Annotated in this window: 53 protein-coding genes (2 of these 53 cut by a window edge); 26 read left to right on the top strand and 27 right to left on the bottom strand. The window is 72.0% G+C overall.

Going from position 1 to position 56,857, the window contains the following annotated elements; all coding sequences use genetic code 11:
* Positions 1-126, top strand: partial view of an ABC transporter substrate-binding protein gene (locus tag ACOOHC_RS01530; protein ID WP_420452250.1) — the 3' portion only. Its footprint begins 1,392 nt before the window's first position; only the last 126 of its 1,518 coding nucleotides appear in the window; its start codon lies off the left edge, out of view; the stop codon is at positions 124-126.
* Positions 127-164: 38 nt separating this feature from the next.
* Here ACOOHC_RS01530 and ACOOHC_RS01525 read toward each other — a convergent pair whose 3' ends face one another.
* A complete protein-coding gene (locus ACOOHC_RS01525) occupies positions 165-641 on the bottom strand; it encodes a nuclear transport factor 2 family protein (RefSeq protein ID WP_420452249.1) in 477 nt (158 codons plus the stop codon).
* A complete protein-coding gene (locus tag ACOOHC_RS01520; protein ID WP_420452248.1) occupies positions 638-1,438 on the bottom strand; it encodes an SDR family NAD(P)-dependent oxidoreductase in 801 nt (266 codons plus the stop codon). The genes ACOOHC_RS01525 and ACOOHC_RS01520 overlap by 4 nt, the downstream gene beginning before the upstream one ends.
* Positions 1,439-1,581: 143 nt before the next feature.
* Between ACOOHC_RS01520 and ACOOHC_RS01515 the strand changes: the two genes are divergently transcribed.
* The gene (locus ACOOHC_RS01515; protein WP_420452247.1) at positions 1,582-2,076 is read left to right on the top strand and encodes a VOC family protein; all 495 of its coding nucleotides are present in this window, start codon (positions 1,582-1,584) and stop codon (positions 2,074-2,076) included.
* A gap of 26 nt (positions 2,077-2,102) precedes the next feature.
* On the opposite strand, the gene ACOOHC_RS01510 is transcribed toward ACOOHC_RS01515, so the two are convergent.
* The 4 genes from ACOOHC_RS01510 to ACOOHC_RS01495 all read right to left on the bottom strand — a co-directional run bounded on the left by ACOOHC_RS01510 (position 2,103) and on the right by ACOOHC_RS01495 (position 5,930).
* On the bottom strand, positions 2,103-2,969 hold the full coding sequence (locus ACOOHC_RS01510; protein WP_420452246.1) for a glucose 1-dehydrogenase: 867 nt from the start codon (positions 2,967-2,969) through the stop codon (positions 2,103-2,105).
* A complete protein-coding gene (locus ACOOHC_RS01505) occupies positions 2,966-4,075 on the bottom strand; it encodes an oxidoreductase family protein (RefSeq protein ID WP_420452245.1) in 1,110 nt (369 codons plus the stop codon). Before ACOOHC_RS01505 ends, ACOOHC_RS01510 begins: the two co-directional genes overlap by 4 nt.
* Positions 4,076-4,174: 99 nt before the next feature.
* The gene (locus tag ACOOHC_RS01500) at positions 4,175-4,552 is read right to left on the bottom strand and encodes a Rieske (2Fe-2S) protein (RefSeq protein WP_420452244.1); all 378 of its coding nucleotides are present in this window, start codon (positions 4,550-4,552) and stop codon (positions 4,175-4,177) included.
* Positions 4,545-5,930, bottom strand: a complete 1,386-nt coding sequence (locus ACOOHC_RS01495; protein WP_420452243.1) for an aromatic ring-hydroxylating oxygenase subunit alpha — start codon at positions 5,928-5,930, stop codon at positions 4,545-4,547. Before ACOOHC_RS01495 ends, ACOOHC_RS01500 begins: the two co-directional genes overlap by 8 nt.
* Before the next feature lie 291 nt (positions 5,931-6,221).
* Between ACOOHC_RS01495 and ACOOHC_RS01490 the strand changes: the two genes are divergently transcribed.
* Genes ACOOHC_RS01490 through ACOOHC_RS01480 form a run of 3 tightly spaced genes read left to right on the top strand, consistent with a single transcriptional unit; the run spans position 6,222 to position 8,613 of the window.
* A complete protein-coding gene (locus ACOOHC_RS01490; protein WP_420452242.1) occupies positions 6,222-6,722 on the top strand; it encodes a VOC family protein in 501 nt (166 codons plus the stop codon).
* Positions 6,719-8,191 carry an aromatic ring-hydroxylating dioxygenase subunit alpha gene (locus tag ACOOHC_RS01485; RefSeq protein ID WP_420452241.1) on the top strand — a complete coding sequence of 491 codons (1,473 nt, stop codon included), beginning with the start codon at positions 6,719-6,721 and terminating at the stop codon, positions 8,189-8,191. The genes ACOOHC_RS01490 and ACOOHC_RS01485 overlap by 4 nt, the downstream gene beginning before the upstream one ends.
* Positions 8,188-8,613: a nuclear transport factor 2 family protein gene (locus ACOOHC_RS01480; protein ID WP_420452240.1), complete on the top strand. Its 426-nt coding sequence runs from the start codon at positions 8,188-8,190 to the stop codon at positions 8,611-8,613. The genes ACOOHC_RS01485 and ACOOHC_RS01480 overlap by 4 nt, the downstream gene beginning before the upstream one ends.
* A 56-nt stretch (positions 8,614-8,669) precedes the next feature.
* Here ACOOHC_RS01480 and ACOOHC_RS01475 read toward each other — a convergent pair whose 3' ends face one another.
* Complete coding sequence (locus ACOOHC_RS01475; RefSeq protein ID WP_420452239.1) at positions 8,670-9,479, bottom strand: ThuA domain-containing protein; 810 nt, start codon at positions 9,477-9,479, stop codon at positions 8,670-8,672.
* A gap of 61 nt (positions 9,480-9,540) precedes the next feature.
* Between ACOOHC_RS01475 and ACOOHC_RS01470 the strand changes: the two genes are divergently transcribed.
* Together ACOOHC_RS01470 and ACOOHC_RS01465 are read left to right on the top strand one after the other, a co-directional pair.
* Positions 9,541-10,434 (top strand): enoyl-CoA hydratase-related protein, encoded by an 894-nt coding sequence (locus ACOOHC_RS01470; RefSeq protein ID WP_420452238.1) that lies wholly within the window; start codon positions 9,541-9,543, stop codon positions 10,432-10,434.
* Between the two features lie 36 nt (positions 10,435-10,470).
* A complete protein-coding gene (locus tag ACOOHC_RS01465) occupies positions 10,471-12,246 on the top strand; it encodes a PEP-utilizing enzyme (protein WP_420452237.1) in 1,776 nt (591 codons plus the stop codon).
* Between the two features lie 90 nt (positions 12,247-12,336).
* Here the strand turns inward: ACOOHC_RS01465 and ACOOHC_RS01460 are convergent, their stop codons facing one another.
* The 4 genes from ACOOHC_RS01460 to ACOOHC_RS01445 form a co-directional block, all read right to left on the bottom strand.
* Positions 12,337-12,495: a GPGG-motif small membrane protein gene (locus ACOOHC_RS01460; protein ID WP_420452236.1), complete on the bottom strand. Its 159-nt coding sequence runs from the start codon at positions 12,493-12,495 to the stop codon at positions 12,337-12,339.
* 151 nt (positions 12,496-12,646) lie between these two features.
* Positions 12,647-12,919, bottom strand: coding sequence for a GlsB/YeaQ/YmgE family stress response membrane protein (locus ACOOHC_RS01455; protein WP_420452235.1), 273 nt, complete (start codon positions 12,917-12,919; stop codon positions 12,647-12,649).
* Between the two features lie 88 nt (positions 12,920-13,007).
* Entirely contained in the window at positions 13,008-13,325 is a 318-nt protein-coding gene (locus tag ACOOHC_RS01450) for a ferredoxin (protein WP_420452234.1), read from the bottom strand.
* A gap of 81 nt (positions 13,326-13,406) precedes the next feature.
* On the bottom strand, positions 13,407-14,495 hold the full coding sequence (locus tag ACOOHC_RS01445) for a Zn-dependent alcohol dehydrogenase (protein ID WP_420452233.1): 1,089 nt from the start codon (positions 14,493-14,495) through the stop codon (positions 13,407-13,409).
* Positions 14,496-14,656: 161 nt separating this feature from the next.
* Between ACOOHC_RS01445 and heR the strand changes: the two genes are divergently transcribed.
* The 3 genes from heR (at position 14,657) to ACOOHC_RS01430 (ending at position 19,807) form a co-directional block, all read left to right on the top strand.
* Positions 14,657-15,478 carry a heliorhodopsin HeR gene (gene heR / locus ACOOHC_RS01440; RefSeq protein WP_420452232.1) on the top strand — a complete coding sequence of 274 codons (822 nt, stop codon included), beginning with the start codon at positions 14,657-14,659 and terminating at the stop codon, positions 15,476-15,478.
* Positions 15,479-15,590: 112 nt separating this feature from the next.
* Positions 15,591-18,953, top strand: coding sequence for a bifunctional proline dehydrogenase/L-glutamate gamma-semialdehyde dehydrogenase (locus ACOOHC_RS01435; RefSeq protein ID WP_420452231.1), 3,363 nt, complete (start codon positions 15,591-15,593; stop codon positions 18,951-18,953).
* Between the two features lie 5 nt (positions 18,954-18,958).
* Positions 18,959-19,807, top strand: a complete 849-nt coding sequence (locus ACOOHC_RS01430; protein ID WP_420452230.1) for a mechanosensitive ion channel family protein — start codon at positions 18,959-18,961, stop codon at positions 19,805-19,807.
* Positions 19,808-19,859: 52 nt separating this feature from the next.
* On the opposite strand, the gene ACOOHC_RS01425 is transcribed toward ACOOHC_RS01430, so the two are convergent.
* Positions 19,860-20,192, bottom strand: coding sequence for a hypothetical protein (locus tag ACOOHC_RS01425; RefSeq protein WP_420452229.1), 333 nt, complete (start codon positions 20,190-20,192; stop codon positions 19,860-19,862).
* 106 nt (positions 20,193-20,298) lie between these two features.
* On the bottom strand, positions 20,299-20,607 hold the full coding sequence (locus ACOOHC_RS01420) for an STAS domain-containing protein (protein WP_420452228.1): 309 nt from the start codon (positions 20,605-20,607) through the stop codon (positions 20,299-20,301).
* A 203-nt stretch (positions 20,608-20,810) separates the two neighbouring features.
* On the opposite strand from ACOOHC_RS01420, the gene ACOOHC_RS01415 reads away from it, so the two are divergent.
* Positions 20,811-22,133, top strand: coding sequence for an FAD-dependent oxidoreductase (locus ACOOHC_RS01415; RefSeq protein ID WP_420452227.1), 1,323 nt, complete (start codon positions 20,811-20,813; stop codon positions 22,131-22,133).
* Between the two features lie 9 nt (positions 22,134-22,142).
* On the opposite strand, the gene ACOOHC_RS01410 is transcribed toward ACOOHC_RS01415, so the two are convergent.
* Together ACOOHC_RS01410 and ACOOHC_RS01405 are read right to left on the bottom strand one after the other, a co-directional pair.
* On the bottom strand, positions 22,143-22,901 hold the full coding sequence (locus ACOOHC_RS01410; protein WP_420453842.1) for a SigB/SigF/SigG family RNA polymerase sigma factor: 759 nt from the start codon (positions 22,899-22,901) through the stop codon (positions 22,143-22,145).
* A gap of 72 nt (positions 22,902-22,973) precedes the next feature.
* Positions 22,974-23,363 carry a hypothetical protein gene (locus ACOOHC_RS01405; protein ID WP_420452226.1) on the bottom strand — a complete coding sequence of 130 codons (390 nt, stop codon included), beginning with the start codon at positions 23,361-23,363 and terminating at the stop codon, positions 22,974-22,976.
* A 217-nt stretch (positions 23,364-23,580) separates the two neighbouring features.
* Here ACOOHC_RS01405 and ACOOHC_RS01400 point away from each other — a divergent pair, with 217 nt between their 5' ends.
* Positions 23,581-24,024, top strand: a complete 444-nt coding sequence (locus tag ACOOHC_RS01400) for a hemerythrin domain-containing protein (RefSeq protein ID WP_420452225.1) — start codon at positions 23,581-23,583, stop codon at positions 24,022-24,024.
* Positions 24,025-24,031: 7 nt separating this feature from the next.
* Here the strand turns inward: ACOOHC_RS01400 and ACOOHC_RS01395 are convergent, their stop codons facing one another.
* The 5 genes from ACOOHC_RS01395 to ACOOHC_RS01375 form a co-directional block, all read right to left on the bottom strand.
* Positions 24,032-25,423 (bottom strand): DUF2254 domain-containing protein, encoded by a 1,392-nt coding sequence (locus ACOOHC_RS01395; RefSeq protein WP_420452224.1) that lies wholly within the window; start codon positions 25,421-25,423, stop codon positions 24,032-24,034.
* Positions 25,424-25,475: 52 nt separating this feature from the next.
* Positions 25,476-26,699 carry an acetyl-CoA C-acetyltransferase gene (locus ACOOHC_RS01390; protein ID WP_420452223.1) on the bottom strand — a complete coding sequence of 408 codons (1,224 nt, stop codon included), beginning with the start codon at positions 26,697-26,699 and terminating at the stop codon, positions 25,476-25,478.
* Between the two features lie 141 nt (positions 26,700-26,840).
* Entirely contained in the window at positions 26,841-28,232 is a 1,392-nt protein-coding gene (locus ACOOHC_RS01385; protein ID WP_420452222.1) for a DUF3089 domain-containing protein, read from the bottom strand.
* Between the two features lie 107 nt (positions 28,233-28,339).
* Positions 28,340-28,831, bottom strand: a complete 492-nt coding sequence (locus ACOOHC_RS01380) for a pyridoxamine 5'-phosphate oxidase family protein (RefSeq protein ID WP_420452221.1) — start codon at positions 28,829-28,831, stop codon at positions 28,340-28,342.
* 87 nt (positions 28,832-28,918) lie between these two features.
* The gene (locus ACOOHC_RS01375) at positions 28,919-29,722 is read right to left on the bottom strand and encodes an alpha/beta fold hydrolase (protein WP_420452220.1); all 804 of its coding nucleotides are present in this window, start codon (positions 29,720-29,722) and stop codon (positions 28,919-28,921) included.
* 185 nt (positions 29,723-29,907) lie between these two features.
* Here ACOOHC_RS01375 and ddaH point away from each other — a divergent pair, with 185 nt between their 5' ends.
* The gene (gene ddaH / locus ACOOHC_RS01370; protein WP_420452219.1) at positions 29,908-30,705 is read left to right on the top strand and encodes a dimethylargininase; all 798 of its coding nucleotides are present in this window, start codon (positions 29,908-29,910) and stop codon (positions 30,703-30,705) included.
* Between the two features lie 89 nt (positions 30,706-30,794).
* Here the strand turns inward: ddaH and ACOOHC_RS01365 are convergent, their stop codons facing one another.
* From ACOOHC_RS01365 to ACOOHC_RS01350, 4 genes are all read right to left on the bottom strand, one after another.
* Entirely contained in the window at positions 30,795-31,991 is a 1,197-nt protein-coding gene (locus tag ACOOHC_RS01365; RefSeq protein ID WP_420452218.1) for a low temperature requirement protein A, read from the bottom strand.
* Between the two features lie 100 nt (positions 31,992-32,091).
* Entirely contained in the window at positions 32,092-33,825 is a 1,734-nt protein-coding gene (locus tag ACOOHC_RS01360) for an N-acyl-D-amino-acid deacylase family protein (RefSeq protein WP_420452217.1), read from the bottom strand.
* Positions 33,826-33,993: 168 nt separating this feature from the next.
* Positions 33,994-34,770 carry a dienelactone hydrolase family protein gene (locus tag ACOOHC_RS01355; RefSeq protein ID WP_420452216.1) on the bottom strand — a complete coding sequence of 259 codons (777 nt, stop codon included), beginning with the start codon at positions 34,768-34,770 and terminating at the stop codon, positions 33,994-33,996.
* 290 nt (positions 34,771-35,060) lie between these two features.
* Positions 35,061-35,666: a histidine phosphatase family protein gene (locus ACOOHC_RS01350; protein WP_420452215.1), complete on the bottom strand. Its 606-nt coding sequence runs from the start codon at positions 35,664-35,666 to the stop codon at positions 35,061-35,063.
* 98 nt (positions 35,667-35,764) lie between these two features.
* Here ACOOHC_RS01350 and ACOOHC_RS01345 point away from each other — a divergent pair, with 98 nt between their 5' ends.
* From ACOOHC_RS01345 to ACOOHC_RS01290, 12 genes are all read left to right on the top strand, one after another.
* Entirely contained in the window at positions 35,765-37,012 is a 1,248-nt protein-coding gene (locus ACOOHC_RS01345; protein ID WP_420452214.1) for a Zn-dependent hydrolase, read from the top strand.
* Positions 37,009-38,133, top strand: coding sequence for an N-carbamoyl-D-amino-acid hydrolase (locus ACOOHC_RS01340; RefSeq protein WP_420452213.1), 1,125 nt, complete (start codon positions 37,009-37,011; stop codon positions 38,131-38,133). The genes ACOOHC_RS01345 and ACOOHC_RS01340 overlap by 4 nt, the downstream gene beginning before the upstream one ends.
* 24 nt (positions 38,134-38,157) lie before the next feature.
* On the top strand, positions 38,158-40,788 hold the full coding sequence (locus tag ACOOHC_RS01335) for a molybdopterin-dependent oxidoreductase (protein ID WP_420452212.1): 2,631 nt from the start codon (positions 38,158-38,160) through the stop codon (positions 40,786-40,788).
* A complete protein-coding gene (locus ACOOHC_RS01330) occupies positions 40,775-41,929 on the top strand; it encodes an amidohydrolase family protein (RefSeq protein WP_420452211.1) in 1,155 nt (384 codons plus the stop codon). The genes ACOOHC_RS01335 and ACOOHC_RS01330 overlap by 14 nt, the downstream gene beginning before the upstream one ends.
* 124 nt (positions 41,930-42,053) lie before the next feature.
* Positions 42,054-43,247: an adenosine deaminase gene (gene add, locus ACOOHC_RS01325; RefSeq protein WP_420452210.1), complete on the top strand. Its 1,194-nt coding sequence runs from the start codon at positions 42,054-42,056 to the stop codon at positions 43,245-43,247.
* A 68-nt stretch (positions 43,248-43,315) separates the two neighbouring features.
* On the top strand, positions 43,316-45,181 hold the full coding sequence (locus ACOOHC_RS01320; RefSeq protein WP_420452209.1) for a 4Fe-4S dicluster domain-containing protein: 1,866 nt from the start codon (positions 43,316-43,318) through the stop codon (positions 45,179-45,181).
* 159 nt (positions 45,182-45,340) lie between these two features.
* Entirely contained in the window at positions 45,341-46,639 is a 1,299-nt protein-coding gene (locus tag ACOOHC_RS01315) for an ABC transporter permease (RefSeq protein ID WP_420452208.1), read from the top strand.
* The gene (locus ACOOHC_RS01310; protein WP_420452207.1) at positions 46,639-47,577 is read left to right on the top strand and encodes an ABC transporter permease; all 939 of its coding nucleotides are present in this window, start codon (positions 46,639-46,641) and stop codon (positions 47,575-47,577) included. Before ACOOHC_RS01315 ends, ACOOHC_RS01310 begins: the two co-directional genes overlap by 1 nt.
* A gap of 139 nt (positions 47,578-47,716) precedes the next feature.
* A complete protein-coding gene (locus ACOOHC_RS01305) occupies positions 47,717-48,910 on the top strand; it encodes a BMP family lipoprotein (RefSeq protein ID WP_420452206.1) in 1,194 nt (397 codons plus the stop codon).
* Between the two features lie 25 nt (positions 48,911-48,935).
* Complete coding sequence (locus ACOOHC_RS01300; RefSeq protein ID WP_420452205.1) at positions 48,936-50,486, top strand: ABC transporter ATP-binding protein; 1,551 nt, start codon at positions 48,936-48,938, stop codon at positions 50,484-50,486.
* Positions 50,487-50,581: 95 nt separating this feature from the next.
* On the top strand, positions 50,582-51,511 hold the full coding sequence (locus ACOOHC_RS01295; protein ID WP_420452204.1) for a homocysteine S-methyltransferase family protein: 930 nt from the start codon (positions 50,582-50,584) through the stop codon (positions 51,509-51,511).
* Positions 51,512-51,654: 143 nt separating this feature from the next.
* On the top strand, positions 51,655-51,951 hold the full coding sequence (locus ACOOHC_RS01290; RefSeq protein ID WP_420452203.1) for a Dabb family protein: 297 nt from the start codon (positions 51,655-51,657) through the stop codon (positions 51,949-51,951).
* Between the two features lie 15 nt (positions 51,952-51,966).
* On the opposite strand, the gene ACOOHC_RS01285 is transcribed toward ACOOHC_RS01290, so the two are convergent.
* A complete protein-coding gene (locus ACOOHC_RS01285; protein WP_420452202.1) occupies positions 51,967-52,512 on the bottom strand; it encodes a protein-tyrosine phosphatase family protein in 546 nt (181 codons plus the stop codon).
* A gap of 25 nt (positions 52,513-52,537) precedes the next feature.
* Entirely contained in the window at positions 52,538-53,494 is a 957-nt protein-coding gene (locus ACOOHC_RS01280) for a D-2-hydroxyacid dehydrogenase (RefSeq protein ID WP_420452201.1), read from the bottom strand.
* A gap of 150 nt (positions 53,495-53,644) precedes the next feature.
* Here ACOOHC_RS01280 and ACOOHC_RS01275 point away from each other — a divergent pair, with 150 nt between their 5' ends.
* Positions 53,645-54,790 (top strand): nitronate monooxygenase, encoded by a 1,146-nt coding sequence (locus tag ACOOHC_RS01275; RefSeq protein ID WP_420452200.1) that lies wholly within the window; start codon positions 53,645-53,647, stop codon positions 54,788-54,790.
* Positions 54,791-54,805: 15 nt separating this feature from the next.
* Here the strand turns inward: ACOOHC_RS01275 and ACOOHC_RS01270 are convergent, their stop codons facing one another.
* Positions 54,806-56,857, bottom strand: partial view of an ATP-binding cassette domain-containing protein gene (locus ACOOHC_RS01270; protein ID WP_420452199.1) — the 3' portion only. 1,608 nt of this gene lie beyond the right edge of the window; only the last 2,052 of its 3,660 coding nucleotides appear in the window; its start codon lies beyond the right edge, outside the window; the stop codon is at positions 54,806-54,808.

The following is a 56,857-nucleotide window of genomic DNA, read 5'->3' as shown; positions in this document are numbered from 1 at the left end:
CCCTACATCGCCGTGTGCGGCTCCGCGATCTCCCTCACCCGCTGGACCGGCGACGAGCTCGAGATCGTGATCGACGAGCTCAACGCGATCGACCTGGTCGCCGGGACGGAGCTGCGACCGGGCTGATCCGCTCGGCCGGGCGGCGGCCGCCCTCGCGGCGGGTGTCAGTCGCCGCGAGCGACCGAGGGGTCCCCGTCGGTCCAGGTGACGACGATCCGCCGGAACGCGATCCGCCATCCGTCCTCGGTGCGCACGAGCTCGTCCTCGTAGCCGCCGGCGACGATGTAGTTCGGGCCGCGCAGGGCGTCACGGCGCACGTGCTGGGCCTGCAGGTAGCAGCGGTGCACGGCGGTGTCACCGTCGACGGTCACCTCGTGGTTGCCCACCAGGTGCTGGCTGGCGTCGAGGCGACCCAGAGCGTCGCCGACCCGCGCCTTGATCGCGTCACGCCCCTCCAGCACGTGCCCCGACAGCAGATCGGCGCGCGCACCCGGGACGAACACCTCGTCGAGCAGGTCCCAGTCCCTCGTGTCGAGCGCGCGGCAGTACCGGTGCGCCACCGCCACGACGTCGCGCTCGTCGAGCAGGGCGCGCACCGTCGCGTCGCCGACCGAGGGGGGCGAGCCCGGTGCCGTGCTCACACCAGCGTCCAGCCGCCGTCGACGGTGAGGTTCTGGCCGATCACGTAGCTCGCCGCGTCGCTCACCAGGAAGAGCACGGCGTGGGCGATGTCGTCGGGGGTGCCGCGCCGACCGATCGGCACGTTCGCCGAACGCTGCTTCATCAGCGGACCCATCAGGCCCGTCGTCGAGGAGTCGGCGGGCCAGAAGTGCTCGATCTCGCCGGCGTGCATCCGATCCAGCGTCGGGGTGGGCACCACCCCGGGGCTCACGGCGTTGACCCGGATCGAGTGGGGCGCCAGGTCGACGGCGAGGCTGCGCGTGAAGTGGATCGCCGCCGCCTTGGCGGAGTCGTAGCCCGTCCCCAGGCACGGGAGCACCCCGTCGACCGAGGCGATGTTGACGATCGACCCGCCGCCGCCCTGCGACACCATCCGGGTCGCGACCGGCTTGGAGCAGTGGAAGAGCCCGGCGAGGTTGACGTCGACCGACCGGTGCCACGACTCGACGCTCTGGTCGAGGATGCTCCCCGCCTCGTGGAACGACCCGGCGTTGTTGACCAGCACGTCGATCCGCTCACCGACCGTCGACAGGACGCGGGCGCACGCCTCGGGATCGGTCACGTCCATCTCCGCCGCCTCGCCGCCGATGTCATCGGCCACGCGCTCGGCTCCGACGAGGTCGACGTCCGCGACCACCACGTGCGCTCCCGCCGCGGTGAGGGTGCGTGCGATGCCCTCGCCGATCCCGGTGGCCGCACCCGTGACCACCGCCGTCCGTCCCGACAGGTCGAGCAGTGCGCTGATCGCGTCGTCCATCGTGGTGACCGTAGGGACGCGGCGCCACGACGGCAGAACCGGAGCGAACCGCCCGCCGTGCGCCGTGGGCGATCCGCGATCGCGGATCCGGCGTGCGTCGCAGCGCTCCGCATCGACGCCGCCGCACCGGTACGGTCGCGGCGATGATCGGGCCCCCGGTGCAGATCGCCTACGCGGTCGACGACGTCGACGCGGCGGCGTCGCGCTGGGTCGCCGACGGGATCGGTCCGTTCTTCGTGATCGACCACGTCGAGCTGAGCTGGGCACGGATCCGCGGCCGCCGCGCCGAGTTCGACCACTCCTCCGCCTACGCGCGGTGGGGCGGGGTCATGGTCGAGCTGATCCACCAGCACGACGGCGGTGTCGACCCGGTCGTGCCCGTCGCCGGGATCCACCACGTCGCCCACTTCGTCGACGACCTCGCCGACGCGGCACGTGCCCTGGTCGAGGGCGGGCACCCCGAGGTCCTCGCGGCCGAGACGACCGGAGGGACGACGTTCGCGTTCCACGACTCGATCGCCGAGCACGGCCACCTCACCGAGATCTACGAGCGCTCCGACGCCCTCGCCCGGTTCTACGCGATGGTCCGCGACGCAGCGGACGGCTGGAGCGGAGACGCCCCGATCCGACGGCTCTGAGCCGACACCGTCGGGCGTCGAACGGGTCAGGTCGTGCGGCCCGCCTCGTGGATCTGGCGGTTCGACCCGCTGTTGAACCGGTTCGGGACCATCCCCGAGCTCGTCTGGCCGGCGTCCACCACGAGGGTGTGGCCGGTGACGTAGCGCGACTCGTCCGACGCGAGGTACAGGGCGGCGTTCGCGATGTCCTCGGGGAAGCCGGCGTAGCCGAGTGGCGACGTCGACGCGATCCGCGTGCCGGCGTTGTCGATGTCGGACGCGTCCCCCATCACCGAGGCGGTCATCGTGGTCACCGTGTTGCCCGGCGAGATCGCGTTCACCCGGATCCCGTGCGGGGCCAGCTCGTTCGCCGTCGACTTCGTCAGCCCGATGACCCCGTGCTTCGCCGCGGTGTACGCGTGCGGTCCGAGCCCGCCCATCACCCCCGCCGTGCTGGAGGTGTTGACGATCGCACCCGAGCCCTGCTCGAGCATCACGCGCGCGGCGTGCTTCACGCCCAGGAAGACGCCGCGCAGCAGGATCGAGATCGTGTTGTCCCACGCCTCGGTCGGCATCTGCGCGATCGAGCCGACCGCCCCGACGATGCCCGCGTTGTTGAACATCACGTCGAGGCTGCCGAACTCGGACACCGCGGTCTCGACCGCCGCGGCCACGTCGTCCTCGACCGTCACGTCGCAGTGCGCGAAGCGCGCCGAGTCGCCGAGCTCGTCGACGAGGGCGCGGCCGGCGTCGTCCTGCAGGTCGGCGACCACCACGAGCGCGCCCTCGCGCACGAACGTCCGCGCCGTCCCCGCGCCGATGCCGCTGGCCGCGCCGGTGATCACGCACACCCGACCCGCGAGCCGCCCCCGTGCGGCCTCGTCGTCGCGGTCGTCTCGATGGTCGTCGGTCATGTGATGAACTCCTGTGATCCGTGGTCGAAGATGGCGTCCTGGATGCGCTCGACCACGTTGGTCCACAGCGTCATCGCCCGGGGGCTCGAGGTGTCGAGGGACCCCACCGCGAACACCGGGATCACCCAGCCGTAGATCACCGCGAGGCGGTAGTCCTGGAAGAACCGCTCGAAGGGGTACCCCTCCACCCCGTTCGCCTCGAGGGTGTCGTGGTACCGGTGCAGCAGGTCGTCCTCGTGGGTGCGGCGGTCCTCGATCGACAGGTTCTGCCCGAGGAAGTACCCGACGTCGGCGGCGCCCCCGCCGATGCTGATCGACTGCCAGTCGATGACGACCACCGAGCCGTCGCCGGAGTCGTCGAAGAAGAGGTTGTCGGCGCGGTAGTCGAAGTGCACGAGGGTGTGCGCCATGTCGGCGAAGCGATCGAGCATGCGCGGGTGGTTGGCGCCGTAGGCCTCGGCGACCGGGACCATCTCGGGGAGGAGCGCGTCGCCGAACACCTGCACGAAGCCGGGCAGCGACGCCTCGTAGATCGACTGGCCGGCCTTGTTCAGCGGGCCGTTGATCGTGGGGATGAACGCGGCGTCGGCGAGCCCCGCGCGATCCCAGAACCGGGCGTGGTGCCGGGCGAGCCCGACGAGCGCGGACTCGGCGTGCTCGGGCGTCACGCCGGCGAGCTGGTCGCCGAGCGTCAGGCCCTCGAGGTCCTCGAGGAGCAGGAGGTACTCCTCCTCGGCCGGGTCGTCGCCGGTCTCGCAGGTCACGTGGTACGTGATCGGCGTGCGCACCGGCGTGCTCGCCGCGAGGTGCTCGTAGAAGCGGTGCTCGCGCTCGAACACCCGCGTCGGGTGCATCATCGCACGGATCTCGGGGACCCGGGTCGCGAACTTCGCGACCATCCTGGTGGGCGCGTCGCCGGCATCACCGTCGTAGGTCACCCCGATGCGCGCGACCTCGCCCATGAAGCCGACGCCGGCCTCGCCGGGGTCGGCCGAGACGGTCGCGACCGACACGTCGGCGCCGATCGTGCCCGACCCACGCAGCGCCTGGGTCGCCCACTCGGCGCTCAGCTCGGACGCGGTCGTCGGGGTGCGCACCTCGGTCATCGGCCCGAAGCTAACGAAGCGGTCACGGCCCGACGGCAGCGGGACCGCGAGCTCGCGAGCCGCCGGCGGACGTCGACGGACCGGCGGCGCGGGCGACGATCAGCGCGTCCGCAGGCGTCCGGCGTCGGGCTCGTCGCCGCCGCTGTCGTCGCGACCGGCGAGCTCGACGACGGCCACCCCGTCGCTCTCGCTCACGCGGTGGCACGCAACGCCCTCCCACGCCGGCGGACCCGAGTGCGACCCGTCGCGCACGTCGAACGACGCGCCGTGCAGCGGGCACGTGAGCGAGTACCCGCGCAGGCGACCCTCGCTCAGCGGGGTGTCGGCGTGGGAGCAGTTGTCGGTCAGCGCGTACAGCTCGCCCTCGACGCGGCACACGACGATCCCCTCGCGCCCGATGTCCTCGAACTCGCGCATCTCGCCGTCGTCGAGGTCGGACAGATCGCCGAGCTCGATCGGGTCGGACCCCTCAGACATCGACCGGACCCATCGCGATGTGGCGATCGATGGTGTCGTGGAACCACTTGATCCGCCGCTCCTGCCACGGCATGTACTCGCCACGGAACCCGCGCGAGCGCAGGCCCTGCTGCTGGGTCGACCAGATCGCCACGTCCTGGTCGATGCCCGGACCGCACGACACCTCGCCGGCGATGCCGGCGCGGTGCTCGACCTGGTGGTCGACGGACACCCACTCGCGCATCGAGTTCGACCAGTACTCCTTCGACCCCTCGGGGAAGAGCGTCAGGTACCACATGTCGAACACGCACCGCTGGGGGTCGGTGGGGTGCGGGCTGGACCGCAGCCAGATGCACCCGTCGGGCTTCATGCTGAACGAGATGTTCGGGAAGACGGTGTAGTGGTAGTTGTCGGTGAGCTGCTCGTCGGAGTAGTTCGAGAAGTCGTAGCCCTTCTCCGCTCCGAGTCGCCGCTTCGCCTCCTGCAGGGCGACGCGCAGCCCGCTCGGGTCCTCGCGGTGGGGCTCGGGGTCGACCTCCCAGAACTCGAGGTCGGGGCCGAGGCTCTTCAGGGTGCGATCGGACGACCCCGCGTAGCGCGGGCCGGGGCCACCCCCGGGCATCAGCATCCGAGCGTGGCCCGACGGGTAGAGGTCGAACTGGCAGCCGCTGTGGTGCTCGTCCATCACGGGGAGCGTCTGCGGGTGGACGTAGGGCAGGTGGTAGCTCTCGTTGAAGTTGTCCTGGACGCACTTCCAGTTGAAGTCGCCCTCGACGGTCACCCAGTGGGTCCGCTTCATGTCCTCCATCCGGTACGGATCGAGGTGCTCGGCGACCGGGTCGAGCCACTTGCGCAGCGGAGCGGCGTCGGGATCCATGTTGAACCAGATGAACCCGCCCCACGTGTCGGACGGGACCTCGGCGAGGTTTCGCTTCCCGCACGGGCTGCCCTGGGGGAAGTCGTCCTCGTCGTACACCCAGTTGAGCGTCCCGTCCGTGGCGAAGCGCCACCCGTGGTACGCGCACTGGAACTCACCCGACGCGAGCGAGCCCGACTCGGCCGTGACCAGGCGGTTGCCCCGGTGCTGGCACACGTTGAAGAACACGCGCACCCGCTGGTCGTCGCCGCGGACCGCGATCATCGAGTCCCGGCCGATCTCGTAGGTGACGTAGTCGCCGGGCTCGGGGATCTGGTCGACGCGCCCCGCCACCTGCCAGACGCGCGGCCACAGCCGATCGGCCTCGGCGCGAGCGAACTCGGGCGACCAGTAGCGATCCCCCGTGATCGGCGCGTCGGTCAGATCCGGTTCGGGCGCCTTGTCGCGCGAGGTGACGCGGACGGTGACGTCCGCTGGCTGGGCGGTGGGCTCGGTGAGCTCCCGATCGACGATGTCGGTCATTGTTCGACCCCTTGCCCGACTGTTGCGTCGGCTCGACTGGCTGCGTGGCGCCCGGGGATGTCCGGACGGGGCCTCGACCGGGCTCCGCTGAGGGACGAGGTCGGGCCCGAGGACTAACCTAACGGACGTTCAGCAAGTCGCTCCCGTCGGGGCGGCGATGCCCGACGACGCGCGACGACGGCCGACGATGATGGAGCGACGAATGCGACACAGATCCCCACTCCGCCGAGTCCGTCACCCGCGCCGTGGCGCGGGCGCGCTCGCCGGCTGCCCCTCGGCCGGGCCCCGACGATGATCCGCGGGGTCCACCACGTCGCGATGTCGACCCCCGATCTCGACCGGCTCGCCGCCTTCTACACCGACGTCGTGGGCTTCGAGCGGGTGATGGAGTCGTCGTGGGATCGCCGACCGCTCGTCGACCGGATGATCGGCCTGCACGACTCCGCCGCGCGCCAGGTGATGCTGCGCGCCGGCAACGCCTACGTCGAGATCTTCGAGTACTCGGCGCCGACGCCACGGCCGGCCGACCCCGAGCGGCCGCCGTCCGACCACGGCATCACCCACCTGTGCCTCGACGTCGTCGACATCGACGCCGAGTACGAGCGGCTGTCCGCGAACGGCATGAGCTTCCACAGCCCGCCACCGACCCCCGAGGAGATGGGCGGGTCGCCGCGACTGCGCGCGATCTACGCTCGCGACCCCGACGGGAACATCGTCGAGCTGCAGGAGATCCTCGATGCCGACGTCGAGTTCGCCCTCGAACGAGCCCCCATGATCGGAGCCGAGACGTGACCGACCAACTCACACCCGTGACCGTCGAGCCGGGCGCTGCCCGCTGCCCCGGACCGAGCACCCGCGACATCGTGCTCGGCGACTCGACGCCGACGCCCGCTCCCCTGCTCGAGGAGTCGTACGCCTTCGAGGGCGACGGCGACCTCCCCTACGAGGAGTTCACCTCGGCCGCCTACGCCCGAGCCGAGCACGACCACATGTGGTCGCGCACCTGGCAGTGGGCGTGCCGCGAGGAGCACATCCCCGAGCCCGGGGACTACCAGGTGTACGACATCGGCGATCGCTCCGCGGTGATCGTGCGCGGCCCCGACGGCGACATCAAGGCGTTCCACAACGCGTGCCTGCACCGCGGCACCCAGCTCAAGCCACCGGCGACGAACGGCTACAGCGCGAAGCTGCGCTGCCCGTTCCACGGCTGGACCTGGGACCTCGCCGGCGAGCTCGTCGACCTGCCCTGCGAGTGGGACTTCCCCCACGTCGAGCGCGACGAGTTCCGCCTCCCCGAGGTCCGCACCGGCACCTGGGGCGGGTTCGTGTTCGTCAACTTCGACGACGACGCCGAGCCGCTCGAGGACCACCTCGGCGTGCTGCCCGAGCACTTCGCCGACTGGGACCTCGGCGAGCGCTACGTCGAGGTGCACATCCGCAAGAAGCTGCCGGCCAACTGGAAGGCGTCGGCCGAGGCGTTCCTCGAGGCGTACCACATCCTCGAGACCCACAGCCAGAGCATCATGACCGCCGGCGACGCGAACGCCCAGTACGACGTGTTCGGCGACAACGTCACCCGCTTCATCCACACCACGGCCACGACGAGCCCCCACGTCCCCGCCGAGAAGCGACCCGACGAGCAGGAGCTGCTCGCGATGCTGATGGCGCGCAAGAACGCGGGCGACGAGGTGCCCGAGATCCCCGAGGGCGAGCGGGCCCGCGACGTGTACGCCCGCCACATGCAGGCGGTGCTCGGCCAGCAGTACGACAACGACTTCTCCGACCTCTCGGTGTCGGAGACGATCGACTCGATCGAGTACCACCTGTTCCCCAACGCGTTCTTCTTCCCGGGCCTCACGATCCCGCTCGTGTACCGGTTCCGCCCCGACGGACCCGACCCCGACCGCTGCCTGTACGAGGTGCTGTACCTGCGCCCCAAGCCGAAGACGGGGAAGGTGCCGCAGCCCGCCGAGCCGTTCGACCTCGACGTCGACGACACCTACACCTCGGTCCCGGGCCTGCCGACCTCGCTCGGCCAGGTGCTCGACCAGGACACCGCCAACCTGGCGGCGCAGACACGCGGCTTCAAGGCGAGCAAGAAGCGCGGCCAGACGCTCGGCAACTACCAGGAGGTGCGCGCCCGCCACTTCCAGTCGATGGTGCGCCGCTACATCACCGAGGGGCGCGCCGCATCGGGCGACACCGGTCCGTCCACGAACCCGTCCACCTCGTCCGACACGAACCAGGGAGCCCACGCGTGACCGACCCGATCGCCGACCTCAACCACCGCTACGCCGACGCCGTCGTGCACCGTGACGCCGACCAGTGGTCGGCCACGTGGGCCGACGACGCGGTGTGGGAGCTCGGCAAGGGCCGCCGCGTCGAGGGCCGCGACGCGATCCTCGAGCTGTGGAACTCGGCGATGGACGGGTTCAGCGCCGTCGTCCAGCAGGTCGTCAACGGGACCTCCGACCTCGACGAGGACGCCGGGACGGGGTCGGGCCGGTGGCACATCAGCGAGCACTGGAAGCGCGCCGACGGATCGGTCGGGATCCTCCTCGCCCACTACGACGACACCTACACCCGCGCCGACGCGGGGTGGTGCTTCGCCAGCCGCGAGCTGACCGTCCACTACGGCGGCCCGCCCGACCTCTCCGCCGACTTCCACAACGCCTGGGGCTGAACCGCCGCATCACGGGTGAGGTCCGACCCCGGCTGCGATGCGCGTCCGACGGCGGATCACGACGGGGGACGGCGGGCGGACCAGCGGATGGCGTTCGACAGGACGCGGCGGTAGTTCGGGTCGGCGTAGGTCTGCGGACCGTCGCCGAACTGGACGTAGGCGATGCGCGACGGCCCCTCCTCGCGGGTCCAGGCGACCAGGTCGCTCCCCGGCGGGTGGCTCCAGCCGGTGCGATCGCCCCGATGACCGCGGATCGCGCGGTCGGCGGAGTAGAAGCCGTCGTCGACGAAGCCGTGCGTGCTGCGCAGCACCGGGTGCACGTCGTGGGCCAGCACGGGGAACAGGTACAGCTCGTCGGTGATCGTGAACGACCCGTCCAACCCGGCGCTGATCGGGTGGGCGGGGTCGACGACCTCGACGGTGTGGGTGACGTCGTGGCGGTACCCCGAGTCGGGGTGCACGACCCCGTCGAGCGTCCCCGGCTGGTAGTGGAACCGCCCCCCGACGACGTGCGCGTAGCGCTCCCACGCCGGCCACCCGGCGATCGCGTGGTGCAGGAACACCATCGCCTGGCCCCGGCCGAGCATCGCCTCGAACGCCTCGGCGTACCCGTCGGGAGGCTCCGGGAACTCGGCGGGCGGGTCGCCGCCGGTGAAGCGGATGCCGGGCATGTCGTACATCACGAGCACGTCGTGGTCGCCCGCCGCCTCGGGACGCACCAGCTCGAGGGCGTCGGGGTGCTCGACGTGGACCCACTCGACGCCGACCATCGCATCGAACACGGCGAAGAACGGCTCCGCCTCGAAGGGGTGCCCCTTCGTGACCACGGCCACGCGCAGCGGTTCGTGGTCGGTCTCGGCGGCCATCTCGCGACCGTAGCGATGCCGCGGTGACGGGCCCCGCCCGGAGACGCGCGACCATCGGTGCATGTCCGACGACGACGTCCTCCTGGTCGACGACCCGCGCCCGCGGGTCCGGCGCCTCACCCTCAACCGCCCCGACAAGCGCAACGCCCTGAACGACGCTCTGCGCGGGGCCCTGTTCGACGAGCTGCGCCGTGCCGATCGCGACCGCGACGTGTCGGTGATCGTGATCCGCGGCGCCGGGCCGTGCTTCTCGGCCGGCTACGACCTCGGATCGCCGAACCACGACGTGGAGCGGGCGATCTCGAAGGCAGACGGGTGGTGGAGCCGCCACGTGGTGAACAACTGGTTCGAGATGTGGGACATGCCCACGCCGATCATCGGCCAGGTGCACGGGTGGTGCCTGGCGGGCGGGACCGAGCTCGCGGCGGCGTGCGACCTCGTCTACGTCGCCGAGGACGCCCAGGTCGGGTACCCGCCGGTGCGGCTGATGTCGCCGCCCGACATGCAGTGGCAGACGTGGCTGATGGGGATGCGCCGGGGGATGGAGGCCCTGCTCACCGGGGACGCGATGAGCGGGATCGATGCGGTCGCCGCCGGCATGGCGAACCGCGCCCATCCCGCCGACGAGCTCGACGACGCCGTCCTCGCCGTCGCGGAGCGCGTCGCGAAGATCCCGATCGAGCTGCTCGCGCTGAACAAGCGCGCCGCGCACCGTGCGATGGAGGCGATGGGGATCCGCGACGGGATCCGTGCGACCGCGGACATCCAGGCCCTCGGCTTCCACCAACCCCCCTCGATCGAGTACCTCAAGTCGTTCGGCGAGGTCGGGGTGTCCCAGGCGCTGAGCGCCCGCGACGAGCAGTTCAGCGACTACCGGGAGCGCAGGGGCGAGGCGGTGGCCGCGGATCGGCCGGACGCCGACTCCGATCGCGACGGCTCCGGATCGACTGCGTAGGGTGACGAGCGGCACGTACGACGAACAGGAGGCCACATGAGCGCACAGGCGGACGGAACGGCGACCCCGAAGGGAGCCGGCAGCGGGTGGATCGGGGATTCCGAGCTCGGCGAGCGGTTCCCCGCGTGGACCCGGGGCAACGCGGCGGACGTGTTCCCCGACCCGTTCAGCGTGCTCGGCAAGAGCCTCGTGCTGCAGCGGTCGATGTCGCCCGGGCTGCGCGACGCCTACATCGACATCGGAGCGCTCGACTACGACGAGTTCGAGGACCCCGACGACCTCGACCTGTTCAAGATGTTCGGCGGGTACGTCTACAACCCGCTGACGATGACCCGGGTGCTGGGCGCACGGATGCCGGGAGCGTCTCCGGAGATGATCGACAAGGCGTTCTTCGACGAGCGTGACGAGGTCCCGCCCTACGAGGAGCAGGACTGGCACGCGTCGGAGGCGAACGAGGCCCGGCTCGGGGAGTCGATGGGATGGGCCATGTCGACCGACTCGCTGCCCGAGCTCGACGCGGACCGCCAGATGGCGCGCGATCAGCGCCGCAACCGGCCCGACCTCGCGTCGCTCACCGACGCGGCGCTGATCGCGCGCGCCCGTTCGATGAGCCCGCTGCTGCAGCAGGCGTTCGAGAACGCGATGCGCATCTCGTCGCTGGCGTCGCTGGGACCCGGAGCCCTGCAGGCCGTGTGCGAGGGTCTCGGCGACCCGAGCCTCGCGATCCGGTTGCTCGCCGGCATCGAGGTCGACTCCGCCGCGCCGTCGCACGCGATGTGGGAGCTCGGGCGCCGGGCGCGCTCGTCGACGGCGGTGTCCGAGGCGTTCGACGCCGGTCCCGACCAGGTGCTCGACCGGCTGCGGGCCTCCGACGACCCCGCCGCGCGCGACTTCCTCGACCGCTTCGAGGAGTTCCTCTTCGAGCACGGCGCCCGCGCGCAGAACGAGTACGACCTGTACGCCCAGTCGTGGGAGGTCCGTCCGCGCGTCGCCCTCGCCGCGATCGACCTGATGCGCCGCTCGGACGAGTCGAGCTCACCGGCCGAGCGCGGCCGCACCTCGGTCGCCGAGCGCGATCGGGTGGTCGCCGACATCCGGGAGCGGATCGGGGACGACGCCGAGACGTCGGGGACGTTCGAAGCAGCCCTCGGCTCGTCGCAGCTCTTCCTCAGCGGCCGTGAGCGGGCGAAGACGAACGTGGTGACGATCATCAACGAGATGCGCGTCGCCCTGCGCGAGCTGGGGCGCCGTCTGGTCGAGCGTGGCGTGATCGGCGAGGTCGGCCACGTCTTCATGGTCACCGACGACGAACTCGACGTCCTGCGCCACCACCCCGAGAGGCTGCGGGCGACGATCACCGAGCGCGCCGAGCGGTTCGCCTCGCTGTTCGACTTCCGTCCGGTGTTCATCGTCAACGGGAGGGTCCCCGAGCTGTCGGAGATGACCCGACGCGACGACGGGACGTCGGCGAGCGTGGAGGCCGGGACCGTGCTCACCGGTGCCGCCGGGTCCGGGGGCACGGCGACGGGACGGGCGCGGGTGGTGCTCGATGCCGGCGACCCGGTCGGGCTCGAACCGGGCGAGATCCTCGTCGCGCCCCAGACCGACCCGTCGTGGGTCCCGTTGTTCGTGTCGGCCGCCGGGGTGGTCGTGAACGTCGGCGCGATGGGCAGCCACGCGATGATCGTCTCGCGCGAGCTGGGGGTGCCGTGCGTGGCCTCGGTCGCGGACGCCACCGACGTGATCCCCGACGGGGCCACGGTCACGATCGACGGGAACGCGGGGACGGTGACGATCGACGCTCTCCCGTGATCACCCGGGTGTCGCCCGTCGCCCCGGGCGCGGAACCGCCCGACGCACCCCGTGGGGTGCGTCGGGCGGGTCACTCACGTCGGGTACCGGTCAGGTCTTGTTGCGCTGGAAGATGCTGTAGCCGCCCGGGCCGACGAGGCACGCGACGACGAGAAGCACGATCCCGAGGATGATCTGACCCTGGAAGAGCTGGACGATGCCGATGATCGCGATGATCGCGGCGATGATCCACAGGACGGTTGAGTTCATTTGGTGTCTCCTTGTGATGTTCCGACGGCCGGTCCGCCTCGGCCACCCGTCCGGCGGGAGGCGACGTTCAAGTACCCGGTTCACGAGCGCGCAAACATCGGTGCCCCCGAACGTGACGATGTCGCTCGAGGCTCAGCGCTCTCGAGCGCTATCAGGCGCTGCGGCGGTCCGTCACGAGGCGCACGATGATCACGATGATCACCGAGCCGATGATCGAGCCGACGATCCCGCCCGCCTGGAGCGCTCCGTCCTCGGAGTCGAACCCGAAGAGCACCGCACCGAGGAACCCGCCGAGCAGCGAACCGGCGACGCCCAGCGCCCAGGTCTGGAACAGCGACATCGGATCCCTCCCCGGGACGAGGAGGCGAGCGATGGCGCCGAAGATCAGACCGAAGACGAGCAGGACGAGGATGAACCAGATCATGGCGTCCTGACTACCCGTTCACCGGGGGTTCCACGCATCGGCGGGGCGCGACCTGCGCCACCGAAGCGGAGGGCGCGCCGCCTCGGCGCTACGCGCCGCGTGAGTCGATGACGCTCTGGTCGTAGGGCTCGATCATGATGCACTCACCGGGGCACTCCTCGGCGGCGTCGACCGCGGTGTCGATCTGCGAATCGGGGATGCGGGCGACGCCCTTGGCCATGTCCGGTCCGTGCCCGTCGCCCTCGCCGCCGTCGAAGACGATCGTCTTGTCGAAGTGCGACGACTCCTCCTTGACCACCCACAGACCGTCGTCGCGGGCCTGGAACACGTCGGGGCAGATCTCCGAGCAGATCCCGTCACCCGTGCAGAGGTCCTGGTCGATCCACACCATCAGTTGCGTAGCCATGCCCCCCATTGGTAGCAGCCCGGAGGCCGTCTCGAACGTCGCAGGGGCCGGAACGTCGCGCGACCTCCGACACGAACGCGCTCAGTCGAAGACGATCACGCTGCGCGCGACGTTGCCGGCGCGCATGTCCGCGAAGCCGTCCTCGATCTGCTCCAGCGAGATCGTCTTCGAGACCATCTCGTCGAGCTTGAGTCGTCCGTCGAGGTACATGTCGACGAAGCGCGGCATGTCGGTGCGGAACTGGTTGGAGCCCATGTTCGATCCCGTGAGCCGCTTCTCGTAGAGCAGCTCCACGCCCGCGACCTCGACGGTCGTGCCGAGGGGGATCATCCCGATGACGGTGGCCTGGCCCCCGTTGCGCAGCATCTGGAACGACTGCTCGGCGGTCACCTTGGCCCCGACCGCCTCGAACGCGTGGTGCACCCCGCCGCCGGTGAGGTCGCGCACCGCCTGCACGGCGTCGGTCGAGCTCGCGTCGACCACGTGGGTGGCGCCGAGCTCCTGCGCGAGCTCGAGCTTGGACGCGACCGTGTCGACGGCGATGATCCGGTTGGCACCGGCGATGCGTGCCCCCTGGATCGCGGACAGGCCGATGCCACCGCACCCGATCACCGCGACCGCCTCCCCCGGCGCGACCCGAGCCGTGCGGAAGACGGCGCCGAGGCCGGTGGTCACGCCGCAGCCGATGAGCGCCGCTCTGTCGAGGGGCATGTCGGGGTCGATGCGCACGAGCGCGTGCTCGTGCACGAGCATCTGCTCGGCGAACGACGACAGGTGCAGGAACTGGTTGACGACCTCGCCGTCGCGCGACAGCCGAGGCGGGTCGTCGGGACGACGCACCAGCTCGGTCGCCTTGTTCTCGCACAGCGAGAGGTGCCCGTCCGTGCACTGGGAGCAGTGCCCGCAGAACGCCGACAGGCAGGTGATGACGTGGTCGCCGGGCCGCACGTAGCTCACCATCGAGCCGACGGCCTCGACGACCCCCGCGGACTCGTGGCCGAGCACGGCCGGGCAGGGGTAGGTGTACTTCCCCTCCATGAAGTGCAGGTCGCTGTGGCAGACGCCGGCGGCGGCCGTGCGCACGAGGACCTCACGCGGTCCCGGCTCGCCGATCTGCACCTCCTCGATGTCGAGGCGACCCGGGATCGAGTTGAGGACGGCGGCTTTCATCGGTGCTCCTTGGCGACGAGGGGTGCCACGGCGGGCGTCGCACCACGGGCGATCGGCGCCATCGTCGCACGATCGTCCCCGCCCGCTCGCTCCGGACCGACGCGCTGCGAGGGCGGGCACGATCGTGCCCGCGGCTCGCGTGACGTGCGACGCTCACGTCCATGACGACGCTGACGGTCGACTTCGACGCTCGGGTGGGGGACGTGCCCGACGACCGCCTCCGGCGCCTGCGGGTGCTGAACGCCGTGTTCGGGGTGGTCCACCTGATCTCGGGGACGGCGATGATCGTCCTCGGCGACACCTCCTTCGAGCTGCCGACCTCCACGTTCGCCCTCGACGGGCCTCCCGGGACGCCGTTGGCCGACGGCACGATCGACTCCGTCCTCGGCGTCCCGCTCGCCGTCGGCACGGCCGCGTTCGCGTACCTGTCGGCCCTGTTCCACCTCGTGATCGCATCCCCGGTGGGGTTCGGCTCCTACTCCTCCGAGCTGCGCCGGGGTCGGAACCGGTGGCGCTGGGTCGAGTACTCGCTCTCGGCGACCCTGATGATCGTGCTGATCGCGCTGATCACCGGCATCACCGACGTCGCCGCGCTGATCGCGATCGGGTTCGCCAACGTGTCGATGATCCTGTTCGGCTGGATCATGGAGATGGTCAACACCCCCGACGGCTCGACGTGGTGGACGCCGTTCTGGTTCGGGTGCATCGCCGGCATCGGCCCCTGGCTCGCGATCGTCGCGTACCTGGTGATCAACGTGAACCGTGACGGCGCCGAGGGTCCGCCGACGTTCGTCTACGGGATCATCGTGACGATCTTCCTGCTGTTCAACTGCTTCGCGCTCAACCAGTGGCTCCAGTACCGAGAGGTCGGGCGGTGGTCGGACTACGTGTTCGGCGAGGTCGTGTACGTCGTGCTCAGCCTGGTCGCGAAGAGCGCGCTGGCCTGGCAGATCTTCGCGAACACCCTGATCCCACCGGAGTGAGCGGTCCGCGCGACCACGCCGCCGAGAGCGGCACGGCGCGGCGGGTGGCACCGCGCTGGCACGCCACGGTGCCGCGGGTGACACGGCGGCCGCCACCTGGTTCGATGGGACCATGAGCACCGCCGCCGTCGCCCCGGCCCCCGACACCTCCGACGACGAGCTCGTCGAGCGGGCGACCGAGCTGGCCCGCCGGCTGCTCGCCACGAGCCGCGACGACGAGTCGCGCGACGAGCGCCGCCGCCGAGAGCGCCTCGGCGCCCTGCTCGCCGACTCCGACGGTCGGCAGCTGATCTTCGCCCTCACCGACGAGGTGCTGCGCATCGACGACCCCGACCTCGCGGCACGGCGCTTCGCCGCGGTCGTCGCCGAGCACCCGAGCGGCGCGATGGGCCCGCTCGACTCCCTCGCGCTGCGCGCCGGGGCCGTCGCGGCGCCGCGGCTCGCGCGGCTCGTGATGCCCCTCGTCGCCCGCCGGATCAAGGACGAGACCCGCGGCATCGTGATCCCCGCCAGCGATCCGCGCTTCTCCCGCCACCTCGCGCGTCGCTCGTCCGACGGGGTGCGGATCAACGTCAACCCTCTCGGCGAGGCGATCCTCTCCGACGCCGAGGCCGCCGAGCGCACGGAGGCGGTGCGCTCCCGCATCGCCCGAGACGACGTCGACTACGTCTCGGTCAAGGTGTCGGCCGTCGTCGCCAACCTCGACCCCTACGCGCTCGAGCACTCGCTGGACCGGGTCGCCGGTCGACTCCGCGAGATCTACCGCAGCGCACGGGCCGCACGGGTCCCGGTGTTCGTCAACCTCGACATGGAGGAGTACGGCGACCTCGAGCTCACCGAGCGCGCGTTCACCCGCGTCCTGGACACCGACGAGTTCGCGGGCCTCGACGCCGGCATCGTCCTGCAGGCGTACCTCCCCGATTCCCACGCCGCCCTCGAGCGCCTCGGCGACTGGGCGAACCGGCGCCACGGACGCACCGGCGGGACGATCAAGGTGCGCCTGGTCAAGGGCGCGAACCTCGCGATGGAGCGGGTGGAGGCCGAGCTCCACGGCTGGACCGCCGCCCCGTACGCCACGAAGGCCGATGTCGACGCGAGCTACAAGGCGATGCTCGACTCGGCGTTGCGCCCCGAGTGGGCCGGAGCCCTGCGGATCGGCCTCGCCTCGCACAACCTGTTCGACGTCGCCTGGGCGCTGACGGTCGCCGACCGGCGGGGCGCCCTCGACCGCGTCGAGTTCGAGATGCTCGAGGGGATGGCCCCGGCCCAGGCGCGCGCCGTCCACGCGGTCGCCGGCGACCTGCTGATGTACGCCCCCGTCGTCTCCGACGAGGACTTCGACGCGAGCATCGCGTACCTGACGCGCCGGCTCGACGAGAACACCCAGCCGGAGAACTTCCTGCGCTCGCTGTTCACCCTCCGCCCCGACTCGGTCGAGTTCGATGCCGAGGCGCAGCGCTTCGCGCTCGCCGTCGCGGAGCGCCACCACGCGTCGCACGCGCGGCGGCGCGGGCCCCGCACGGTCGACGTCCGCGACGGGTTCGAGAACGAACCCGACAGCGACCTCACCGACCCCGCCGTGCGCGCGGCGTTCCGGGACGCGGTCGAGCGACCGCCGACACCCGAGTTCGAACCGGTCGCGGACGCCGCCGGCGTCGACGCCGTGATGGAGCGCGCCCGTGGCGCGTTCGAGCGCGGCGATCACTCGCCGGCCGAGCGTCGTCGGTGGCTGCTCGACGTCGCCGAGCTGATGTCGGCCGAGCGGGCCGCGACGATCGGTCTGATGGCGGCGACCGCGGTGAAGACCGTCCACGAGGGCGACCCGGAGGTGAGCGAGGCGATCGACTTCTGCCGCTACGACGCGACCGGCGGCAGCGACCGCCTCGTCGAGGCGCGGCGGGCCGGTCTCGACGTGGCGGGCCGCGGGGTCAACGTGGTCGTCGGTCCGTGGAACTTCCCGTACGCCATCCCCACCGGCGGGGTCGCCGCGTCGATCGCGGCGGGTGACAGCGTGGTGCTCAAGCCGGCGCCGGAGGTCACCGAGGTCGGGGCGTGGATCGCGGACCAGTTCTGGCGCGCCGGCGTGCCGCGTGACGTGCTCCAGCTCGTCGTCTGCGACGACGGCCCGGTCGGCCGGCACCTCGTCACCCACCCCGACGTCGACACCGTCGTGCTCACCGGAGCCCACGCGACGGCGTCGATGTTCCTCGACTGGCGGCCCGATCTGCGGGTGCTGGCCGAGACGAGCGGCAAGGACGCGCTCGTGATCACCCCCGCCGCCGACATCGACCAGGCGATCGCCGACCTGGTGCGGTCGGCGTTCGGCCACGCCGGGCAGAAGTGCTCGGCGGCGAGCCTCGGCATCGTCGTCGCCGAGGTCCACGACGACCCGACCTTCCGACGTCGGCTGCGCGACGCGGTGACGAGCCTGCGCGTCGGCCCGGCGACCGATCCGGCGACGATGGTCGGGCCCCTCGTCGGCCCACCCGGTGACGACCTGCGGCGGGCGCTGACCACCCTCGAGCCGGGCGAGTCGTGGCTGGTGGAGCCGACCCGACTCGAGCCGGCGGCGCACGCAGCGCCCGACCCGGCCGAGCTGTGGGCGCCGGGGGTCCGCCTGGGCGTGGAGCCCGGGTCGTGGTTCCACCGCACCGAGTGCTTCGGACCCGTCCTCGGCCTGATCCGAGCCGACGACCTCGACCACGCGATCCGGATCCAGAACGCGAGCGACTTCGGGCTCACCGGGGGCATCCACTCGCTCGACGACGCCGAGGTCGCCGAGTGGCTGAGGCGCGTCGAGGTCGGGAACGCGTACGTGAACCGCCACATCACGGGAGCCGTCGTGCGCCGGCAGCCCTTCGGCGGCTGGAAGCGCTCGTCGGTGGGCGGGGGCGCGAAGGCCGGCGGGCCCGGCTACGTCGCGCAGTTCGCCCGCATCACCGAACCGGGACCCCTCGACGACGTCGACGTCGAGGTGACCACGGCCCGGTTCCGCTCGCAGTGGCAGAGCTGGTGGTGCGCGGACCACGATCCGTCCGGGCTCGAGGCGGAGTCGAACGTGCTGCGCTACCGGGCCCTGGGGTGCGTCGCCGTGCGCCACGACGGTGCGAGCGCCGACGGCGGCGACGGCGACCGCGGCCCGCTCGCCATCGCGCGGATCGCGGCTCGGGTGACCGGGGTCGAGCTCGTGGAGTCGACGAGCGCACGGGAGAGCGACGTGGAGTTCGCCCACCGCGCCGCGCGGCGGGCCGACACGGGTCGTCCGGTCGATCGGGTCCGCCTGCTCGGCGACCTCGACGACGCCGCACGTTCGATCCTGCACGCGGCCGGGGTCGCGGTCGACGACTCACCGCCGGTGAGGCTCCCGGCGATCGAGCTCCAGCGCTGGGTGCGCGAGCAGGCCATCAGCCGCACCCTGCACCGCCACGGCCGTCTGGTGGTGCCCGGGACCGGGCGGCGCGATCGGCCAGACTGAGGCCGATGCCGTCGATGTCCGTGCCCCCCGACGACCCCACGGCGGACATCGCCGAAGAGTTCTCCGGCGTGGCCGCCTCCGATTGGATCACGGCCGGCGTGGTCTTCGCCGTCGCTGTCGTCCTGTCGATCATCGCCAAGTCGATCCTCACCCGACTGCTGCGACGCCAGAACCGGCTCGACCCGGCTCTCGCCGTGCTGATGGCACGCCTCGTCGGGTACGTGATCGTCGTCGTCGGCTTCGTCTACGCGCTCGAATCGCTCGGCGTCGACATCGCTCTGGTGCTCGGAGCGCTCGGCGTGGCCGGCATCGCGCTCGCCTTCGCGCTCCAGGACATCCTGGAGAACTTCGTCGCGGGGGTCCTGCTCCAGATCCAGCGCCCGTTCACCTACGGCGAGCAGGTCATGGTCAACGAGCACGAGGGCACGGTGCAGGGGATCGACTCCCGACTCGTCACGATCCTCACCCCGGCCGGGGAGCTGGTGAAGATCCCGTCCTCGACGGTCATCCGAGCGGACATCGTCAACTACACCAAGCGCGGGCGGCGGCGGACGTCGCTTCCCGTCGGGGTCGCCTACGGCACCGATCTGCGAAGCGCCGAGCGCGTCATCCGCTCCGCTGTGATGGAGGTCGAGGGCGTGCTGTCCGCGCCCGAGGTCGAGGTCTACTTCGAGGCCTTCGGCGACTCGAGCATCGACTTCTCGGTGCGCTTCTGGCACACGCCGACGATCGCCGAGTTCTGGAAGGTGCGCAGCGAGGTCGGCTTCGCCGTCGAAGCCGCGCTGGCGGACGCCGGGATCACGATCCCCTTCCCGCAGCGCACGATGTGGTGGGCCGGCGAGACCGACGCCTGAACGGCCCGACCATCGCGGTCACCGCACGCCGTGGGTCGACGCCGTGGGTCGGTCACACGCGACGGGTGTCGTCGGAGCTCTTCCTCACCGAGAGGTAGGCGATCAGCGCGACCACCGCCGCGATGATCGCGATGGACACCTCGGGGTTGCGCTGGATCGTGCGCGACAGCGACCGTGCGCCCCGGACGCTCTCCACCGCGGCGAGGGCCGCGACGTCTCCGGCGCGGTCGGCGACATCACCGGCGAAGTCGACGACGCTGTCGGCGGCGTCGTGGAGGTCGAGGTCGTAGTCACCGATGTCGAGGTCGGAGACGAACGCACGCGGACGGGCGGTCAGCGAACTCGCCGAGTCGTAGAGGTTGTGGGCGTTCGACGTCTTCTTCATGAGGGCAGGGTTCACGTGGGACGACGGGGTCAAACCCGCGCCCACCCTGCTCGCGGCCCGGCCCGAGGAGGACGGATCCGTGGCGTCGGCCGGTCACCGCCCGAGCTCAGGACTCGACGTTGAGGTGCTCCAGCAGGCCGCTGATCTCGAGGATGCGGCGCACGGACCGGCTCGGGTTCGCCACGACGACCCGACGCTGCTGGTCCACGCCGCGCTGGTGCGCGTCGACCAGGACGCGGATCCCGCTGGAGTCCATGAAGCCCACACCGGCGAGATCGAGGGTCACGGTGCCGTCGCCGGGCAGCGGCTCGAGCGCCGCGGCCAGGTCGGGGGCCGAGTACGCGTCGACGTCGCCCGTGACGCCGACGGTTCCGTCGTCCTCGACGATCGAGAGGCGGGTGGGGGATTCCGACATGGACGGCGATCGTACCGGTTCGGCTCCGTCCTGCCATCTCGTGCGGTCGGTGCCGCTCGACCACCGCACCCGTGCGGACATGATTGACCGCTCGGGGCCAGGGGTACGTCCGCCGCCATGCTCCTCCCGGAAACGTCGCCCCGACATCGGTGCCTCCCGGTCGCCCCGCCCCCGCGTCCCCGAACGTCTCCCGAGGTGGCCCGATGAGCGCGACCGACGTTGACGTCGCGATCATCGGAGCCGGGTCCGCCGGCGAGGCGCTGGTGCGCGGGCTCGAGGGGTCGGGGCTCTCGATCGTGATGTTCGAGCCCCGCCTGGTGGGCGGCGAGTGCCCGTTCCTCGCCTGCATGCCGAGCAAGTCGATGCTCCACGACGCCAAGCGCTCGGCGACCTGGGAGACCGCCGTCGAGCGGCGCGACGAGGTCGTCAGCCACCTCGACGACTCCTCGCACCGCGAGGACAACGAGGAGAAGGGCGCGACCATCGTCTCGGCGGAGGCGAAGATCGTCGACGACGGGGTCGTCGAGGCCGACGGTCGTCGGTGGAACGCCCGCCACGTCGTGATCGCCACCGGGGCCGACGCGGTGGTGCCCGACATCGACGGGCTCGACACCCTCGGCGAGCGGATGTGGACGAGCGAGGACGCGCTCACGACGTCCGAGCGGCCCGAGCGGCTCGGCATCATCGGTGGAGGGATCATCGGTGGCGAGGTCGCGCAGATCTACAGCGGGTTCGGCTCCACCGTCACCATGGTCGACACCGACGAGTCCCCCGCGGAGGGCATGCACCCGCGCGTCGGCGAGGAGATCCTCTCCAGCATGGAACGAGCCGGCGTCCGCACCCACTACGGCGTGGAGCCGACCTCGTGCCGCCTCGTCGACGACGAGGTCGTCATCGAGATCGACGGAGCGGACGTGATCCGCTGCGACGTGGTGCTGGTCGTGGTCGGGCGCCGACCGTCGACCGACGGGCTGGGCCTCGAGTCGCTCGGGCTCGATCCGACCGACCTCGACGTCGACGACGCCGGACGGGTCGCCGGACCCACGTCGCTGTGGATCATGGGCGACGCCGCCGGGCGCGAGCAGTACACCCACGTCGCGAACCGCCACGCGGCCGTCGTCGCCGACCACCTCCGTGGCGACGGCGATCGCTCCTTCGGCGCGTCGGTCGTGCCGGCGTGCCAGTTCATCGACCCGCCGTTGATGGTGGTCGGTCCGACCTGCGCCGAGACCGAGGACGACCCCGACGTGGTGTGGTCCGGCACCGAGGTCGACGTCGCGCGGCTCTCCACCGACGAGCTCCCGTCCGGTTTCCTCGCGCTGGCGGCGAGCCGGTCGTCGAGGTGCCTCGTCGCCGCGCACGGGATCGGACCCCGCTTCGACGAGATCGTCCACGCTCTGGTCGTCGCGATCGACGGCCAGGTGCCCCTCGAGGTCCTGGCACGGACGATCCAACCCTTCCCGACGGTCGGCGAGTGCCTCGGCGTCGCCTACTCGGACGTGATCGCCGCCCTCGACGCCGACTGAGCGCGCCGCTCAGCCGTCGACGGACGCCTCGGCGCCGCGCCGGTCGTCCATCATCTCGCGCATCTGGGTGAACGACCTGCGCAGGAGGCGCGAGACGTGCATCTGCGACACCCCCACCCGATCCGCGATCTCCGACTGCGACAGCTCGTCGTAGAAGCGGAGCTCGACGATCTCGCGCTCGCGCGGCGCGAGCCCCTCGAGCAGGAGCTCCACGAGGTCACGGTTCTCGGCGTGCTCGAAACCCCGATCGTCCTGGGCGAGCACCCCCATCCGGTCGGTCGCCGTGCCGTCGGAGCCGACGCCCGCATCGATCGTCCCGATCGTCGAGGCCGCCGTCGCGGACAGGCCGCGCAGCACGTCGTCACGGTCGACCCGCAGGTGCGTGGCGAGCTGGTCGACCGAGGGTGACACCCCGTCGCGCTGCGTCAGCTCCTCGTTCGCGTTGCGCACCGCGAGGTGCAGCTCCTTGGCGCTGCGCGGCACCTTGACCGCCCACGACTTGTCGCGGAAGTACCGCTTCAGCTCGCCCTCGATCGTCCGACCGGCGAAGGAGGAGAACGACGCCCCGTACTCGGGATCGAACCGGTCGACCGCCTTGACGAGGCCGACCATCGCCACCTGCCGCAGGTCGTCGTCGGGGCGGCCGCTGCGACCGAACCGCTTCGCCACGTGCGCGGCGAGGCCCATGTGATCCTCGACGAGGCGGTTGCGGGTCGCGCGCGATCGGGTGCGCGCGAACTCGCGGAACAGCTCGAGATCGTCGCTCATGCGGGTCACCAGCTCGTCACGGTACGTCCGCGAGGCGCATCTGTCGCCGTCAGGGAGCGATCTTCCCCTCGTTCACCGCGACGCGCTCGTCTCGGTCGCGCGCTTGACGAGCCGGACACCGTTGTCGAGGGGGTGGTGCTCGTCGACGACGGAGGTAAGGATCGTCGACGCCAGCGGATCGAGGTGCACCCCGGCGGTCACGTCCGGACCGGTGAGCAGGACGTCGATCAGGTTGTCCGAGACGTGCAGCCGCGCCACGCAACGACCGAGCGGCGACGCATCGGTCAGGAGGGCGAACACCTCGCTCACCGCGAGGCGCAGGTCGTCGATCTCGTCGACCGAGAAGCCGACCTCCGACGCCAGCGACGCGACGAGGACCCGCAGGGTGGCGGCGTGCTCGACCCTCAACGGGAGGTCGACCTGGACGACGTCGTCCAGATCGTCGACGCTCGCAGGGCTCACGGCCGAGCACCGCGACGACGGGACCCCGGGCGCACGCTCATGGCGGCCAGTGTTGACCGGGCATCGTGCGATCAAACTCCCGCGCCCCACCGACGCCGTGCCGAACGGCGCCCGCGGACCTGCGAGGGGTTTCGGCGGCCGCCATGTCGGGAACGGGGACGCCCGGCGAACGGCGACGACCCGCGCCCGGAACCGACGACCCGTAGAGGAACCCACGATGACCATCTTCGAATCCATCCGAGACGACCACGAGACCCAGCGGACGCTGATCGACCTGGTCGTGCAGACCGAGGGCGACAGCGACGGTCGCGATGACCTGTGGGCCCGGCTCAAGCGCGAGCTGGAGGCTCACGCCGGCGCGGAGGAGCGCTACTTCTACGTCCCCCTGATGGAGAACGACACGACCCAGGAGGCGGCCCGGCACTCCGTCGCCGAGCACAAGGAGCTCGACGACTTCGTCGAGCGGATGGACGGGTACGAGCGGTCGGGGTCGCAGTGGCTCCAGACCGCGAAGGAGCTGCGCGAGCGGCTCCTCCACCACCTCGCCGAGGAGGAGTCGGAGGTCTTCCCGGTCGCCGGGCAGATCCTGTCGGACGACGCGAAGACGTCGCTCGCCGACGACTACGTCGCCGACATGGAGCGCCGCCGATCCGACGACTGACCCCCGGTCAGCGGGCGCCGAAGGCCGTGCGGTCGACGGAGAGCCCGATCGACGTCACCAGCTCGACGAGCTCGTCGACGTCGTGGCCACGCCAGGTCGAGCCGTCGATCATCCGCAGCGCCTCGCGGACGAACTCGTCGAGCGGGCCGATGGGACCCGGGAGCTGGCGGCGCAACGCCTCGGATCGCACGAGGAGCACCTGACGCATCATGGTCATGAGCACCGACGGGTCGTCGTCCGCGTCGCGCCGGATCGGATCGAGGGCACGGTGGAGGAGGTCCGCGTGGCCCAGCTCGGTGCGCACCAGGGTCCGGCCGTCCTCGCTGCGCACCGCCTCGACGGTGGGCAGCGACCACGCCGCGAGCAGCACCGCTCCGAGGTGGACCAGGACGTCGTTCGCCGTCGACGGGTCGTTGATCCCCGGGGACAGGGCGCGCTGCGCGATGTCGGTGAGCTGGAGGATGCCGAACGCGACATCGCTCTGCAGGGTGCGCGAGTCGCCGATCGCGAACCCGTGGAGCACCGCGTCCCAACACTCGTCCTCCTCGTCCGGTGGCGGCGAGATCCACATCAGGGGCGTCCCCTCGACGACGAACCCGCCGAGCGTCGCGACGACGTGCCCGGTCGCCCCCTCCGGCAGCGCCCGGATCACGGCCTCGGAGTCGAACTGCTGCATCCATCCCGTCGTCCAGGCCTCGACCGCGGCGGCGCCGTCGGGGACCTCGTCGGGACCGACGTGGCGTGGGTCGATCTCCGACGCCGCCGGCACGGCCGCCGATCCCTGACCGGGGCGCACGTCCTCGCTGGAGCGGATCGCGGCGATGGTGGCCGTCGCGATGCGCTCGGCCACCGACCCGATGCGCAGGCTGTGGGTCAGGTGGTCGACGGAGCGGACCACCGCCACGAGCGACACCACCCCGAGGACCACCGCGACCAGCACGGTGACGTGGGGGACGACCTCGCGGCCGTCCTCCGCGAAGCTGCGGGTGGAGCGCAGCGCCATCAGGTTGAACACCGTCGTCCCGAGGACGAGACCGATCGTGTGCTGCAGCACCCGATCGCTCAACCAGTCGCGCAACGTGCGCGGCGAGAACTGCGAGCTCGCCAGCTGGACGGCGACGAGCATCATCGACATCACCAGGGTGATCGAGGTGATCAACCCGCCGGCGAGGGCGGCGAACACCGATCGGGCGCTGGTCACCGTGGTGGTGAGCAGCACCGGCAGCGAATCGGCCCAGACGGTGCGGTCCCCCCACAGCAGCAGCTGCGAGACGATCAGCGAGACGACGACGTAGACGACCGGGACGAACGTCAGGCGGTGGCGGATCCGATCCACCACCTGGTCGATGCGCACCCATCCGAAGCGCTCGGCGAAGAAGTCGCGCAGCGAGTCGATCACGCTCGCGCTCCACGAGGGGGCCGGGCGCGCCGGACGCCGATCGTCGGATCGCTCACACCCGTTCGATGATGATCGCGGGGGCCATCCCCCCGCCCGCGCACATCGTGATCAGGCCGACCTGCTCGTCTCGGCGCTCGAGCTCGTCGAGCACGGTCCCGATCAGGATCGCGCCCGTCGCGCCGATCGGGTGACCGAGCGCCATCGCCCCGCCGTTGATGTTCACCTTGTCGCGGTCGAGGTCGAGGTCGCGCTGGAACTTCTCCGACACGACGGCGAAGGCCTCGTTGATCTCGAACACGTCGATGTCGTCGAGGGTCATCCCAGCCCGCTCGAGCACCTTGCGAGCGGACGGCACCGGGGCGTTGAGCATCAACGTCGGATCGTCGCCCATGTTCGCCGTCGCGACCACCCGCGCACGTGCGGTGAGCCCGTGGGCCCGTGCGTACTCGGGGCTCGCGAACAGGATCGCGGCCGCGCCGTCGACGACGCCGGAGGAGTTGCCGGCGTGGTGGACGTGCTCGATGTCGAGGTCGGGGTACTTCTGGTTGATCAGCTCGCGGAACGTCTTCGCGTCCTCGGTGTGCCGGTAGTCCGCGATCTGGGGGAAGCTCGGCGGCAGCTTGGCCAGCGTCTCGACGGTCGTGCCGGGACGGGGGAACTCCTCGCGGTCGAGCGCGACCGATCCGTCCATGTTCAGCACGGGGATCAGGCTCCTGTCGAAGCGGCCCTCCTCGATCGCCCGGGCAGCGCGCTCCTGGGACACGACGGCGAGCGCGTCGAGGTCGTCGCGCGAGATCCCCTCGAGGGTCGCGATCGCGTCCGCGCACACGCCCTGGTGGGACTGGGGGTGGATCTCCTGCAGGTGCTCGTTGCCGGCGCCCATGGGCAGGATGCCCTTCTTCGGCAGCGACATCATCTCGGTGCCGCCGGACACGACGAGGTCCTCCATGCCGGCCATCACCGAGGCCGCCGCGATGTTCGCGCTGGTGATCCCGGACCCGCAGAAGCGGTCGAGGGTGACGCCGCTGGCCGTCACGTCGTAGCCGGCGTCGAGCGCGGCCATGCGGCCGAGATCGCCGCCCTGCTCCATCACCTGCGAGCTCGTCCCCCACACGACGTCATCGACGTCGGCGGTGTCGAACCCGTTGCGCTCGACGAGCGCCTCGAGGACGGTGCGGCCGAGGTGCTGGGGGTGGAGGTGCGAGAGCGCGCCCTTGCCCTGCTTGCCGATCCCCCGGGGGGTGCGGCAGGCGTCGATGATCAGTGCGTCGGACATGGGCCCGACGATACGGCCCCCCGCGTCCGCGCTCGGCATCCGGACGGCGCCGGCGACGCGCGTCACGTCGGAGCGCACGCCGCCCGGTCCGGTCCCGGACCCGTCCCGCCCGGCGGGACCGCCGCGGCGCGCCGTGGTCGGTCAGCCCCCGAACGCGACCGACTGGCCGCGCACGAGCTCGACCAGGTCGCCCATCGCGATGTTCGCGTCGACGAGGTGCATCCCCCACTCGGGGGTGAGGTCCCCGCCGATGTCATCGGTGCGCGGCCCGGGCGCGGTGGTGGTCTCGATCGACAGCCAGCCGTAGACCCCGTCGTCACGGCACTCCACGGTGAGCATGTCGGGGTAGGTCACCCACTCGGTCTCGACGGAGGCGTCGACCCCGGGGTCGAACGGGGTGGCCGATCCGCCCAGCAGCCCGCCGCCCCCGACCCGGAAGTACGGGGTCGACCCAGCAGCACCGCCCGCGGGATCGACCGGGTTGACGCACACGGCGGGTTCGCCGTCGGCCGATCCGAAGAAGGCACCGGGCGCGGGTGGCGCGGTCGCCCGGTAGGTCGAGTAGCTGACGAGGCAGCCGACGTCGCTCGCGCTCGTGCACGCCGGGACCTCCGGGTGGGCACCGACGGCCACGGTCGTGCCGAGGAGGATGGCCGACACCATCCGCTCGCGCAGCGCCGGCTCGGTGTCGATCTCCTCGCTGATCAACCGGTTCAGGATGCCCGCCCCCTGGGAGTGCCCGACGAGCACGAACGGCCGGTCGGCCGCGTCGTTCGCGACGAAGTGGCGGAACGCGTCGAGCACGTCGGCGGCGGCCGTCGCGCGCGCCGCCTCGTCGGCTGCGACGGCCCCCGACAGGGCGGTGAGCGTGATCTGGCGGTAGATCGGCGCGAACACCCGGCAGGCCGCGCCGAGGCGCGCCGCCTGGTTGAGCACGGTGGCGACCTCCTGGTCCTCGGCCACCTCGCGGTCGCTGTTGGCCGTCGGGTCCCGCGAGACGGTCGGGTAGACGTAGAAGCAGTCGACCGCCGGGTCGGTCGCCGCCTCGTGGGGGCGGGGCTCGGTCGTGCCGTCGGCGAACACGGCGGTCGCGTCGAGGTCGCCTTCGCAGACGTCGTCGGCCAGACCGGGGCGGCACATCCAGGAGGAGTCGTCGGCGTACACCTCGCTGACGTAGCCGTCGTAGCCCTCGGGGAGCGGGGCGAACGACGGCCCCGCCGACGCCGCGCCGACGCCGTCGCCCGCGTCCGACGCCTCGGTGGACGTCTCCGCCGGTGCGTCGGTCGCGTCGGTCGACGCCTCCGTCGTGTCGGTCGCCGCGGTCGCGTCGGGCTCACCCTCGGCCAGCGGGACGGTCGCGTCCGACTCGCCCGGATCGGTCGCGGCGGTCACCGTCGTCGGAGCGACCGGGGCGGCCGTCGCGGTCGGCGACGGATCCGCGGCGGCATCGCTCCCGTCGCCGGCGCCCGACGAGCAGGCGGCGGCGAGCAGGGCCGCGACGGTCACGGCGGCGGCGATCCGGTCGTGGCGCATCGCCCCATCCCATCACACCCGATCGACGAGCGAGCGCTCGTGCCGAGCGCGACCGTCGCCCACGGGCCGGTGCGGCGTCGCCGACGGGCGACCCGCGGGGACCCGTCTCAGCGGTGGTAGTACTGCCGTCCCCACACGGCGAGCGGGTCCTCGCCGCGATCCGGCGACGGCATCCGCCACGTCGCGACCTCGGCCGAACCGAGGTCGAGGCGGAGCAGGGCGCGCTCTTCGTCGATCGTGTCCTCGACGTAGGCGTCGGCGAACCGCTCGGAGGTGTAGCGGTACGCGATCTCGCGGTACATCGGCCGCCACTCGTCGTCCTCGCCCAGGTCGTGGACGAGCTCGGCGGTGCCGCGGGCGATCAGCTTGCGCATCGGTGCGGCGGTCTCGTCGATCGTCGCGCACACCGCCCGATCGGCGCGCAGGTCGGCGAGCCACGCCGACCTCGCTCGCGGGGTGAACCAGATCGCCCCGTCACGGTGGACGAACCAGATCGGCACGACCCGTGGCACCCCGTCGGTTCCGTTGGTGCCGAGGCGCAGCAGGTGCCCCGGCTCGTCGAGGAAGGCGGTGAGCTCGTCGGTCGTCAGTCCGGGCATGGGCCGAGTCTCGCCGACCCCGTGCACGCCCTCCCGGTCGGACCCGAGATCCCTCTCCCCGGACGACCCGGTCGGCGACGCCGGGCGTCAGGGGGCGGTCAGGAACTCGACGATCGTCGGGAAGACGCGCCGGTCCTGGAACATCAGCAGGTGCCCCCCGTCGAACACCTCGAGGCGGGCGCCGGGGATCGCCCTCGCGATCAGCTCGGAGTTGGCCAGCGGCGCCGTGCGGTCGTGTCGTCCGGCGCACACGAGGGTCGGTCGCCGGATCTCGCCGAGGCGATCGACCACGTCGTGGCGGCTGCGCGCGTCGAGCTGGCGCGCCGCCCCGGCGGCCGTCTCGGCGTCGGGTTCGGCGTCGGCGGCCTGGCGGACCAGCACGTCGTAGATCGCCCCGAGGCCCGGGATCGGTTCGTCCGCGTCGGGGTCCCAGCGGTCGTCCATCAGGCCCATGCGGGTGCCGAAGCGCTCGTCGGGATCGAGCCCGGCGAGGGTCTCGAGCGGGTACGACGCGTGATCGCCGCCGGGGGAGGTGCACACCACCGCCATCCGGTCGACCACGTCGGGGTGGTCGAGCGCGAGGTTCAGCGCGACCATCCCGCCGAAGCTCGTGCCGATCACGTGGCACGGCCCGCCGACCACCTCGCGGATCAGGGCCGCGGCGTCGTCGGAGTAGTGCGACATCTCGTGGACGTGGTCGGGCTTGTCGGTCCGCCCGAGTCCGCGCTGGTCGTACGAGAGCACCCGCAGCTCGCGGTTCAGCGGAGAGCGTTCGGGGAGCGTCTGGCGGAGGTCACCGCCGGATCCCCCGATGTTCAGCACCCACGGCCCGTCCTCGCGTCCGTGCACCTCGTGGTGCAGCGAGATCCCGTTGACGTCCACGTGAGGCACGCCTCGCAGTGTCGCGCACCTGCGGCGGTCCCCGCGCTCCGGCGATGCCGGGCCGGCTCGGGTCGGGCGTGCGATGCGTCGTCGCAGCCGGACGGCGGGCCGGTCGGGCGGCGGGCCGGTCGGGCGGCGGGCCGGTCGGGTCGGGGGCGCTGCCACGGCGGTGCCGGGGGCGTAGCGTCCGCTCGATGGACCTCCCGGCCTCCCCTCCCACGACGCGCCGTGCGGTGGTGCGCCGTCCGAGCCCCCGTCTCGCCGAGGGCGAGGTCTCGACGACCGTGCGCGAGCCCGTCGATGCGGATCGCGCGCGCGAGCAGTGGGAGGGCTACGTCGAGGCGATGCGCTCTCGTGGATGGGAGATCTTCGAGCTGGAGCCGGCCGACGACCACCCCGACGGCGTGTTCGTCGAGGACGCCGTGTTCGTGCACGGCGAGCTCGCCGTGGTCACGCGACCGGGTGCGCGGTCCCGTCGGGGCGAGACCGAGGGCCTGGCCCACCGCTTCGCGCAGCTCGGCTTCGAGGTCGCGGCGATCGAGGCACCGGCGACCCTCGACGGTGGCGACCTGCTCGACCTGGGAGGCACCGTGTACGCCGGTCGCAGCGCTCGAACCGACGCCGCCGGCATCGACCAGCTCCGCGCCCTGCTCGCCCCGGCCGGGTCCGAGGTCGTCGAGGTGCCGGTGACCGCGGCGCTCCACCTGAAGTCGTGCCTGACCGCGCTCCCGGACGGGACCGTCGTCGGGTGGCGGCCCTTCGTGGACCGCCCGGATCTGTTCGCCTCGATCCGCATGGTCCCCGAGGAGTCGGGCGCGCACGTGGTCGACCTCGGCGACGGACGGATCCTCGTCGCCGCGAGCTGCCCGCGGTCGGCCGACGAGTACGCCTCCCTCGGCTACGAGGTCGTCGCCGTCGAGATCGGCGAGTTCGAGAAGCTCGATGGGTGCGTGACCTGCCTGTCGGTCCGCCTCCACGACGGCATCGACTGAGTCGGCCGGGCCTCCTCGACGGCGTCTCCCGAGCGGCGACGGTCGCCGTCCGGCGGCCGTGGAGGGGCCTCACGGCCCGGGTGGCGCGGTCAGACCGCCGCGGGTTCGCCCGAGCGCGACGGGTCGCGAGCGATCGACCGCGGCACCCCCTCGATGCGCACGTGCTCGATCACGAGCGCCACGAGCAGCACCACGTCGATGACGACCACGAGCCAGACGCCGTCGATCGACCCGGCGACGACGACGACGACGGCGAGGACGGCGACCCCGACGATCCGCTCGTGCGCCACGATCCCGAACGCCCGCCACACCCCGGCGACGATGCCGCCGACGCCGAGCGCCATGCCTCCGACGAACAACCACCGGAACTCGACGGGCAGCGCCTCGTCGGGGTGCAGCGCGACCTCTTCGAGCGCAGCCGCCATGAAGATCACGCCGCCCACGATCGGGAGGTGGGCGTACGTGTAGACGTCGCGCGCGAACCGGCCCCGCTCCACGTGATCCGAGTGCTCGTCGTGGCGGTGCTCGAGCGATCGGTTGACGCGATCGAAGTACCCCCACCAGATCAGGCAGGCGAACGCCCCGGACGCCGTCATCGAGACCAGGGTCGTCGCGGGCAGCCCCTCCCCCGCCTCGAACCGCTCGACGAGGGGCGCACCCACCGCCACGATGACCTCGCCGAGGGCGACGATGATGATCAGCCCGTGCCGCTCGGCGAAGTGGCCCGGGCGAACGAGCCACTCCTCACCGCCGGCCCGCACGGTGCCGATGATCACGATCACCGCGGCGGCGATCCAGGCGACGATCCGAGCCTCTCGAGGCAGGAACGAGCCGGCGACGAGCACCACGATCGCGATCGCGTTCGGGATCGAGTACCGCAGGATCGCGCTGCGGGCCTCGTGCTCGTCGGGCAGACCGGCGATCATCGTGGCGAGCGCGAGCGACAGGATCCCCGCGAGCGGGATCGCGAACGTGGGGCCGCCCCCGTCGAGCGCCGTGGTCACCGACGCGGCCATCGGCACGCTCGCCACGGTGCCGACCAGGAACAGGGCGCGGATCGGGCGGGCGTTGCCGGCGACCGCGTTCGCCGACCACGTGAACTGGCTCCACGGCAGCCAGATCAACGTCAGCAGCAGCGCGACCTCCCCGACCCCGGCCCAGGTGGGTTCGTGGACGACGACGGAGACCAGGCGCGAGAACGCGAACACGAACGCCAGATCGAAGAAGAGCTCGACCGGATCGGCGGTGAAGTCGTCATCCGGCGGTGGGACCTCGACACCTCTCATGGACCGAACGTGATCGCGTCCCGCTCACGCCGACGCGACGTGGGCTCGACGCGGTCGTCGACGGAGGGGCGGACCGGATCCGGGCGATCCAGCGACGCGATCATCCGCGCACGAGCCGCCCGGGGCGAGCGCCGGTGAACTCGTCGTGCTCACGCGTGACCTGTCCGCCCACGATCGTGGCGACGTAGCCCTCGGCCTCCTGCAGGAGCCGCGTCCCGCCGGCCGGGAGGTCCGCGACCAGGTGGGGCTCGCGCAGGGTGAGCCGGTCGAGGTCGATCACGTTGACGTCCGCCCGCTTGCCCACCTCGAGCACGCCGCGGTCCACGAAGCCGAACAGCGCTGCGGTGTCGGCGGTCATCTTGCGCACGACGTCCTCGATGGCGAGCCGCGGACCCCGGGTGCGGTCGCGGACCCAGTGGGTGAGCATCCACGTCGGGGTCGAGGCGTCGCAGATGAAGTTGGCGTGGGCTCCGCCGTCCGCCAGCCCGAGCACGGCGGCCGGGTGCGTGAGCATCTCGTGCAGCGCGTCGCCGTTGCCGTGGGCGTAGCCGAGGAACGGCATCATGATCATCGCCCGCCCGTCGCGCTCGCGCAGCCGCTCGTAGAGCTCCTCGACGGGGTCCGTCCCGTTCGCCCCGGCGAGCGCCGCGATGCTGCGATCCGCGGTCGGCTCGTAGTCGACCGGATCGCCGAGCAGGTACTGACGGTCGTAGCCGGTGACCACCTGGTACGACAGCGGCTCGGTCTCGCGGATCGCCTCCACGGCGGCGTTCGACTCGGCGATCAGGCGTGCCTTCAGCTCGGGGTCCGCCATCGCCTCGGCCTGCTCGGCGAAGGTCATGTCGCGCAGGGGGGCGAAGCTCGGGACGTCCTTGAAGCGGTGCTTCGTCGACAACCCGATGAGGATGCCGAACGGTCGACCGGCGACCTGGGGCACGACCCGGTGGCCGGCGTCCTGGGCCTCCTGCGACAGCTCCATCAGCTGCTTCCACTCGTCGGGCTCGACGAGGTTCTGGAGCATCAGCCAGGTGACCGGCCGCCCGATGTCGTCGGCGAGTCGGCAGATCCAGTCGATCTCCTTGCGCGGGGCGACGAGGTCCTCGCCGGCGAGCCCGGCGGGCGCGACCTCGAACACGCCCTTGCCCGAGCGCGCCATCGCGCGCCCGATCGTGAACAGCTCGTCCTCCGCGGCGAACGTGCCGGGGACCGGCTCGCCGTTCATCGCGCGGTGGCCGATCGTGCGGCTCGTCGAGAAGCCCATCGCGCCGGCCTCCATCGCCTCGGCGACGAGCGCCGCCATCTCCGCGATGTCGTCGGAGCTGGCCGGTTCGTTGTCCGCGCCGCGTCGGCCCATCACGTACGTGCGCAGCGGGCCGTGGGCGATCATCGCCGCCACGTCGGCCGCGTACTCGCCGCGCTCGAGCTCGTCGAGGTAGTCGGGGAAGGTCTCCCAGTTCCACGAGATGCCCTCGCTCAGCGCGGCGCCGGGGATGTCCTCCACCCCCTCCATCAGCTCGATCAGGAAGTCGTGCTCGTCGGGCTTGGCGGGCGCGAACCCGACGCCGCAGTTGCCCATCACGACCGTCGTGACGCCGTGGGGCGTGGACGGCGCGAGGTCGCCGTCCCACGTCGCCTGGCCGTCGTAGTGGGTGTGGATGTCGACGAAACCGGGGGTGACGATCATCCCCGTGGCGTCGATCTCGCGTCGCCCCGGGCCGACGTCGTCGCCCATCGCGGTGATCGTCGATCCGTCGATGCCGATGTCGCACCCCGATCTCGGTGTCGCCCCCGTCCCGTCGACGATCGAGCCGTTGCGGATGACGAGGTCGTGCATCCGCCCATCGTCGCGCGTCCGAGCACTCGCCGTCGGCCCCGGGAGCCGATCGAGCACCGCGCAGGTTTCCTCGGCGTCTGACGGAATCGGTACTCGTGCGAGTGTCTTCGGCGTCTGACGCGATCGGTACTCGTGCGAGGTTTCCTCGGCGTCTGACGGAATCGGTACTCAGGCGTCGGCGAAGGAGCGAGCGAAGAGGTCGGTCGTGACCTCCCATGCCCGGGTCGCGGCGGCTTCGTCGTAGGTCGGGTGGTCCGGCCAGGTGAAGCCGTGGTCGGCGCCCTCGAAGGTCTCGACCGTCACGTCGTCGACAGGCTCCACCGCGTCGAGGAAGTCGCGGTGCATCGCGATGGACTGCACCTCGTCGGCCTCGCCGATCGCGAGGTACAGCGGAACGGGGATCTCGCTCGCGGTGCGGTGCGGCGAGTCCTCGCCGTCATCGACCAGGAACGACGGGTGCCACGTCGCCCCGGCGACCACCCGGTCCGGCTCGGACATGATCCGGCGGAACACCGCGCGGGCGCCGAGGCAGAAACCGATCGTCGCGATCGGGGTCGACGGATCGACACCGGCCGCGACCAGAGCCCGGTCGGCGTCGTGCTGGATCCCGTCGTCGGTCAGCGAGGTGAGCCAGGTGCGCATCGCCCTTCCGACGTCGGGGTCGGTGTCGCGCATCTCCGGTTCGACGCCCAGGAGGCGGCCGTGGCGGTGGTACAGGTCGGGCGTGACCACCCGGTAGCCCGCGTTCGCCAGCCGGCGCATGAACACGTGGGTCGCTGATCGGATGCCGGGGCCGTCGTGGAACATCAGCACCACCGGCCACTCCCCACCGTCGGGTGCTGGTCCGACGGGCTGCTTGACGAGCACCGCCATCTCGCCGTCGTCGGTGGTCGTGTCGAGGATGCGCTCGTCGACCTCGGGCTCGTCGTCGGGTCCCATGTCCATGCACGAGACCGTACGTCCCGCTGCCGGCGTGGACCCGATCCGACGCCGCCCCCATCCGAGGGGCTCCGACGGTCCGCCGACGACACCTGCGCCAGTACCGAATCCGCCAGTACCGAATCCGTCAGACGCCGACGACACTCGACGACACTCGACGACACTCGACGACACTCGTACCGAATCCGTCAGACGCCGACGACACTCGTACCGAATCCGTCAGACGCCAACGGCACTCAACGGCACTCGAAAGACGTTCGAGTATCGGATCCGTCTGACGGGGAAGTGACTCGGGGTCAGGTGCGGAAGGGCGGGTCGAGGACGGCGCCGGCGCGGTGGTTGAGGGCGCGGATCACGCGGTCCTCGCGGTGGCTCCCGAGCAGGCTGACGGTCGCCGTCGCGAGCGCGAAGCGCCGACCCTCGACCGCCGGCAACCCGCACCAGCGCGCGATCAGGATCGCCAGGAGGTGGCCGTGCGCGAACACCACCGCATTGCCGTCGGCGACCTCGGCCTCGAGGCGGGCCAGGAAGCGGTCGGCGCGCTCGCCCACCGCCTCGACCGACTCGCCACCGACGATCTCGTGGGTCCACACCGACCAGTCGCGGATCCGCTCGCGCGTCGCGGGCGTCGACTCGCCCTCGTAGTCGCCGTAGTCCCACTCGACGAGGTCGTCGTCGACGACCAGACCGCACGACGGATCGACGAGTCGACCGGTCTCGCGCGCCCTCGCCAGCGGGCTCGTGTACGCCCGCTCGAGGTGCCAGCCCGCGAGGGTGCGAGCCGCCGCCCGTGCCTCGTCGCGGCCCCGGTCGGTCAGCTCGATGTCCGTCCGGCCGGTGTGGCGCCCCGAGCGCGACCACTCGGTCTCACCGTGGCGGATGACGAGGAGTTGGGTGCCCACCGGCCCATCCTCGCTCACCTCCCGCCGCGCCGGCGCCCCCGCGCAGCACGGGAGCGGCCGAAACAGGCCCGAAAACTTCCGCTGGTACTGTCCGTCCGGTGCCCCGGACCATCCCGAGAGTCGACGGCGACCGGCTCCTGCGACGGTTGCTCGAGCTCGGTCGGATCGGCGCCATCGAGGGGACCACGGGGTGCTGCCGACTGGCCCTGACCGACGCCGATCGCGACGGCCGCGACCTGGTGCGAGCCCGGATGGACGAGCTCGGCCTGGACGTCGAGGTCGACGGGATCGGCAACGTCGTCGCGACCATGCCCCACCCGAGCGGGCGGGCGCCGGTGATGACCGGATCGCACATCGACACCGTCGCGACCGGTGGGCGCTACGACGGCAACCTCGGGGTGCTCGCGGGCCTCGAGGTGATCGAGACCGTGATGACCGAGGGGATCGAGCTCGCCCGCCCACTCGCCGTCGCGTGGTTCACCGACGAGGAGGGCGCCCGCTTCGCTCCCGACATGCTCGGCAGCCTGGTGTACGTCGGCGGGATGCCGATCGAGGAGGCCCTCCAGATCACCGATCGCGACGGAGCGTCGGTCGGCGCCGAGCTGGACCGCATCGGCTACCGCGGCACCGCGCCGATCCCGGGCCGGGCACCTCACGCGTTCGTCGAGCTGCACATCGAGCAGGGCCCGGTGCTCGAGGACGCGGGTCTGCGGATCGGCGCGGTCGAGGGGGTGCAGGGGATCTCGTGGACCGAGCTCACCCTCACGGGTCGCTCGTGCCACGCCGGGACGACGCCGATGCGCCTGCGGCGCGATCCCGGCGTGGTCGCGTCGCGCGTCAACCTCTTCGTGCGCGAGCTCACCGGCCGCCTGGGCGGGACCCAGGTCGGCACCTGCGGGGTGATCGCCCCGACCCCGAACCTGGTCAACGTGGTCCCGTCGACCGTGACGATGACCGTCGACCTGCGCAACACCGACGACGCGGTGCTCACGGACGCCGAGGACGAGCTCGCCGAGTTCGTCGCCCGGGCCGCGGCGGACGAGGGGGTCGAGGTCGCGGCGCGCTCGCTCGCCCGGTTCGCGCCGGTCGAGTTCGACCGCCGCGTGGTCGACCTCGTCGCGACGGTCGCCGACGACCACGGGCTCGACCACCGACGGATGCCGTCGGGCGCGGGCCATGATGCGCAGATGTTCGCGCGCATCTGCCCGACGGCGATGATCTTCACGCCGAGCGTCGACGGGATCAGCCACAACGTCGACGAGCTCACCCACCCGGCCGACCTCGAGGCGGGGGCGAACGTCCTGCTCGACGTGATGCTGCGGCTGGCCGAGACGGAGTTCGCGTGAGCGCGCGCTCCGCCGTCGACGTCTCCCACGAGCCCCGCGAGCTGTGGGTGGGCGCCGCCCAGCTCGGACCGATCGCACGCGACGCGACGCGCGCCGACGTCGTCGAGCGCCTCCTCGACCTGCTGCGACGCGGCGCCCGGTACGGGTGCGACCTGATCGTCTTCCCCGAGCTCGCGCTGACGACCTTCTTCCCCCGGTGGATCCTCGACGAGGGCGGCGAGGGGCCGATCGCGGGGGACACCGCCGAGCTCGACTCCTACTACGAGACCGAGGTCCCCGGCCCGTCGACGCAGGTGCTGTTCGACGAGGCGAAGCGGCTCGGGGTCGGCTTCTGCCTCGGGTACGCCGAGCTCACCCCGGACGGCCACCGGTACAACACCTACGTCCTCGTCGACTCGACGTCGCGGATCGTCGCCAAGTACCGCAAGGTGCACATCCCCGGTCACGAGGCGCACGAGCCGTGGCGCCGCTTCCAGCACCTCGAGCGGCGCTACTTCGAGGAGTCGTCGGACGGCTTCGGCGTCCACGACGCGTTCGGGGGTCGGGTCGGGATGGCGATCTGCAACGACCGCCGCTGGCCCGAGACGTACCGGGTGATGGGGCTGCAGGGGGCCGAGATCATCCTCATCGGCTACAACACCCCGCTCGACTACGCCCCCGACCCCTCCCAGAACCCGCTGCAGGCGTTCCACAACCACCTGGTGATGCAGGCCGGCGCGTACCAGAACGGGACGTGGGTGGTCGGAGTCGCAAAGGGCGGGATCGAGGAGGGCGTCGAGTCGCTCGCCCAGACGGCGATCATTGCCCCGTCGGGCCAGATCGTCGCGCAGGCGACGTCGATCGGCGACGAGCTGGTCACCGCGCGCTGCGACCTCGACATGTGCGACCGGTACAAGAGCACGCTGTTCGACTTCGACCGCTACCGCCGCCCGGAGATGTACTCGATCATCACCGATCCGACGACGCGCTCGCTCGCCGAGAGCCGCGCCCGCGCCCGCCCCGAGTTCGCGACCCCCGCCGGCACCCAGCGCGCCCCGGTCCCCGTGCCCGACGACGTCGCCGACCTCCGGGCGCGGTCCGCGGCGCACCTCGACGACGCCCGACCCGGACCGACCGGCTGATCCCCCACCCCGACGGAGCCCGACATGACGCAGTTCGAACTTAACGGTGAGACCGTCACCGCACGAGACGACCACCCCCACCTGCTCGCCGCGCTGCGCGAGGAGCTCGACGTGACCTCGCCGAAGGACGGGTGCTCCCCGACCGGGCAGTGCGGCTGCTGCACGGTGCTCATCGACGGCAAGGCGCGCATCGCCTGCCAGACGTCGATGGACAAGGCCGCGGGCGCCGAGGTCCAGACGCTGGAGGGCTTCGACCCCGCGGAGGTCGCGCGCATGGCCGACGCGTTCGCCGCGTGCGGCGCGCTGCAGTGCGGCTTCTGCACCCCCGGCATCGTGGTGCGCACCAAGGCGCTGATCGACAAGCACGGCACGGACCTCACCCGCGAGCAGGCGTCGCGGCACATGGGCGCCCACCTCTGCCGCTGCACCGGCTACATCAAGGTGCTCGACGCCGTCGAGGCGCTGGCGCACGACGACGTCCCGGTCGTCGTCCAGCCGGGCGGGGTCGGGTCGCGCGGGGTCAAGTACGAGGGCCGCGAGCTGTCGATCGGCACCCGCGACTTCATCGACGACATGCGCCCCGAGGGGATGCTCCACGGCGCGCTCCACCTCAGCGCCCACGCCCGCGCCGACGTCGTGTCGATCGACACCGCGTCGGCGGCCGCGATGGACGGGGTGCGCGCCGTGCTCACCGCCGACGACATCCCCGCCGCCCGCCGGGTCGGGCTGATCCACAAGGACTGGCCGGTGATGATCCCCGAGGGCGGGCGCACCTCCTACCTCGGTGACGTGCTCGCCGTGGTCGTCGCCGACACCCGCCAGCTGGCGCGCGCCGCGGCCGAGGCGGTCGACGTCACCTACGAGGTGCTCGAGCCGATGGTCGACCCGGTGCGCGTCGTGGACAGCGACGAGCCCGCGGTCTGGGAGCTCGACGGCAACCGCCTCTCGACGTCGGCGTACACCCGCGGCGACGTCGACGCGGCCCTCGCCGCCTCGGCCCACACGGTGAGCGAGACGTTCCAGACCCAGCGCATCGAGCACGCCTTCCTCGAGCCCGAGTCGACCCTCGCCGTGCCGACGATGGCACCCGGCGCGCCCGACGGTGACGAGCCCGAGTCGCTGCACGTCTACTCGGGTGGCCAGGGCATCTGGGACGATCGGAACGACATCGCGGCCGTGCTCGGCGTCGACACCGACCGGGTGACGACCGAGCTCGTCTCGAACGGCGGAGCGTTCGGCGGCAAGGAGGACATGTCGAACCAGGCGCACACGGCGCTCGCCGCCTGGACGCTCGGGCGACCCGTGAAGATCACGCTGTCGCGCGAGGAATCGCTGCTGATGCACCCGAAGCGCCACCCGATCCGGATGACCTACGAGGCCGGGTGCGACGCCGAGGGCGCGCTGAGCGCGATCCGGGTCCGGATGATCGGTGACTCGGGGCCCTACGCATCGGTCGGGATGAAGGTCCTCGAGCGCGCGGCGGGGCACGCGACCGGGCCGTACCTGTTCGACCACGTCGACGTCGAGGCGATCGCGGTGCGCACCAACAACTCGGTGTGCGGCGCCTTCCGCGGGTTCGGCGCCAACCAGGCCCAGTTCGCGATGGAGGGCGTCATCGAGCGCCTCGCCGAGCAGGTCGGGATCACCGGCTGGGAGATGCGCAGCCGCAACGTCGTGCGCCCCGGCACCGTGTGGGGCCCGGGTCAGAAGATGGACGACGGCTGCGACGGCGCACGCCTGTGCCTCGACGCGGTCAAGCCCGCCTACGACGAGGCGCTCGCTGCCGGCAAGGCCGTCGGGATGGGCCTCGGGCTGAAGAACTCCGGGCTCGGCAACGGCTTCGTCGAGATCGCGAAGGCGGTCCTGCGCTACGGCGAGGACACCGCGGACGGCCCGGGTCGCGTCGAGGTGCGCCACTGCTGGACCGAGATGGGCCAGGGGGTGCACACCGTGTGCCAGCAGGTCGCGATCGAGGAGCTCGGCATCCCCGCCGAGCGCATCGACGTGATCGTCGACACGACCCGCGAGCTCGGTGCCGGCCAGACCACGGGCAGCCGCGGCACCCTGATGGGGGCGGGCTCGGTCAAGGCGGCGTGCGAGGCCGCGAAGGCCGACGGGTGCCGCCCCGGCGTCGACTACGAGGGTGAGTACGTCGTCGACTGGACCGACTCGCTGGCCGACCTCGCGGAGGGCCGCGTCGAGTTCCCGGTGATCCACTCGACGTTCGGCTACGCCGCCCAGGTCGTGGTGATGGACCCCGAGACCGGCGAGGTCGAGAAGGTGGTCGCAGCCCACGACGTCGGGCGTGCGGTCAACCCGATGCTGTGCGAGGGCCAGATCGAGGGGGCGGTGCACATGGGCCTCGGCTACGCCCTCAGCGAGGGCTTCCCGTGCGACGAGAGCGGGTTCCCGACCAACACCAACCTGCGCAGCCTCGACATCATCCGACCGAAGGACATGCCCCCCGTCGAGGTGATCCTCGTCGAGTCCCCGCAGCCCGACTCCCCGTACGGGATCAAGGGGGTCGGCGAGATCGGTCTCGTCCCGACCGCCGGAGCGGTGGCCGGCGCGATCCGACGGGCCACCGGCGAGTGGCACACCGAGCTCCCGATGCGCAACGAGTCGAACCGGGAGCGCGCGGGTGCCTGGACCTGACCCCGGAGATCGGCCACGCAGCGCGAGCGCGTCCGGCGACGATCTGGACGACATCGAGCAGGCGTGGGGAGCCACCACGCCCGGCCTGGTGTGCGCCCACCACCACCTGTACTCCGCCCTCGCCCGCGGGATGCCCCCGCCGCCGAAGGACCCGACCAGCTTCCACGAGATCCTCGAGAACGTCTGGTGGCGCATCGACCGCGCCCTCGACCACGACATGATCGAGTGGTCCGCCAAGCTCGCGGCGCTCGAGGCGCTCGAGGCCGGGTGCACGGCGATCATCGACCACCACGAGTCCCCCGAGGCGATCGAGGGGTCGCTCACCGTGATCGCCGACGCGTGCAACGAGGTCGGGGTGCGCGTCAGCACCTGCTACGGGATCACCGACCGCCACGGACCCGACGGGGCTCGACGCGGCCTCGCCGAGAACGACCGCTACCTGTCCGAGCTCCGCGCTGCCGATCGCTCCGCCGACCCCGCCGCCGAGGGCGCCGGGATGCGGCGCGGGATGGTCGGCGTCCACGCCGCGTTCACCTGCACCGACGACCAGCTCGCCGCGGCCGCGGAGCTCGCCGAGTCGCACGGGGTCGGTGTCCACGTCCACGTCGCCGAGGGGATCGACGACGTGGGCGCGCCCGAGCGGATCCGCGACCTCACCCGCGACGACTGGCTGCTGATCCACGGCGTCCACCTCCCCGACGACCACGGCCTGCGCGGGACGATCGTGCACAACCCCCGGTCGAACATGAACAACTCGGTCGGCTACGCCGATCCCTCCCGGTTCGCGAACCCGGTGGCGCTGGGCACCGACGGCATCGGCGCCGACATGTTCTCCGAGTTCCAGATCGCCCACCTCGCCCATCGCGCCCACGACGTGTCGGCGTCGCCCGAGAGCTCGTGGTCCTGGCTGCAGAACAACCAGACCCTCTTCGCGGAGGCCGGCCAGGACCTCGTGCGCTGGAGCTACGAGCCGCTCGACGCGTGGCACGTGGCGTTCACCCCGACGATCAACGCGCTCGAGGTCCACGTCGGCGGCCGACCGGCTCTGATCGACGGGGTGCCGACGCGGGTCGACGCCGCCGAGATCCGTGCGAAGGCGGGAGAGCAGGCGGTGCGCCTGCACCGCGCTCTGCGGTCCTGACCCGCCACGTCCCCCGTCGGCGCCGGTCGCGTCGGTCGGCTCCCACCCGAGCGGACGCGCCGACGCGCGAGGGCTTCACGGGTGCGAAACACCCCGGACACGCGCCACGCCTACCGTTCGCGGCGTGCTCGACGACCGACCGTCCGACCGTCGCGGTCCCGGCGATCCCGTCCCGACCGCCCCCGTCCCCGTCGCCTCCGTCCCCGTCCCCATCCCCGTGGTCGACTGGACGTGGATCCCGAAGGTCGAGCTCCACTGCCACCTCGAGGGCACCATGCGCCCCGACACGGTCGCCGATCTGGCCGCCAAGAACGGCGTCGAGATCGGGACCCCCGACCCGACGTCGCTGTACGACTACGACGACCTCACCGGGTTCCTCGACGTGTTCTGGCTCGTGCAGTCGGTGCTCGTCGAGCCCGACGACTGGGAGCGCCTGGCGTTCGAGTCGATGTGCGACGGAGCCCGCCACGGCCTGCGCCACCGCGAGGCGTTCTTCACGCCGTCGCGCCACCTCGCCGCCGGGCAGGACCTCGCCGGGATCGTCGCCGCCCTCGACAGCGGCCTCGCCGTCGCCGAGCGGGTCACGGGGGCGACCTGCACCCTGATCTTCGACATCGATCGGGACTTCGGGCCGACCATCGCCGACGACCACGTCGGGCGCCTGGTCGAGCTGCGCCGCAGCGGAGCGCCCGGAGCCGATCGCGTCGTCGGGATCGGGATGGACTCGACCGAGCTGGGCATCGACCCGATGTCGTTCGCCTCGGCCTACGAGATGGCCGGTCGGTCGGGGCTGCGACGCACCGCGCACCAGGGCGAGAGCTCGCCGGCCGCCGCGATCCGCGCCGCGGTCGACGGCCTCGGGTGCGAGCGCATCGACCACGGCATCTCGATCTTCCAGGATCCCGAGCTCGTCGCACGCTTCGCCGACGAGCAGATCCCGTTGACGGTGTGCCCGAGCGCGAACGTGCGGATCAACCCGAGCCTCGTCGCCGACCTCGACGACCACGTGTTCCCGGCGATGCGCGACGCCGACCTGCTCGCCACGTTGAACACCGACGACCCGGCGCTCGTCGGTCTCGACCTCGACTCCGAGTACGCGGCGTGCGCGGACGCGTACGGCTACGACACCTCCGACATGGTCGAGCTCGCGCTCGACGCAGTGCGCGCCTCGTGGCTCGACTCGGGCGACGCGACCGTGCTGATGGCCGAGATCAAGGCGGCGGCGGCCGACGCCCGGTCGCGGGCGGCGGCGGCCGACGCCCGGTCGCGGGCGGCGGCGGCCGACGCCCGGTCGCGGGTGGCGGCGGCGGCGGGCTGACGGTCGGGGGAGCCGGCGGAGCTCCCCCGTGGCGCTCGAGCCGGCCAGTTCGTACAGTCGGGATCGCGATGGACCAGACACCCCCGCTCACACCGATGTCCCTGCCGGCGCTCCTCGCGCGGATCGAGCACGAGTGGGAGACCCGCGGTCGGATCTTCGACCTGGTGACCGCACGGTTCTGGAAGCCCGACCCCGACGTCGACCTGTCGTTCGACTTCCTCGGTCGCCGTGCCGCGACCCCGATCGGGCCAGCGGCCGGTCCGCACAGCCAGATGGCCCAGAACATCGTCCTCGCCTGGCTCGGCGGGTCGCGCCTGTTCGAGCTGAAGACGGTGCAGGTGCTCGACGATCTCGACATCGCCCGCCCGTGCATCGACATGCAGACGGTCGGCTACAACATCGAGTGGAGCCAGGAGCTCACGGTCTCCGCGAGCCTGGAGGAGTACGTCAAGGCGTGGATGATCATCGAGATGCTCCGGCGGTGGGAGCCGATCGCCGACCTCGTGGGTCGTGAGGAGGACGGCGGCCCCGGGCCCCACGTGTTCGACATGTCGGTCGGATACGACCTCGAGGGCATCCGCTCCGACAAGGTCGCCGGCTTCATCGACGCGATGGCCGACGCGACCGACGAGATCGAGCGGCTCCGGTCCCAGATCCCCGAACACGGCGCGTTCGCCCGCTTCCGTGACCTCGACTTCCCGACGGCGATCTCCGACACGATCACCCTGTCGACGTTCCACGGCTGCCCGCCCGACGAGATCGAGGCGATCACGAAGCACCTGATCGATCGCCACGACATCGACGTCATCGTCAAGCTCAACCCGACCCTGCTCGGGCCCGAGCGCGTCGCCGAGATCGTGCACGACACCCTCGGGTACGGCGACGTCGAGCTGGTGCCGTCGGCGTTCGACGACGACCTCCCCTTCGACCGTGCGATCACCCTGATCGACGAGCTCCACCGCCACGCGCTGGGCGCCGGTCACCGGTTCGGGATCAAGCTGACCAACACCCTGGTCGTGGCCAACACGAAGGGCTGGATGCCCGAGGACACGATGTACCTGTCGGGCGCACCGCTGCACGTGCTCGCCACCGCGGTGCTCGAGCGGTTGGCCGGCGCCCTGCCCGGACGCCTCCGGATCCCCGGCCACGACGGCGACGACGCGGACGCCGACGCTCCCGGCGGCGGCGGCGACATCATGGTCAGCTTCTCCGCGGGCGTGAACCGGGGGAACGTGGCCGACACGATCGCGATGGGCGTGCGGCCGGCGAGCGTGTGCAGCGACCTCCTGCAGCCGGGTGGGTACGGACGGCTCGCACCGATGCTCAAGGCGCTGTCGAGCGCCGTGGTCGAGGCCGGCGCCACCGACCTCGACGGGTTCCGCTCGGCCGGGCTCGACGCCGCCCGGGCCAGCGGCCACCGCGACAGCGCGTCCGCCCACCTCGCCGCCGTGACCGGACCCGACCTCGGCGACTACCACCTCGACGGCAACTCCAAGCTGCCGCGCAGCGTCGACCACGCGCTGCAGATGTGGGGCTGCGTGGCGTGCAACTTCTGCGTCACGGTGTGCCCGAACGACGCGTTCTTCCAGGTCCCCACCCCCGACTCGCTCTCCGCCGAGCTGGAGGCGGCCGGCGTCGAGTCACCCGGTCGCCAGCAGTACCTCCTGCTGAGCGAGCTGTGCAACGAGTGCGGCAACTGCCTCACGTTCTGCCCCGAGGAAGGCGACCCGGCCATCGTCAAGCCCCGCCTGTACCTCGACGAGTCGCGCTTCGAGGCCGCCACGGGACCGCGCTTCCTGCTCGACCTCGCGTCCGACGACGGCGACGGGCTGGGGATCACGGCCACCGACGGCGCCGGGTCCGAGGTGACCCGCCTGCGCACCGTGCTGACCTCCGACGGGGGGCTCCCGCTCCCGACGTCGTCCCCCGACTGAGGCCCCGGCCGTCGCGCCGGCTCGACCGGACCGGCCCCTCCCGTTCGACGGATCGCTCGACGCCGACGGGGCGGCTCGAGGCGTTCACACGGCCGAAACAGGGGTTTTCCTAGGCTGTGCTCGTCCCGGTGGCCCATGCCGGCGGCGACCGTCCCGTCGATGCCCACCGCACCCACACACCGTCACGATCCGGTCGCGATCGGCGACGAGGAGACGGCCGCCCGGGGCCGCCCCACCGGTCCGGGCGACCCGGTCCCCACGTCCACCCGGCCCCGGTCCGCGCGCTCGATCGGCCCGCTCACGGCGCTCGTCGTGCCGCTCGGAGCCGTCGTCGCGGCCCTCGCGGTCGGTGCGATCATGCTGCTCGCGCTGGGGACGAACCCGCTGCGCGGCTACGCGGCGCTGTTCGACGGGGCCTTCGGAGGGTGGGATGCGCTCGCCGACACCGCGCTGAAGGCGATGCCGCTCCTGCTCGTGGGCGTCGGGATCTGCATCGCCTTCCGCACCGGTGTCATCAACATCGGCGGGGAGGGCCAGATCATCGCCGGGGCGATCGTGTCGACGGTCGTCGCGCTGGCGATCCCCGCGACGCCGCGCGCCCTGCTCGTGCCGACCGTCCTCGTCGCCGGCGCCCTCGGTGGCGCGCTGTGGGGAGCGATCCCCGGAGCGCTGAAGGCGTACGCCGGGGTCAGCGAGATCCTCTCGACGATCATGATGAACATCGTCGCCGCCCAGCTGCTGAGCTTCCTGCTGCAGGACCTGCTCATCGAGGAGGGTGCGATCCGCATCCAGCAGACCGAGCGCCTCGACCCGAACGCGCACCTCCCGCTCCTCCCCGGCGGCACCCGGCTCCACCTCGGGGTGGTGATCGCCGTGGTCGTCGCCGTCGCCGGGTACGTGCTGCTGTTCCGCAGCTCGCCGGGCATGCGCCTGCGATCGGTCGGGCACAACCCCGATGCGTCGCGCTACGCAGGGATGACCGTCGACCGCAGCATCGTGCAGGCGATGGCCTTCAGCGGGGCGTGCGCCGGGATCGCCGGCGCGATCCTCGTGATCGGCAGCGAGTCCCACCGCCTGATCGGCGAGGGCGGTGCGGCGTCGTTCACCCAGAGCGCCGGGTTCAACGGGATCGTCGCCGCGCTGTTCGGCGCGCTGCACCCCCTCGCCACGATCCCCGCGGCGTTCTTCTTCGGGGGCATGCTCACCGGTGGGATCCGCCTCCAGCAGGAGCTGCAGGTGCCCGCGGCGCTGATCGTCGCGCTGAACGGCGTCGTGGTCGTGTTCGTGGTGGCCAGCCTCAAGCTGCGCTCGCGCCTCGAGCGCTGGGCCGGCCGGCACGGCGGCCGCACCGGACCCGACGACCGCGACGGATCGGGCGCGCCCCCGCCACGTCGCACCGATGCCGCCGTCACGGCGGCCGACGAGGGCGCGGAGCGCGCCGGGGCGGCGGTCGTGTGATGTGGAGCGAGTTCTTCACGGCCTCGGTGCTGGTCGCCACCCTCGCGTCGGGCATCCGGCTCGCCACGCCGTTCCTCCTCGCCGCGCTCGGCGAGGCGATCGGCCAGCGCAGCGGGGTGCTCAACCTCGGCGTCGAGGGCGTGATGCTGATCGGCGCGTTCGGCGCTTACTTCACCAAGCTGCGCACGGGCAGCACCCTGCTCGCGATCGGCGTGGCCCTCGGCGTCGGTCTCGTGATGGGCCTCGTCTACGCGTTCATGACCGTGGTGATGCACGCCGAGCAGGGCATCAGCGGGATCGGGATCTTCCTGTTCGGGCTCGGGTTCACCGACCTCGTGTTCCAGAAGCAGGTCGGCACCCCGACGCCGGTCCCGAAGCTCAGCGCGGTCGAGGTGCCGCTGCTGTCCGACATCCCGTGGATCGGCGAGGTCCTCTTCCAGCACAGCCCCCTCGTCTACGTCGCGTTCCTCCTCGTCCCCATCGCGTGGTACGTCGTCAACGAGACGACCTTCGGGCTCGACCTGCGAGCGGTCGGCGAGACCCCCGAGGCGGCCGACACCCTCGGCGTGAGCGTCGCGCGCATCCGCACCCAGACGATCCTGATCGGCAACATGATGGCCGGGCTCGCCGGTGGCTCCCTCGCGCTCGAGGTCGCGATCTTCCAGCAGAACCTGACCGCCGGACAGGGCTTCATCGCCATCGCGCTCGTCTACTTCGGTGCCTGGCGCCCGGGCGGGGTGATGGCCGGCGCGCTGCTGTTCGGGATCGTCTCGGCCACCGTGCTGCGCCTCAAGACGCTCGGCATCGTCGAAGGGGCGTCGTCGAGCCTGCTCGCGATGGCTCCCGCGGTGCTCACGATCGTGGTGCTCGTGATCGTCAGCCGCCGGATCGCCGCCCCCGCCGCGCTCACACGCCCCTTCGATCGGGCGACGTCGTGACACGGCACCCGACCGCCACCGGTCCGAGCGGCACCCGCCCGAGCCGCACCCGCCCGAGCGGCTCCCGTCCGAGCGGCACCCGCCCGGCCGCCAGCAGTCCAACCGACACCGAACACCGACGCAGGGGGAGGACCCGCGCATGACCACCCGACGAACCACCACCACGACCCGAGCAGGACGAGGCGCCCGTGCCACCCGCGCGGGGCGCTCCACCACGACACGCGCCACAGGTGCGGTCGCGGCGCTCGCCCTCGTCGCGAGCGCCTGCGGCAGCGACGGGATCGACGAGGCCGCGTCCGACGTGGTCGACTCGGTCGAGGACGTGACCGGCACCGTCGACCCCGACGTCGCGGACTCGGTCGACGACGTCGTCTCCGACGTCGTCGAGACCGTCGACAGCGCGCTCGACGGGGCCGGCGTGTCGTCCGACGACGATGCGGCGTCGGGGACGACGCGGATCGGCATCGTCGCTCCGAGCGCGAGCAACGACCTCGCGTTCACCCAGTCGATCGTCGACTCCGTCGACCGCCTCGACACCGACGTCGACGTGCAGATCACCGACGGCACCTTCGTCGTGGAGGACGCCGCCGCCGCCATCCGGGGCTACGCCGAGGACGGCGTCGACCTCGTGATCGCCCACGGCTCCCAGTACGGCGCTCCGCTCCAGGAGATCGCGCCCGACTTCCCGGACACGTCGTTCGCGTGGGGCACGTCGGTCGACACGTTCGGCCTCGACAACGTGTTCGCCTACACCACCCGAGCCGACGAGGGCGGCTACGTCAACGGCGTCATGGCCGCCCAGCTCACCGAGTCCGACACGATCGGCGTGGTCGGCCCGATCGAGGTCGGCGACGCGAAGCTCTACGTCGACGGCTTCGAGGCCGGCGTCGCGGCGCAGGACCCCGCCGTCTCCGTCACGGTGAACTACATCGAGTCGTTCAGCGACGTCGCCCTCGCGTCCGAGGCCGCGAACGCCCTCGTCGAGTCCGGCGCCGACGTCCTCACCGGCACCGCGCAGATGGTGGTCGGAGCGACCGGCGTCGCCCAGGAGGCCGGCATCGCGTGGTTCGGCACCCAGTCCGACCAGACGCCGCTCGGGCCCGACATCGTCGTGGCCTCGCAGGTGTACCACTGGGAGGTCGTGCTGAGCGAGATCATCGACTCCCTCGCGTCGGGCACCGTCGGCGGCGAGACCTTCACCCTGAGCTTCGAGAACGGCGGTCTCGAGATGGAGTACAACGACGACTTCGATCTGCCCGCCGACGTGCGCACCGCCGCCGACGAGGCGGTCGCCGGGCTGGTCGACGGCTCCATCACGACCGGCGTCAGCTGAGCCGTCGCTCGTCGAGGAGGACGTGATGGACCACGACCCGCCCGAACCCGCCGGCACGGCCGACGGGCCGCCGATGCTGGAGATGCGCGGGATCACCAAGCGCTTCCCCGGCGTCGTCGCCAACGACGGGATCGACCTGTCGGTGCGGTCGGGTCGCGTCCACACCCTCCTCGGCGAGAACGGTGCCGGCAAGAGCACCCTGATGAAGATCCTCTACGGGCTGCACCAGCCCGACGAGGGCAGCATCCACCTCGCAGGAGAGCAGGTGCGGATCGCCTCGCCGTCCGACGCGATCGCCCGCGGGATCGGGATGATCCACCAGCACTTCATGCTGGTGCCGACGCTGACCGTCGCCGAGAACGTCGCGCTCGGACTCGGCGGTCGCCGGGGTCGCGCCGACATGGGTCCCGTCAAGCGGCGCCTCGCCGAGGTCTCCGAGCGCTACGGCCTGCACGTCGACCCCGACGCGCAGGTGTGGCAGCTCGCGGTCGGCGAGCGCCAGCGCGCCGAGATCCTCAAGGCGCTCTACCGCGACGCCCGGGTGCTGGTGCTCGACGAGCCGACCGCCGTGCTCACCCCGCCCGAGGTGGACGACCTGTTCGCCACCCTGCGCCAGCTCACCGCCGACGGCTGCGGCCTCGTCTTCATCTCGCACAAGCTGCACGAGGTGATGCAGCTCTCCGACGAGATCACGGTCCTGCGCGACGGGCGCGTCGCCGGGACCGCCCGCCCGAGCGAGGTCGACCGGCGGGGCCTGGCCGAGATGATGGTCGGGCGACCCGTGGAGCTGACGCGCACCGTCGTCGAGCGGACGCCCGGCGAGGCCCAGCTCACCGTCGAATCGCTCGACGTGATGGGCGACCGGGGCGACCTCGCCGTCGAGGACCTGTCGCTCGAGGTGCGCTCGGGCGAGATCGTCGGGGTCGCCGGGGTGTCCGGCAACGGCCAGCGCGAGCTCGCCGAGGCGATCTTCGGGCTGCGACCGATCCGCTCGGGGCGCGTGCGGGTCGGCGGCGAGTGGACCTCCACTCCGACCCCGAGCGCGGTCCGCTCGATGGGTCTCGCGTACGTCCCCGAGGAACGGATGCGCGACGGCGCCGTCGCCGACTTCACCGTCGCCGAGAACCTGATGCTGGTCGACTACCACCGCGAGCCGTACGCCCGCGCCGGCCTGCTCGACCGCGGCGCGATCGCCCGTCGATGCTCTGAGCTGGTGGGCCGGTACCGGGTGAAGACCCCCGACCTCGGGACCGCGACGCGCAACCTGTCGGGCGGGAACATCCAGAAGGTCGTGATCGCGCGCGAGTTCAGCTCGGACGCGACCGCGTTCGTCGTCGCCCAGCCGACGCGCGGCGTCGACATCGGAGCCGCCGAGTACATCCACGAGCAGCTCCTGGAGAAGCGGTCGCAGGGTGCCGCGATCCTGCTGATCTCCGAGGACCTCGACGAGGTCGTGCAGCTGTCCGACCGCATCATCGTGCTCCTCGAGGGCGAGGTGATGGGCGAGCTCGAGCGCCGGGAGTTCGACGTCAACCGCATCGGGCTGCTGATGTCGGGCGTGACCGCGCCGAACTGAGCGGTCCCGGATCGGACGTCGCCACCGACGGTCTGCTCGACGTGGGGTGCGCGCCCGCCGAGCGACGGCGCCCGGCGCGCCCGTAGCGTCGCAGCGTGCACGACATCACGATCCTCGACGGCGGCATGGGCAAGGAGCTGCGGCGGATCGGGGCGCCGTTCCGCCAACCGGAGTGGTCGTCGCTCGCGCTGATCGAGGCGCCCGAGGCGGTCGTGCGGGCCCACCGCAACTTCATCGACGCCGGCGCGACGGTGATCACGACCAACAACTACGCCGTCGTCCCGTACCACCACGACGACGACTTCTTCGCCCGGCGCGGCATCGAGCTGACCGACCTGGCGGGCAGGCTCGCTCGCGAGGCCGCCGACGGCGCCGACCACGAGGTGCTGGTCGCCGGTTCGATGCCGCCCCTGTTCGGGTCGTACGAGCCCGATGCGTTCGACGTCGACCGGGGATCCCCGCTGTACCGCGACATCGCCGGCGCCCTCCACCAGCACGTCGACCTCTGGCTCGCCGAGACGCTGAGCTCGATCGCCGAGATGGACGCCGTCCTCGACGCACTCGACGCGATCGGGGCGGACGGACCGGTGTGGATCGCGTTCACCCTGCCCGAATCGTGGGCGGCGGAGGGGATCGCCCTGCGCTCGGGGGAGACCCCGTCGCGCATCGTCGACGCGATCGCTCGGCGGGGGGATCGGGTCGACGCGGTGCTGTTCAACTGCTCGCTGCCCGAGCAGACGGGCCCCGCGCTCGTCGAGCTGCGCGGGGGGCTGGCCGAGATCGGATCGACGGTGCGCACCGGGGCGTACGCCAACGCGTTCCCCGCGTCGCGCGAGGACGGGTACAGCGCGAGGTCCGTGGTGTTCGAGCGTCGGTCCGAGCTGACGGCCGAGCGCTACGCCGACTTCGTGGCCGGATGGGTCGACGACGGGGCGACGATCGTCGGCGGCTGCTGCGACATGTACCCCGAGCACATCGCCGCCCTCGCCGCCCGCTTCGCCCCCACCCCTCCCCCGCCCGCCTGACCGAGTACCTCCGGCGTCAGACGGAAACGGTACGAGCACCCCTTGCGTCAGACGGAAACGGTACGAGTACCGCTGGCGTCAGACGGGGAAGGCACGGGGAGGGCACGCCAGAGGGGGGACGGGCGGGCTGGCAGACTGAGCCCATGCTGCGCCACACCGTCCTGTTCGCCTGGAACGACGACGTCACGGCCGACGACGTCGCCGAGATCGCTTCGGGTCTCGACCGCATGGCCCACGTCGTCGACGGCATCGAGGCGTACCGCCACGGAGCCGATCTCGGGCTCGCCGAAGGGAACCTCGACTACGCTATCGTCGCCGACTTCTCGACCGCCGACGCCTACGCGGCGTACCGGGACCACCCCGATCACCAGGACCTGATCGCCACCACGATCCGACCCCACGTCAGCCGCCGGGTGGGCGTGCAGTTCGAGCTCGACTGATCCGAGGCGCGCTGGTCAGCGTGCGAGGTGGGAATCGAGCGCATCGAGCAGATCGCGCTGAGCCCCCACCTCCGGCCCGGCCCCGGGGCGCTGCGACGCGACCGTGGCCAGCGCCTCCTCGGTGGGCACGCCGAGCGCCATCAGCACCGCCACCGCCATCGTGCCGGCGCGCCCGATGCCGGCCGAGCAGTGCATCACGACCGTCCGCCCGTCGCGCAGCAGCCCGACGATCCCGTCGAGGATCCCGATCGCCTCGTCGATCCGCGGGGCGTGGAGGTCGGGGATCTCGTACCAGCGGGCGTCGGGCGAGGTCGCGAGCCAGTCGGCGTAGCCGTCGTAGCGCGCGATGTCGGCGCGCTGGTTGAAGCAGACCACGACCACGTCCCCCCCGAGTCGCTGCCTGACGCCCTCGGGATCCGGGCCGACCACGTGCTTGCCGCAGAGGAACACGCGCCCGGGCACGTGCTCGGGGACGGTGATCTCGTCGAGGCCACCGTCGTGCGAACGCCCTCCCGGCCAGGTCACCGCCGCCTCCGCGTCGACGGACCGGACCGCGCGCACCGGAGGTGGTGCTCGCCGTGCGCGCTCACGGTCGGACGACGTCGACCAGATCGTCGCCTGCGACGCGGCGCTCGAGGTTCGCGAGGAACATCTCGTTCGAACGGCGACCGGTGCCGTCCGTCGACCCCGAGTTGTGCGGGGTGATGATGACGTTCGGCGCCGACCACAGCGGGTCGTCCGACGGGAGCGGCTCGGGGGTGGTCACGTCCACGCCCGCTCCGCCCAGGCGCCCGTCCACCAGGGCCGAGGCCAGCGCCGCCTGGTCAACGAGCTCACCCCTCCCGACGTTGACGAGCAGCCCGTCCGCACCGATCGCGTCGATCACCTCGGCGGAGACGATCCCCTCCGTCTCGTCGGTCAAGGGGAGCGCCACGACGACCACGTCGTGGTCGGCGGCGATCGACACGAGGTCGTCGAGCGGGCGGACCGGGTGGGGTTCGCCACCGCGCGCCGCGCGCCGCACGATCGTCGGCTCCATCCCGAACGCATCGGCCAGCCGGGCGCACTCGACGCCGATCGGACCCCATCCGACGATCGCGATCGATCGCCCCTCGAGCTCGATCCACCTGCGCCACTCCCAGTCGCCGCGATCCTGCGCACGGACCATCGCCGGGAGGTCTCGACTCAGCGCCAGCAGGTACATCATCACGGTGCGTGCGATCGGCGGAGCGCTGGCCCCGGAGGAGTTGGTGAGCACGACGCCACGCTCCACGAACGACGTGAACACCGGGCTGTCGACACCGGCCGACATGGTGTGGAACCACTCGAGCGCTCCCGCTCGCGTCGCCACCCCGAACCAGCGCTCGGCCCGCTCCGGCCACGCGTCGTGGGAGAAGAACGCGATGGTGATGCGCTCGATGTCCTCCGGGGACACCGGCTCGTCCGCGACGAGCTCGACCAGCTCCAGGTCGGGGGCGATCGACGCGAGCCGATCGCGGTGCTCCTCGGCGAACACATCGGTGCAGAACAACACGTCGCTCACGTGTGGAGTGTCGCACGCCGGGGTGACGCCGGTCGTCTCGACCCCTCCCCGACCGAGCGTGGCGTCTCACCGGAGGCGAGCTCCGCGCTCGCCCGGCGTCGGAGCGGCGGGGGTTCGCTGCGGGGGCGGGCCGGGTGTGAGGATGGGCCGATGAAGACCGCTGCGACCGAACTGCTCGACATCGAGTTCCCGATCCTCGCCTTCAGCCACTGCCGCGACGTCGTCGCGGCGGTCTCCAAGGCCGGTGGTCTCGGCGTCCTGGGGGCGGTCTCGCACACCCCCGAGCAGCTCGAGATCGACCTCGCCTGGATCGAGGACGAGCTGAACGGCCAGCCCTACGGAGTCGACCTCATCGTGCCGGCGAAGTACGCGGGCGATGGTGACGGCGGCTACACCCTCGACGACATCGCCCAGCTGATCCCCGACACCCACCGCGAGTTCATCGACGACATCCTCGCCCGCTACGACGTCCCCGAACTGCCTGACGGTGACGACACCCGCTCGAACACGGCCAGTGAGGGCAGCGGCGGCAACGCGCCGTTCAGCGCGAAGAACGCGATGCCCCAGCTCGACATCGCCCTGGCCCACCGCACGTCGTTCGTCGCGAACGCGCTCGGCCCGCCTCCGCAGTTCCTGATCGACCGGTGCAAGGAGGAGGGCAAGCTGATCGGCGCCCTCGCCGGTCGACCCCAGCACGCCGAGCGCCACCAGGCGGCCGGTGTCGATCTGATCATCGCCCAGGGCTCCGAGGCCGGCGGCCACACGGGCGAGATCGGGTCGATGGTGCTCATCCCGGAGATCGTCGACGCCGTCGACGTGCCGGTCCTCGGTGCGGGCGGGATCGGTCGCGGGCGGCAGATGGCCGCTGCCATGGCGCTCGGCGCCGAGGGCGTGTGGTGCGGCTCGGTGTGGCTGACCACGAACGAGGCCGAGACGCACCCCGTGGTCAAGGAGAAGTTCCTCGCGGCGACCTCGGCCGACACGATCCGCTCGCGCTCGCTGACCGGCAAGCACGCCCGGATGCTCAAGTCGAGCTGGACCGAGGAGTGGGACCGCTCCGACACCCCCGACCCGCTCGGCATGCCGCTGCAGCCGATCCTCACCGGGACCGCCCAGCGACGCATCGCGCGCGCCGCGCGCACCTCGGGGTCGGGCGCCGAGAAGCTGGTCAACTACTTCGTCGGCCAGATCGTCGGCTCGATGAACCAGCCGAAGTCGGCGGGCGCGGTCGTGATGGAGATGGTCGAGGAGTTCATCGAGTCGGTCGAGTCGCTCTCCCGCCAGCTCGAGGTCTGAGCGACCCGGGGGACGTCAGCCGGCGAGGTGGCCCCACGCGGGAGCGAGACGGTCCCACGGCCCGGTCGCGGCGATCTCGCCGTCGACCATCACCACCACCCGATCGGCACGTGCGAGGGCGGCGCGCTTCGACGTGGACCCGATGACGGTCAGGCCCCGCTCGCGCAGCGACTCCCACAGCTCGACCTCGGTGGCCGCGTCCAGCGCCGACGACACGTCGTCGGCGATCAGCACGTGGGCGCTCACGGCGAGAGCGCGAGCGAGCGCGAGCCGCTGCACCTGACCGCCGGACAACCGCACGCCGCGGTGGCCGATCACCGCGTGGACGCCGCCGGCATCCGCGACGTCGCGGCCGAGCCGGGCTCCGGCGATCGCCGGCGCGACCGCACGGTCGTGACCGAGGTGGACGTTGTCGGCGAACGTCCCCGACAGCACCCGTGGCACCTGCGCGACGTGAGCGACCCGAGGGGGCCGCAGGAACCGCTCGCGATCCTCGATCTCGACGCCGTCCCAGCGCACCTGCCCGGTCGACGACACGAGCCCGGCGAGAGCCGAGAGCAGGCTCGACTTGCCCGATCCGACCGTTCCGAGCAGCAGGACCAGCTCGCCGCGCCGGACCCGCAGGTCGATGCCGTGGGCTCCGATCGTCCCGTCGTCGTGGACGGCGGAGAAGCCCGCCACCGCGAGCTCGCCGAACTCCCCGCCCACGGTCGGTTCGGCCCCCGGCGCGTCGCCCGACACCAGGTCCACCCCGGCCGGCACCGTCATCAGATCGTCGCCCGCGGCGAGGCGGCACGTCTCGGCCTGCCACGCACGCACCCCGGGCGCCTCGGTGATGACCGCACCCGCGACCCGCCCGAACCAGTCGAACCCGCTGACCGCCCCGGACACCAGCAGAGCCGTTCCGAGCCCCCACCCGCCGGCGACGTGGACGGCCCACGCCGCCACGACGCCGGCCTGGACGAGCACGTGGGGGAGACCGTCGAGGATCGCCTGGATCCGGTGCTCGCGGACCGCGGCGCCGATGCGCTGCTCGTCGACGGCGCGCAGGTGGCGGTGGACGTCGGGGGTCGCGCCCGCGAGCTTGACGGTGCGGATCGAGTCGAGCGACGACACCAGCGAGCGCCCGAAGCGCGCCCGGGCGGTCGACGAAGCGGCGGCCGAGCGCCCGGCCGACGGTGCTCCGACCGCGGACACGGTCGCGCTGGCGACCATGACCGAGATCAGCACGGCCCCGGCGAGCACGCTCCCCCCGGCGATCGCGGTCACGAGCGCGATCACCAGCCCGTTCGCGAAGTCGACCCAGCGGTCGGCGTAGCGGGCGAAGCGGTCGGAATCCATCGCCCGTGCCACGACCTCGCCGGGCGGGGTCGGCGCGAGGCGATCCTGGCGGGTCTGGCCGACGAGCACCGAGGTGCGGACGCGCAGCATCACCGCGATCCACCACTTGGGGTAGCGGTCGATCGCCTCGCCGAGGAGGAACGGCGCGCACAGCAGCGAGGCCACCACGGCCACCACGAGCAGGGGCGCGTCGCGCCCGGCTTCGAGCTCGACGACGAGGCGACCCCACGACCACCCGGTGAGCGCGCCGTGCGCGCCCGTGATCGACGCCGCCAGGAACAGCACCACCCCGGCGAGGCCCCACCGGGGGTGGATGCGGATCGCGCTCCACGTCCCACGCGCCAGCCCCGGACCCGATCCGGTCCGACGCTCCGGCGGCGGCGTCCCGACGCGCCGCACGGCGCCGATCGCGCCCGTGGCCACGACCTCGGGGCGTTCGGCGAGCGCCGTCGATCCCGATGCGGGCACCGGGTTCGCCGACGAGGGACCCCGCCGGCCGTCCGCGCTCGATCCCCCGGATCCAGCCGACGGCGCGGAGCGGCTCGCCCCGCCGCCGGAGCCGGACCCGGGGCCACCGGCGACGAGACCGCCGTCCGATCGGTCCGTGGCGCCGTCGCCGGCGACCGCGGTCGACGTCGCGTCGTCGGCACCGGCGGCGCTGTCGAGGAGCCGCCGGAACGCCCCGTCGGTCGCGGCGAGCTCGGAGCGGGCGCCGTGCTGCACGAC

It is taken from the genome of Ilumatobacter sp., from assembly GCF_965215205.1.
In the GTDB taxonomy this organism is placed as follows: Bacteria; Actinomycetota; Acidimicrobiia; order Acidimicrobiales; family Ilumatobacteraceae; genus Ilumatobacter_A.
The sequence above is the reverse complement of the archived record's forward strand: the minus strand, read 5'-3'. Positions and strand labels throughout refer to the sequence as shown.

What these genes read in the sequence shown, in the direction of transcription:
- ACOOHC_RS01520 (WP_420452248.1), bottom strand. Translation starts at nt 1,438, where the DNA reads ATGGACGACGCGATCAGCGCACTGCTCGACCTGTCGGGACGGACGGCG.
- ACOOHC_RS01515 (WP_420452247.1), top strand. Translation starts at nt 1,582, where the DNA reads ATGATCGGGCCCCCGGTGCAGATCGCCTACGCGGTCGACGACGTCGAC.
- ACOOHC_RS01510 (WP_420452246.1), bottom strand. Translation starts at nt 2,969, where the DNA reads ATGACCGACGACCATCGAGACGACCGCGACGACGAGGCCGCACGGGGG.
- ACOOHC_RS01505 (WP_420452245.1), bottom strand. Translation starts at nt 4,075, where the DNA reads ATGACCGAGGTGCGCACCCCGACGACCGCGTCCGAGCTGAGCGCCGAG.
- ACOOHC_RS01500 (WP_420452244.1), bottom strand. Translation starts at nt 4,552, where the DNA reads ATGTCTGAGGGGTCCGACCCGATCGAGCTCGGCGATCTGTCCGACCTC.
- ACOOHC_RS01495 (WP_420452243.1), bottom strand. Translation starts at nt 5,930, where the DNA reads ATGACCGACATCGTCGATCGGGAGCTCACCGAGCCCACCGCCCAGCCA.
- ACOOHC_RS01490 (WP_420452242.1), top strand. Translation starts at nt 6,222, where the DNA reads ATGATCCGCGGGGTCCACCACGTCGCGATGTCGACCCCCGATCTCGAC.
- ACOOHC_RS01475 (WP_420452239.1), bottom strand. Translation starts at nt 9,479, where the DNA reads ATGGCCGCCGAGACCGACCACGAACCGCTGCGCGTGGCCGTGGTCACG.
- ACOOHC_RS01470 (WP_420452238.1), top strand. Translation starts at nt 9,541, where the DNA reads ATGTCCGACGACGACGTCCTCCTGGTCGACGACCCGCGCCCGCGGGTC.
- ACOOHC_RS01465 (WP_420452237.1), top strand. Translation starts at nt 10,471, where the DNA reads ATGAGCGCACAGGCGGACGGAACGGCGACCCCGAAGGGAGCCGGCAGC.
- ACOOHC_RS01460 (WP_420452236.1), bottom strand. Translation starts at nt 12,495, where the DNA reads ATGAACTCAACCGTCCTGTGGATCATCGCCGCGATCATCGCGATCATC.
- ACOOHC_RS01455 (WP_420452235.1), bottom strand. Translation starts at nt 12,919, where the DNA reads ATGATCTGGTTCATCCTCGTCCTGCTCGTCTTCGGTCTGATCTTCGGC.
- ACOOHC_RS01450 (WP_420452234.1), bottom strand. Translation starts at nt 13,325, where the DNA reads ATGGCTACGCAACTGATGGTGTGGATCGACCAGGACCTCTGCACGGGT.
- ACOOHC_RS01445 (WP_420452233.1), bottom strand. Translation starts at nt 14,495, where the DNA reads ATGAAAGCCGCCGTCCTCAACTCGATCCCGGGTCGCCTCGACATCGAG.
- heR (WP_420452232.1), top strand. Translation starts at nt 14,657, where the DNA reads ATGACGACGCTGACGGTCGACTTCGACGCTCGGGTGGGGGACGTGCCC.
- ACOOHC_RS01435 (WP_420452231.1), top strand. Translation starts at nt 15,591, where the DNA reads ATGAGCACCGCCGCCGTCGCCCCGGCCCCCGACACCTCCGACGACGAG.
- ACOOHC_RS01430 (WP_420452230.1), top strand. Translation starts at nt 18,959, where the DNA reads ATGCCGTCGATGTCCGTGCCCCCCGACGACCCCACGGCGGACATCGCC.
- ACOOHC_RS01425 (WP_420452229.1), bottom strand. Translation starts at nt 20,192, where the DNA reads ATGAAGAAGACGTCGAACGCCCACAACCTCTACGACTCGGCGAGTTCG.
- ACOOHC_RS01420 (WP_420452228.1), bottom strand. Translation starts at nt 20,607, where the DNA reads ATGTCGGAATCCCCCACCCGCCTCTCGATCGTCGAGGACGACGGAACC.
- ACOOHC_RS01415 (WP_420452227.1), top strand. Translation starts at nt 20,811, where the DNA reads ATGAGCGCGACCGACGTTGACGTCGCGATCATCGGAGCCGGGTCCGCC.
- ACOOHC_RS01410 (WP_420453842.1), bottom strand. Translation starts at nt 22,901, where the DNA reads ATGAGCGACGATCTCGAGCTGTTCCGCGAGTTCGCGCGCACCCGATCG.
- ACOOHC_RS01400 (WP_420452225.1), top strand. Translation starts at nt 23,581, where the DNA reads ATGACCATCTTCGAATCCATCCGAGACGACCACGAGACCCAGCGGACG.
- ACOOHC_RS01390 (WP_420452223.1), bottom strand. Translation starts at nt 26,699, where the DNA reads ATGTCCGACGCACTGATCATCGACGCCTGCCGCACCCCCCGGGGGATC.
- ACOOHC_RS01385 (WP_420452222.1), bottom strand. Translation starts at nt 28,232, where the DNA reads ATGCGCCACGACCGGATCGCCGCCGCCGTGACCGTCGCGGCCCTGCTC.
- ACOOHC_RS01380 (WP_420452221.1), bottom strand. Translation starts at nt 28,831, where the DNA reads ATGCCCGGACTGACGACCGACGAGCTCACCGCCTTCCTCGACGAGCCG.
- ddaH (WP_420452219.1), top strand. Translation starts at nt 29,908, where the DNA reads ATGGACCTCCCGGCCTCCCCTCCCACGACGCGCCGTGCGGTGGTGCGC.
- ACOOHC_RS01365 (WP_420452218.1), bottom strand. Translation starts at nt 31,991, where the DNA reads ATGAGAGGTGTCGAGGTCCCACCGCCGGATGACGACTTCACCGCCGAT.
- ACOOHC_RS01360 (WP_420452217.1), bottom strand. Translation starts at nt 33,825, where the DNA reads ATGCACGACCTCGTCATCCGCAACGGCTCGATCGTCGACGGGACGGGG.
- ACOOHC_RS01355 (WP_420452216.1), bottom strand. Translation starts at nt 34,770, where the DNA reads ATGGACATGGGACCCGACGACGAGCCCGAGGTCGACGAGCGCATCCTC.
- ACOOHC_RS01335 (WP_420452212.1), top strand. Translation starts at nt 38,158, where the DNA reads ATGACGCAGTTCGAACTTAACGGTGAGACCGTCACCGCACGAGACGAC.
- ACOOHC_RS01320 (WP_420452209.1), top strand. Translation starts at nt 43,316, where the DNA reads ATGGACCAGACACCCCCGCTCACACCGATGTCCCTGCCGGCGCTCCTC.
- ACOOHC_RS01315 (WP_420452208.1), top strand. Translation starts at nt 45,341, where the DNA reads ATGCCCACCGCACCCACACACCGTCACGATCCGGTCGCGATCGGCGAC.
- ACOOHC_RS01310 (WP_420452207.1), top strand. Translation starts at nt 46,639, where the DNA reads ATGTGGAGCGAGTTCTTCACGGCCTCGGTGCTGGTCGCCACCCTCGCG.
- ACOOHC_RS01305 (WP_420452206.1), top strand. Translation starts at nt 47,717, where the DNA reads ATGACCACCCGACGAACCACCACCACGACCCGAGCAGGACGAGGCGCC.
- ACOOHC_RS01300 (WP_420452205.1), top strand. Translation starts at nt 48,936, where the DNA reads ATGGACCACGACCCGCCCGAACCCGCCGGCACGGCCGACGGGCCGCCG.
- ACOOHC_RS01290 (WP_420452203.1), top strand. Translation starts at nt 51,655, where the DNA reads ATGCTGCGCCACACCGTCCTGTTCGCCTGGAACGACGACGTCACGGCC.
- ACOOHC_RS01275 (WP_420452200.1), top strand. Translation starts at nt 53,645, where the DNA reads ATGAAGACCGCTGCGACCGAACTGCTCGACATCGAGTTCCCGATCCTC.